We start from the raw sequence: 57,463 nt of genomic DNA, 5'->3' as shown, positions 1-57,463 counted from the left end.
ATCGCCGCCGAGCCTACGCCGTGACCTTTGCGCGAAACCGACGAGAACTCGAGCTTGAACTTCGATGCGGCTTTGGAATCGACGATCGTGCCACCCGCTCCGGTGTCGACGATGAAACGTGCGGCGCGGCCGGCCAGGCGGGCGACGACCGTGATGTGGCGGCTCTTCTCCCGAGTGATGGGAATCAGCACGAACTTTCGGAGGGTCTTCTTCGGCATGGATGTTCTCCCGCTCTTGCGGACGGTTGATCGCCTTCGCTCACGGCGCGGTCTGTTGAATTCGTTCGAGATCGACAAGCGAATCATCATCGAGGACGGCCGATCCGAGCGCGGCCGCCGCCGCTCGCGGGATCCACCGTCCTACATCTCCCCGGGCACCGGGATCACCGCCCCGCGCACGGTTCGGTTGGCGGGCGACGCGAGGAACGCCACCGTCTCCGCGACCTCCTCGACCTTGGGCCAGGACGCGTAGTCGGCGCCGGGGGACGCGGCCCGGTTCGTCGGCGTGTCCATGATCGAGGGAGCCACCGCGTTGACCCAGATTCGCCGCCCTCGAACCTCCTCGCCCGCGGATACGGTGAGGGAGGCGACCACCGCCTTGCTCGCGGCGTAGGCCGCCATGCCCGCCCCGCGCTTCGGCTCGAGGGCCGGCGCCGCGGCGACGTTCACGATCCGGCCGCCCCCCGTCCCTTCGAGCGGTCCCGCGGTCATCCGGCGGAGGGCTTCGCGGCAGCAGAGGAAGCAGGTGACCGCGTTGACCATCATCATCTGGTGAAGGTCGTCGAGGGACGTGCCGAGAAGCGGCGCCATCGCGAAGCCGCCCGCGCAGTGCACCGACGCCCAGAGCGAAGGCAGGCCGGCGTAGAACCCCGCGACCGACGACTCCGAGGCGAGGTCAATCCCGGGGACCACCTTCACCCGCCGGGCATCGAGCGCCTCAAGCTTCCCCGCACTCGACAGGCTCCGTGCCGGCGCGTGGCAGACGGCGCCGGCTTCGAGAAGCCTTTGGACGACCGCGAAGCCCAGCGCTCCGGTCGCCCCGGTGACGACGACCACCCGTCCCTCGTAATCAAGGCTCATGGCCCGATCTCCTTCGAGGCGGCTCGATCGAAACCGCCTCGCGTCGGATGATAACCGGGCCCGCGCCGTTTCGGAGGGGGCGCCGTCCCGGCTGTTTCAGATCGGGGACCGGCGCAACCTCGGCGGGCGCGATCCGTAGAACGGGCCACGGAGGATGAGGTGCTTCGTCGATTCGTCGACGTCAAGGAGAGCGAGAAAGGGGCCGTCCTCTGGGCTTTCGCTTACTTCTTCGCGATTCTCTGCGGCTACTATCTCCTCCGTCCGCTCCGAGACGAAATGGGGATCCGCGGCGGAGTGACCCAGATCAAGTGGATGGTCACCGCGACGTTCGCCGTGATGCTGCTCGCCGTCCCGGCGTTCTCTGCCGTGGTCGCGCGTGTCCCGAGACGGCGGATCATCCCGGTCGTGTACCGATCGTGCGCCGCGATGCTCGTGGGATTCCTCGTCGCCGAGCGCGCGGGCGCCCCGGGAGCCGTTCTCGCCCGCGTCTTCTTCGTTTGGGTCTCGGTCTTCAACCTCATGGTCGTGTCGGTGTTCTGGAGCTTCCTGGTCGACGTCTTTCGGAGCGACCAGGGGAAGCGTCTCTTTGGCTTCGTGGCTGCGGGGGGGAGCGCGGGAGCGATCGCCGGTCCCTGGATCGCGGGCCGTCTCGCCTCGACGTTCGGGCCCGCGTCGCTCTGGCTCGCGGCGGCCGCACTCCTCGAGGCGGCGGTGTGGTGCGTTCGCAGGCTCTCCCGCTGGGCCGAGACGAACCGCTCGGTCGGGTTCGCCGAGTCCGCCGAGCGCCCGATCGGCGGCGGAGTCTGGGCGGGGTTTCGCCAGTCGCTGGCGTCACCGTACCTCCTGGGCATCAGCGGGCTCCTCCTGTGCTACTCCGCGACGTCCACGGTCGCTTACCAGGACCAGGCCGGCATCGTCTCGGCGTCGATCCGCGACTCGGCGAGCCGGACCGCGCTCTTCGCGAACGTGGACCTCGCCGTCAACGCGGTCGCGCTGGTCCTTCAGGGCGTCGTGGCCGGGCGTCTCCTGGCCCGCGGCGGCCTCGTGATCGCGCTGGCGGTCTTACCGGTCGTGACCGGCGCGGGGTACCTCGCGCTGATCGCGTCCCCCGGCCTCGCGACCCTGATCGGCTTCCAGGTGATCCGGCGGGCGGCGCAGTACGGGCTCGAGCGCCCTGCCCGCGAGGTCCTGTTCACGGTCGTCGAGCCCGAGGCGAAGTACAAGGCGAAGAACTTCATCGACACCGTGGTGTTCCGCGGCGGCGACGCGCTGAGCGTGTGGGCCTACACGGGGGCGCGGGGCGCCGGCCTTCCCGCCGCGGCGGGATGGGGCATGGCGGCCGCGCTCTCGCTCGCCTGGCTCGCCGGCGCGGTCGCGATGGGGCGCAGGCAGAATACGCTCGCGCGAGCCCAGGAGGCCGCGCGGGATCGAAAGGAGGTCGCGTGATGGACAGGACCCGAAGACGATTCGTCACGGCCGCCGCGGGTGCCGGGATCGGCGCGACGATCGCCGCCCGGCTGGGGGTCGCGTCCTCGGCCTTCGCGGCGCCGGGAGCAGGGTCGCAGGCGACGATCCTGATCCTCGGCGGAACCGGGTTCCTCGGCCCCGCGGTAGTCGAGGCGGCGAGGCGGCGAGGGCATAAGCTCACCCTGTTCAACCGCGGCAAGACGAACCCGGGGCTCTTCCCGGACCTCGAGACGCTGCACGGCGATCGGGACGGCCATCTCGAGGCGCTCGCCGGGCGCTCGTGGGACGCCGTGGTGGACACGTCCGGCTACGTGCCTCGCATCGTCACCGCGTCGGCCTCGCTCCTGGCGCCGAGGATCAAGCAGTACGTCTTCATCTCGACCATCTCGGTGTTCAAGGACGGCCTGAAGCCCGGCGCCGACGAGAGCGGCCCGCTCAACACCGTACCCGACGAGAAGACCGAGGACGTGAAGCAGTACTACGGCGCGCTCAAGGCGCTCTGCGAGAAGGCGGCCGAGAAGGCGATACCGGGGCGCGTCTGCAGCATCCGGCCCGGTCTCATCGTCGGCCCCGGCGACCCGACCGACCGGTTCACCTACTGGCCGGTCCGTCTGGCCCGCGGCGGCGAGGTGCTGGCGCCCGGCGACGGCACCGATCCGGTCCAGTTCGTGGACGTGCGCGACCTGGGCGCCTTCATCGTGCGCGCGATCGAGACGAACATCGCCGGCGTCTACAACGCGACCGGCCCCGAGCGACGGCTCACGATGCGCGAGCTGCTCGAGTCGTCGCGGACGGCGATCAAGAGCGACGCGCGCCTGACGTGGGTGCCCGCGGACTTCCTGGAGAAGCAGAAGGTGGAGCCGTGGAGCGACATGCCCGTCTGGGTGCCCTTCCGGAACGGCGAGGAAGGGTTCGCCGCCATCGATTGCCGAAAGGCGATCGGGAAGGGGATCACGTTCCGGCTCGCGGCGGAGACCTCGAAGGACACGCTCGCGTGGTACGGCACGCTTCCGGAGGAACGCCGGAAGAAGCTCCGCGCGGGGATCGCGCCGGATCGCGAGGCGGCGGTGCTCGCGGCGTGGCGCGGGAACGGCAAGAAGGGGGCCGGCAGCGCGGCCGCCCCGCCTACTTGAGATCGGGCATCTGCGATCCGCCCTGCGGCCGCATCATTCCGCCCTGGGTCTCGGTGAACCCCGCCGGGATCGCGAACGTCTCCGGTGGAACGTCGGCCTTCTTGACCTCGGTCACCGCGAGGGTCTCGGTCGAGGACCGGTCACCGTGTCCGCCCGTCGACGACGTCTTCCGCGACAGCTTCAGCAGGAAGCCTCCCGCCTTACCGTAGGCGGCGGCGAGATCCTCGGCGCCCTCGCCGTCCGGCACCTTCGGCGGCGGGAGCTTCCAGATCCCCGTGCCGGCGTCCGCGACGGCACTCGTGGTCCACAGCTCGTCCTCGATCACGGTGTGCATGCTCCGCTTCACCATCGGGAGCTTCATCGTTCGATCGTAGGACACGCGGAACCGGTGGTGCTTCGCCGGGAATCCCTCGATCGTGCCGCCGTCCTCCTCGCCGAGGTCCTCCACCTTCACGTTCTCGGTCCGCATCTTCAGCGGACCCATGGCCTTCTGCATCGCGGCCACGTCGGATTGCAGCTGGCCCGCGGAAAATTCCGAGTACGTCTTGGCGCCCGGGTCGACCACGAGCGTCTTCCCGCCGCCGTCCTGGGTGACGAGCCAGGAGCCCGCGCTCATCCCCGGCGGGGGCGTCGTGAAGACCGCCTTCGCCGCGCCGCCGCTCACGAGCACGTCGAGGCGCATCTCGTAGCCGCCCTGCCCCGCCTCGCCTTCGGAGCGCGAGGTCAGGGTGTAGCTCAGGCCCGCCCGGGCCCCCGTCGAAACCAAGACGAGCGCCACCGCGGCCAGAAAATGCCTGGAGCACGTCGGGACTCTCACGACTTCCCTCCTTGGGCCACGGCGGCGGCCCGGGGCGCCGCCGCGAGTTGCGCGATCGCGATCAGACGGGTGGCCGGCTCGTCGGAGCGCGAGGCCTGAAGGAGCAGGGCGCGCGTCCGCGGATCCTCCGGCGCGACGGCGGCAGCGGCGCGAACCAGCATCGCGCGAACCTCGGGCGCTCGAGGGATCCCCTTCTCCTCGCCGTAGTCCAGGGAGTAAGCGCGCGAGATGGCATCGAGCGCCTCGGGGCCCGGGATCCGCCCCAGCGCCGCGGCTGCGCTCAGGCGCACCGCCGGCGTGCCGTCGTCGAGCAGGCCCGCCACGACCTCGAGCCCGCCGGCGGGGCGCGCCGACGCGATGGCGTCCGCCGCCTGCCACCGCAACCGCGAAACGAAAGCCTTTCGCTTCTCGGCCTTGGCCAGGACCGCCTGGCGCTGCGCTGACGCGAAGTTGTAGATGGCGCGCACCGCGTCGAGACTCGATCCCGTCATCACGATCTGCGCGGTTCGCAGCACCTCGCGGAAGACCGAAACGACCCCGCGCCGGTCGAGGGTCCAGTCCTCCCTCCCGATGTCGGCCCGGACCGCCGCGAGCCGCGACGCGTCGCCCGCCTCGAGAAGCGCCACGCGGATCCACGCGCCGAGCCAGTCGCTCCCCGGCCCGCCGTCCAGGGCCTTGCGGAGGGCGGCCTTTCCCTTCTCGCCTCCCGATTCGAGCAGCTCCCGGACGATCTCGGGGCGCAGGTCGGGCGTCGGGTCGTCGGACGATCGCTTGTCGTCGATGGCACCCACGGCCCAGTCGAACGACGGATCGTCGCCGGCGGCGAAGAGGACGCGGGCGGCGTGGAGGGCCCGGTCCGGGTTGCGCCCGTCCCTGGCGTCCTCCCGGAGCGCGTCGAGGGCGCGCGCGTCGGCGAACGCCCCGCCCAGCGCGTCGATCGCCGCTTGCCGCGCGGCAGGGTCCCGCTTCGACGACTTCTCGATCTCCTGCAGGGGGCCCACGCCCCGCGGGTCGCGGGAGCGTCCCAGGCCCCGCGCCGCCGCGGCGAAGTACGGCGCGTTCTCCTTCCCCTGGGCGTAGCCGAGAACCGCGACGAGCGCGGCCTCCCGCTCGTCGGACGCGACTTCCGGGCTGCCGGCGAGGGCGCCGAGCCCCTCGAGGGCCGCGGCGCGGATGTTGACGGCGACCGGGTTCGGCGCATCGGGCGGTCCGGTCGGCCGCGCGTACTCGCTCATGCCGGCGAACCCGATCTTCTCCGCGTCGCGGAGCATCCAGTGGAGGACCACGCTCGATCGCTTCGGCCCCATGGCGAGCAGCTGCCCGAGGCACAGCCCCGGCATCCAGTCCTGCCCGACGAACTGGAAGCAGTCGACGTAGAACTGCGCCGCCGCCTTCGGCTGGCCCATGCGGTCCAGGGCGGACGCCGCGGCCAGGCCGCGAATCCACGGGTCGACGATCGCCTGCTTCGCCTCCCGGACCTGCTGCGTGGAATCGGGCGGCGGCGGGGGGGCCTTGTGGAAGCCGAGCATCGACTTGAGGATGTTCTTGGGCTTCGATTCCTCCTGTGCCTGATCCATGGCCTTCTGCATTCTGTCGGGGTCCATGGCGCCGGTCGCGCCTTGGAGCAGGTCGTGGATCGGATCGAGCTGCGCCAGGAGCGCCTTCTGGAGCTGGGTCGTCGCCTCGGTCCGGGCCTGCGCCGGGAGGACGGCGGCCCCCTCCTCGAGCACGAACCCGGCCGCAACGGGGTTGGTCGTGCTTTCGAGCGCATGCGACTGCAGCAGCGAGTCGAGCGTCCCGGGCGCCGCCGATGGATCGTTCGGCGGGGCGGGCCTGCCGGCCGCGAAGGCGAAGGCGGCGGCGACCAGGAAGAGGCCTCGGGCGACGTATCTGGCCATGGCTTGGGCTCCTCGACGAGAAGCGTACGGCGAAAGCTCCCGACCCTAAAGTCGCATGATCATGCGACATCGGAAGGGGACGGGACCCCTCCGTTGACGACGCCCCCGAGTAACCGTATTAGACCCCCGGGGGAATCGCTCATCGCTCGAAAAGGGAGGCGGTCATGAAGACCTTGGTGGTCCTGGTGATCCTGGCGTCCATGCTCGCCGGAGGTGTCGCGCTGGTGTCCTCCGGCGGCCCGGCCCCGCTGAGCAACGGCAAGAACCACCGCTGCGAATTCAAGTGCGGGTTGAGTTATTGCCTCGTGGACCTGACGCCGAAGAACAAGAACGACTGCCACTTCATCTGCGAGCCGTGCTAGCGCTCGGCTTGAGGAACGACGATCGGGGTCAGGCCTCGCGCCTTCAGCGCGTCGTTCATGCTCGAGAGATCCTTCACCGACAGCTCGTCGAACGCCCGCTCGACGTCCTTGAGCTCGCGCTCGAGCGCCGCGGTCCGGTCGATCAGGTAGGCGGCGGGACGTCCCTCGTAGGAAAGTAGCGCGCCGTACACCGACTCGACGTGCTCGCGCAGCCGCTCTTCGCCGGTGATCGCGCCACCCTCCTTGGTGGCGACGATCTTCCGCCGGAGCGCGTCGGCCGCGCCCGAGAGCGATTCCAGCGAGCGGCGGAGTCCATCGTCCTTCGGAAGCGGGCGAGCGCGCCCCGCCGCCCCGTCGCGGACCGCGACGATGCGGTCGTTGAGATCGCTCATGCGGCCGAACAGGGCGTGGACCCGCATCGCGGCGTCGAAGTTCGCCTTCCGGTCGTCCTGATCGAAGGTGGCCCGGCGGTCCAGGCCGATCTTGAGCGGGGTCTCGAGGACCTCTGCGCCCTTGGAGAGCCGGACCGTGTACGTGCCCGGCACCACGCGCGGGCCGCGCGTCGCGGTGTTGGCAACCTGGGCGGCGGGCGGCACACGGGGCGGCTTGACGCGCATGTCCCAGGTCACCCGGTTCAGGCCGCGGTGCGTGGAGGCGGCCGGGGCCGCCACGACCTTCCCGTCGTGGTCGAGGATCTCGAGCCGGATCGGCCCGAACAGGTGACGAGTGCGGAGGTAGTAGGTGATCTCCGCCGAGGTCGGCGCGCTCTCCCCCACGAACGTCGCGTCGCCGTCCGACCAACCTCCCGAGGCCTGCACGCGCTGCTGGACCGGGCGCGCGTCGACGAACGCCGCGTCCTTCTCCAGCGTCCCGGGGGTCAGCGCACGCAGCGGCGTGATGTCGTCCACGATCCAGATCCCCCGTCCGTGGGTGGCGATCACGAGGTCCGCGTCGCGCTCGTCCACCGTCAGATCGCGCACCGCGACGGTGGGAAAGCCCCCGCCCTTGAACGCCGCCCAGTGGCCCCCCCCGTCGTTGGAAACGTAGAGGCCGAACTCCGTGCCGAGGAACAGCAGGGCCGGCGACACCGGGTCCTCCCGGATCACGTGGACGTAGCCGCGCACCCCCTGCTCCGGCGACACGATCCGGCGCCAGGTCAGGCCGAAGTCGCGGGTCACGTACGCGTACGGGGTCATGTCCCCGAACGTGTGGCGGTCGATCGCGGCGTAGGCCGTAGCGGAGTCGTGCCGGCTCGCCTCGATCCACGAGACCCAGGAGCCGGGGGGCAAGCCCTCGATGCGCGGCGCCTGGTTGCTCCAGTGCCCCCCGCCGTCGCGCGTCAGCTGGACGTTCCCGTCGTCGGTGCCGACCCAGATGACCCCGCGATCGCGCGGCGACTCGCTGATCGTGTAGATCGTGGTGTGCGTCTCCGCGGCCGAGTTGTCCACCGTGACCCCGCCCGACTCCTCCTGCTTCTGCTTCGCCGGATCGTCGGTGGTCAGGTCGTGGGAGATGCGCTCCCAGTTCGCCCCATGGTCCCGCGTGCGGAACAGGAACTGCGCCCCGATGTAGAGGGTCCCCTTGTCGTTCGGGCTCAGGTGGATCGGCGTGTTCCAGTTCCAGCGGAGCTTCTCCCCGTACCCCGCGGTGGGCTGGATCGGGCGGGACTCGTGGGTCGATCGCCGGATCCTTCCGATCTCTCCGCCCTGGGATTCGGCGTAGACGTAGTCGGAATCCGCCGGATCGGGGAACATGAAGAACCCGTCCCCCCCGTTCAGGTTCTCCCACCGGGAGTTCGACACCCCGCCGGGATACGACGAGTCGCCGACCCACGCGCTGTTGTCCTGGAGGCCGCCGTACACCCGGTACGGATCCTGATCGTCGACGCTGACGTGGTAGAACTGCGACACGGGGAGGTTCATCGCCATGCTCCACCGGTTGCCGCCGTCGTAGGAGATGCCGAGGCCTCCGTCCGTGCCCGCCACCACGTGGCTCGGGTTCGTGGGATCGATCCATGCGACGTGCCAGTCGCTGTGCATGCCCCCGCCGGAGGCGGCGAAGGTCTTCCCCCCGTCCAGGCTGACGACGAGCCCGAGATCGGGCTTGAACACCTTGTCCGGGTTCTTCGGATCGACGATCAGGTTGGCGAAGTAGAACGGGCGCCATACGACGTTCTGGCTCCGGTCCCGCGCCGACCAGGTCGCCCCGCCGTCGTCGGACCGGTACAGGCCCGCCGCCGCGCACTCGACGACGGCGTAGACGATTTTCGGGTCCGACGGGGCCACGCTGACCGCGATCCGGCCGAACGGCTTCGCCGGAAACCCGCGGCTCGCCGAGCCCGAGATCTCGGTCCAGCTCGTCCCCCCGTCGGTGGACTTGTAGAGACCGCTCCCGCTGGGCGCCGACGGGGACTCGCCGCCCGACCGGAAGGTCCATCCCTTGCGCCTGAAATCCCACATCGCCGCGTAGAGCGTGTCCGGGCTCGCGGGATCGAGCGCGAGCGACGAGCAGCCGGTGGACGGATTAGACCCGCGGAGCGCGAGCGACCAGGTCTTGCCGCCGTCGGTCGTCTTGTAGAGCCCGCGATCCGTCGAATCGCTCCAGAGCTTCCCCGGGACGCAGGCGTACACCGTGTCGCCGTGACGCGGATCGACGGCCACGGCGGCGATCCGCTCGGACGCCTCGAGGCCCATGCGGGTCCACGTCTCGCCGCCGTCCGTGGACTTGTAGATCCCGTCGCCGAGCGAGACCGAGTTGCGCGTCCACGACTCGCCGGTCCCGACCCAGACCACCTTGGGGTCGCCCGGGTCGACCGCGATGGCGCCGATCGATTGCACCGGCTCCCGGTCGAACACCGGCTTGAACGTCGTGCCGAAGTCCAGGGAGCGCCACACCCCTCCGCTCGCGGCGCCGACGAACAGCGTCACCTTCCCGCCGACGACGACGCCGGTCACCGCGGAGATGCGCCCGCTCATCGCGGCGGAGCCGATGTTGCGCGCCCCGAGGCCGGAGATCGTCGCGGAGTCGAACTGTGGAGGCGGCAACGCGGGCGACGCGGTGCCGGCGGCGGCCGCGGCGAGGGCCACGAGCAGCAGTGGGTTCCGCATGGCCGCTCCTCCCCTACCGGCCCGCGGCCGGAGCGCCGGCCGGGAAGCCGAAGATCGCGTCGTCGAGGGCCACGTTCGCCTCGGCCTTGGTGATGCGGATCCTCTGGCCTCTTTCCGGCTGGTCCCTGGGGCGGCTCTCGATGGAGAACGGGAAGTAGACGCCGCCGACCCGCTCGTACTCGCCGAAGTCGGTCTGGGTCTCGACCTCGGCTCCCCGGACCTTGCGCTGTGAAACCCGCCGGATCTCGAGGAAGTAGTCGGGATCGAGATAGACGTAGTCGACGTCGCCCGTGGGCCGGCTCACCCTGAGCTTCAGCGCCTCGGTCCCGTCCACGTCCTCCGTACCCAAGGCGTCGACGCGGTTGCCCTTCGCCGCGGCGTCCACCAGCGGCCCGTCCAGGTCGGCGTCGTACGCCATCTCCTTGAGCGCGTCGGCCGAGAGCCGCTCCGGCTCCCTGCGTCCGCGGAACGGCTGGATCGTCCAGCCGTCCTTGCCGTCGTAGGCGCGGATCATCGTCAGGCCCTGCATCGTGGTCTCGGTGCGCATCGCGCCCGGGCGTTTCTTGAGCTCGAGGAACGTCGTCTCGAAGCCGCCGCCGGACCGGGCGCGGGTCCCCTCGACCCTGAGGGAGCGGATGGCCCGGAGCTTTTCCATGCCGCCGCGCGCCTCGACGTGCTTGGCGACGAGTTCGTCCGCGGTCATCGCGTGGGCGAGGCCGGCGGCGAGGGCGACCGCCGCGACGATTTCGAGACGGGAGATCCGCATGAGATCCTCCTGGGTCGGACCGCCGCCGGGACGGATCGCGGCTCCGTGACGCGGGCGGTCGCCTCAAGAGGATAACCGGGTCCGGGACCGCCGGCACGCGAGGCGCCCGCCGGGATCCGTCGCGCCGACTCCGCGACTAGCCGTCCCGTCCCCGGATCTGTCGGCGGCGGCCGAGGTACGCCGCAATCACGAGCGAGCCGGCCGCGAGGGAGACCGCGCCCGCGTCCCGCCAGGCGTGAGCGCCGCCGCCGCTGCAGGTGAAGTCGAGCCCCGGCGCGTGATTCATCGGCCCCACGTAGCAGAGCGCGGTGAAGAGCGCCTCGAACGGCCGCCCGCTTCGACTCCAGGCTCCGAGCGCCAGCGCCAGCGACGGAACGAACGCGGCGCCCGCCGCCCAGCCCGCCAGTCCCGCGACCTGACCGGCGAGGAGCAGGCGCACCGCCGACCCGACGCCCGTGAGAACCGCGAGGGCGAGCCCCGCGACCCAGACGGCGGGGAGCTGGCGCCGGAGCATCCCGGAGCAGGAGAAGAGCACCGGCCCGGTGCCGAATCGGTTCTCGCGGGAGCCCATCGCGGACCATGCGAGAATCGGCCAGAGCCAGGACGCCCCCAGAAGGACGCCTCGGTCGATCCCGGGCGGCGCCGAGAGCTGCGCGGCCACGAGGCCCGCCGCGACGGCGTACCACCACCAGCGAAAGCCGTGAAGGGCGAGGAGGACCTCCGCCCGGACGATCCGCGCGATGCCCGGGGAGCCGCGTCCCGAGCGGAGCGGCGTCAGATGGGCCGGCTCCCCCAGGGCGCGCTCCAAGGGGACCTCCGTGCCGCGCACGGCGGCGGCGCGCCGCGGCCGGCGCCATCCCCGCCGGGTCCTGGGCGAGGACGCCGCCCTCGCGTCGAATCGGTCGAAGACCAAGGCGGCGCCGAGCGCGATCGCGACGGCGATCGCCAGCCAGGCGAGACGGAGCCCCACCAGCTCGCGGGTCCAGGTCACCCCTCCCCAGCGCAGCGCGGAGGCGACCTCGATGGGATCGGTCGAGATCCTGAGGGAGAGGCCCCCCCGGTACCCCGGGATGGCCGCACGCGCCGCGGGCGTCAGCGAGTTCATCACGGCCACGAGGCCCATGGGATCGTACCCCTCTCGCCTCGCCGCGAACGACGACGCCATCACCCCGGTCCAGCCGAACAGGAACCACACGACGTTCCCCACGCCGCCGCGAAGGACCGGGAGGGTCTCGAACAGGAGGGCGAGGGCCGCGGTGAGCGCCATCGCGGGCAGGGCCAGCAGGAGGAAGGGGGAGAGAAGGGCCCACGGGTCGTGCTCCGGGGTCTCGCCGATGCGGAGCTGCATGAAGATCGCGGCCAGCGCCAGCACGGCGACCATCGCGGACAGGACCGCGAAGTTGCTCAGGAGCTTCCCCGCCATGTACGTGGAGCTCCGGAGCGGCGAGGCCGCGAGGATCTGTCCCACCCCGGTCACCCGGTCGCGCTCGACCCCGTTCTTCACGACGTAGAAGCCGACGAGGGAGACGAAGGCCGTCGTGACCAGCGTCATCATGGTTCCGATCCAGGCCGGGGTGTAGACGCCGCGGTAGTCGTCCAGGCGGAGCGCGATCTTCCCCACCGCCGCGAAGTATCCGAGGAGCACCGCGAAGAGCAGCGTCAGGAGGAAGCTGTACCGGCGGACGCGCTCGAGGAAATCCGCCCGGGCCGTCGCCCAGATCGCGCGCATCCCGCTCACGCCGCGGCCCCGGCCGCGCCGCCGCGGCGCGAGGCGAGGACGGAGAGATAGGCATCCTCGAGGGACGGCTCGAGCGGGCGCGCCGACGGGTCCGGCGGCGAGGCGGACACGACGCGGGCATGCACCCCGTCGGCGCGGTTCGCGATGGCGCTCACGAGGTGGCTGCCGCGGAGCGCTGCCAGCTCCGCGCTGGGGACCACCACCTCCCACACGCGGCCGGCCACCGACCGGAGGAGCGCCTCCGGCGCGCCGTGGGCCAGGAGCTCGCCGCGATCGAGGATGGCGATCTTCGTCGCGGCCGCCTCGACGTCCGAGACGATGTGCGTGGAGAGGAGGACGATCCGCTCGCCCGACAGCTCGGAGAGCAGGTTGCGGAAGCGGACCCGCTCCTCCGGGTCGAGGCCCGCCGTGGGCTCGTCCACGATCAGGACCTCAGGGTCGTTCAGGAGGGCCTGGGCGATCCCGACGCGCTGCCGCATCCCGCCGGAGTAGCCGCCCAGGGGCCGCCGGGCCGCGCTGGTGAGATTGACCAGCACCAGCAGCTCCTCGATGCGCCTCCGCGCCGCGGCCGCCCCGATCCCCTTGACCGCCGCAAGGTAGTCGAGGAACTCCACGGCGCTGAGGTTGGGATAGACGCCGAAGTCCTGCGGCAGGTACCCCAGGACCGTGCGGAGGCGATCCGGCTCGCGGACGACGTCGACGCCGTTCCAGGCGACCCGGCCCGCGGTCGGCCGCGTGACCGTGGCCAGGATCCGCATGAGCGTCGACTTCCCCGCCCCGTTGGGGCCCAGGAGTCCGAACACGCCGGCTCCCAAGGACATCCGCACACCGCGGAGCGCCTCGACGCGCCCGCGGTAGACCTTGCTCACGTCTTCGAGGACGAGCTGCATCGTCGATGGGCCTCCGAGGCGGGATCGCCGCCGGAGATGGTACGCGACGGGCGCGCCGGAGGTTCGCTACCGGTCAGACGAGTCCGCTCTTCATCGCGCGGAGGATCGCCTCGGTCACGCTGTGGACGCGCAGCTTCCGGTAGAGCCGCCTGACGTAGCTTCGCACCGAGTCGATGGAGATCTCGAGGTCGGCGGCGACCTGCTTGTAGGAGAGCCCCCGGGCGAGTCCCCGGATCACCGCCAGCTCGCGGTCGCTCAGCTCGACGGGCGGGACCGCCGCGAGGCTCGGCTCGACGCGCTCGCTGAAGCGCCGCAGCAGGCCGACGACGGTCCGCGCCACGCCCGGAGTGAGCGGCGAGCCGCCGGCCGCGACCAGCCGGAGCTGCTCGATGATCTCCCCCGGCCCCGCGGTCTTGAGCAGGTACCCGTCGGCCCCGGCACAGATCGCTTCCAGGATCTTCACCGACTCCTCGAAGACGGTGAGGATGACGACGCCCACTTCCGGGAGGATCCGCTTGAGCTCCCTCGTGGCTTCGATGCCGTTCATCCCCGGCATCTCGATGTCCATCACGGCGATGTCCCAACGGCCTTCGCCGGCGCTCTCTGCGGCGGCCCGCGCCGCCTCCAGCAGGCCCGCCGGCTGCGGGAACACGCCGGCGATCTCGACGTCCGGCTCCGCGGACAGGAGCGTCTCGAGACCCTCGCGGTAGAGGCGGTCGTCCTCGGTGATCACCACGCGAAGCGCTTCGCTCATGACCTCTCAGTCATCCCACGGGATCGGCCGAACGTCCTGTCGCATGAACATGCCTGCCCGGAAAATCCGTCTCACGCGTCTACGCCGATGAGGAGATTCTAGACGAGCCCGACCGCCGTCGCCGACGATGGTGAATTAGGTCATGGAATCCCCATGCCCCGCCGTTTGACGCCGCCGGGCCACCACCGTACTTTCGCTCGAGCGTGCCGGGGGGCTCTCGTACCCACCCGGCGGAAGGAGGAGAGACGGTATGAGAAGACGAGCCTTCGGGGCTGCACTGTTGCTGGCGATGGCCCTGGGCACCCTGGCCCTGTTGATCCCGCCGCCCAAGGCCTACGCCTGCCTGTTCTGCACTCCCATCTACGGCTGTCCGCCCTGCTACAAGCTGGTGTCCGGGTCCTGTTTCAGGTGCCCGAGCTGCGCTCCGATCCCCGGCTGCAAGACGTAGGACGGCACGGTCCCGTCAGGGGCGGTCCCGGCCCGGCGTTGCCGTGCCGGGGCCGTCGTCAAGGTGGGAATTCGGGGGTCGCCGGATTACGGGGACCCTCGCCGCGGGCGGGGACAGCTCGGGAGCGGCTCCCAGTCTGCGACGAAACCGGCGGGCGGCGTCTCGGCGCACTCGGCGGGGTCGCAGCAGGTGTTGCAGACCCGCTTGAACGCCTCGTAGCGCCTCAGGGTCACGCGAGGGGACAGGAAGCCGTCGCGCTCCGGCTCCTTCTCGAGCAGGGCCGTGCTGAGGTACTTCTTGTTGTCGTCGGGAAAGACGGTCACGACCACCGAGTCGGGCCCGAGCTGGCTCTGAACTTCCAGCGCCCCGATGAAGTTGGCCCCCGAGGAGATGCCGACGCCGAGGCCGAGCTCGCGCGCGAGCCGCTGCGCCATCAGGATCGCGTCGCCGTCGTCGACGCTCACCACCCGATCGAGCCGGGCGAGGTCCACGATCGGCGGGATGAACTCGTCGGAGATCCCCTGGATCCGGTGCTTCCCGACCTTGCAGCCCGTGGAGAGGGTCGGCGAGTTGGCGGGCTCGATCGGATGCAGCTTGATGCCGGGAGCCTTCCCGCGCAGGAACCGGCCGACCCCCATCACCGTTCCGCCGGTGCCGACGCCGGCGACGAACGCGTCGGGCCGCCGGTAGTGGAACTGCATCTGCCACCAGATCTCCGGGCCGGTGCTCGTCGCGTGGGCGTCCACGTTGTCGTCGTTCGAGAACTGCCGGGGGAGGAACGTTCCGGGATGGCGCGCCGCCGACTCCTGGGCCAGGCGGATGCATCCCAGGAAGCCGCCCTGCTCCTTGCTGACCAGGACGATCTCGGCCCCCAGGCTGCGGATGAGCGCGACCCGCTCCTGGCTCATCCAGTCGGGCATGAAGATCGTCACCGGGTGGCCGATCGCCCGCCCGATGGCGGCGAACGAGATCCCGGTGTTGCCGCTGGTGGCCTCGACGATCGGGCAGTCCGGGGCTAGGACGCCGCGCTCGTACCCCTGGCGCAGGATGTGGAGCGCCATCCGGTCCTTGATGCTCCCCGTGAGGTTGAGGTACTCCGCCTTCGCGTAGATCACGCGCTCCTTGCCGGCGTACGTGACCTCGATGGCGAGCAGCGGGGTGTTGCCGACCAGGTGGGAGATGCCGGAGAAGCGCCGGACGATCTCGGCCGAGGCGGGAACCGGGATGGAGTCGATGGGCGCGGACCTCCCTCTCCGGCGTGGAGTATAGCAAACGGCGGCCGGCCCGACGGTACCGCCTCGCGGGACCTCGCCTCCGTCCGCGGTCGCGGACGGAAGCGAGATCCCCGACGGAAGACGCCAGCTGACGGTCGCTGCTATGGGAAGCAGACGCAGAAGGCGTTGTTGGGGCAACACCAACTGCCTGTGGGACAGGTGATCAGGTGCGATCCCCTGGGGCACTTGGTCTCGGCGGCCACCCTCGTGGTGAGAGCCGAGGTCCCGACGACGGCTGCCAGGACGAACATCAGGACGGCGAGCTTCTTGCGCATGCGAGGTCCTCCTCGTTCGGTTGCGATTGTCGATCGGTCTTCTTTACCGCTCTGCCGACCGATTGACAAACGACGAGCCGCGGTCGTGTAGAATCGAGGTTCCCCGTTGGAGGACCTCCTCGATGACCACGAGCCGTCTAGCCCGTCTCGTCCCCGTCCTGATGGCGGCCCTCGGGGCCGGCGCCATCGTCGCGGTCCTCGCGGCGGCGGCGGAGTCCCCGCGCTCCCAGGCCCCCCAGGCCCCGGTTCCCGCCCCTCCCGGCGGGGCGCCGCCGCGCACGGGACCGCCGCCCAGGCCTCCCACCCACGAGGAGAAGGCCGAGGCGTACTTCAAGAACATCCAGGTCCTCAAGGGGTACCCTGCGGACGAGGTGGTCCCGACGATGCAGTTCATCGCGGCGTCCCTCGGCGTGGAATGCGAGTTTTGCCACGTGGAGCGCGCCAACGAGAAGGACGACAAGAAGGAGAAGCTGACCGCGCGGAAGATGATCTCGATGACGCAGGCGATCAACCGGGACAGCTTCGAAGGGAAGCGCGAGGTCACCTGCAACTCCTGCCACCGCGGCGAGTCGAAACCGGTGGCGATACCGGCCGTCTTCGACCCGAACCTGCCGAGGGAGCCCGAGGAGGGCTCGCCCGAGGCGAAGGCCCCCGAGCTCCCGGCCGCCGGCGCGGTCCTCGACAGGTACCTGGCGGCCGTCGGCGGAGGCGAGGCGCTCGAGAAGATCACGAGCCGCGTCCAGAAGGGAAGGATGTCCGGGTTCGGCCCGGCCGAGATGCCCATCGAGGTGTACGCCCAGGCCCCCGACAAGAGGATCTCCATCGTGCACACGCCGAGGGGCGACAGCCTCACCGCCTTCGACGGCAAGGCGGGTTGGCTCGGGAACAGCGGCCGCCCGGCGCGCGACATGTCGGCCGCCGAGAGCGAGGCGGCGCGTCTCGACGCGGACATGCGCCTCCCGTCCCACCTCAAGGCGATGTTCAAGGAGTTCAAGGTCGTGCGGCCCGAGAAGATCGAGGGCCGCGACGCCAACCACGTGATCGCGATGAACGAGGGGCGGCCTCCCGTCGACCTCTGGTTCGACGCTGAGTCGGGGCTCCTCGTGCGGATGATGCGGTACTCCGAGACGATCCTCGGCCGCAGCCCGACCCGGATCGACTACGCGGACTACCGGGACGCCGACGGGGTCAAGATTCCGTACAGGTGGGCGATCTCGCGCCCCTCGGGCCGGTTCGAGATCCGGGTGGACGACGTCCAGCAGAACGTGCCGATCGAGGGCTCCCGGTTCGAGAAGCCGGCGTCGTCCTGACCCCGACCGTTCCACTCCGTCGGCTCACCTGAGCCCGGCGAGGAATCGCTCGAAGCGCGGCGCGCGCCGCATCGCGCGCACGTACTCGATCTCGCGCCGGGCCTCCTTGGCCTTCAGTACGGCGGCGAGGCGCTTGCGATCCTCGACCGGCCACCGGGCCAGATCGGGAACGAGCGCGGCGACCGGGGTCATGCGCAGCGCTTCCGCCCTGGCCTGCGGGATGCCCAGGAGACCGCCGACCTTCCGGGCCAACGCCGCCAACGCGCGCCCGCGATCCCCCGCGAAGCGACGCTCGATCATCCGTGTCACCGCCAGGCCCACGCGCTTCACCTCGACCTCGCGGAACCGCTCGGCGGGCGTGCCGTCGAGGGACAGCAGAAGATCGCTCCGCGCGAGCCGCCTCAGCGTCGCCGGGCCGGACCGCGTCCCCGGCCGCCTTCGGAGCCGGGCCGCCTCGGCCTCGGCCTCGGCGCGCACCGCGGCGTCCACCGGACGGAAGCCCAGCTTGTAGTAGAACCAGAAGGAGCCGGCCTCGATCCCCTCGGGGTTCCTGAACCCGAGCTGGTAGCGGCGCATCACCAGCTTCCGCTGCCCGAAGTGGTGGTGGAACAGCGCCGCGAACCCCACGAACGCGTGGGGCGACTCGCCGGCGCGGTAGGTCGGGAAGATGTTGATCGCGATGTCCGCCCGGTCGAAGAGCAGCGCCGCGTACCCGTAGCCGACCGGGACTCCGTTCTTCACCAGGAGCGCGCCGTAGTCCGCCTCCAGCGTGAGCCGGAGCGGACGCCAGAGGCCGATGACGTAGATCTCGAGGCCGCGCCCCGCGTCGAAGCGGTAGACCTCTTCGGGGTTGCCGTGCACGATCACGTGGAACTCGCGCTCGCGCTGGCTGAGCGCTGCGCGCGCCGCGTCGATGATCCTGAGGGCTCGCGCGGGGGCGAGCCGCGTGAGCGGGCGGGCGGGTTGCCGCACCGCGGCGGCGAAGTCGTCCGGCCGCTCCCGGATCAGGGCGCGATGGTAGAAGACTCGCCGCACGGGAAGCCTCGCGTGCGTGACGCTGTCGCGGCAGCCCGCGAGGTCCCACACGAGCGGCAGGTTGGCGGACTCGTAGAGGTGCGACGCCAGCGGCTCCCCGAGCGGTCGGCGGGCGAGCGCGTCCAGGATCCAGCGCAGCGCGGTCTTCCGGCTCCCCCGCCGCGCGCGCTCGACCCAGTCCCAGGAAGGAACGTCGTCGTCGTCGAGCCCCTCGCTCTCGGCCCATGCGGTGCAGAGCGAGAGCATCGCGGCCAGGTCGTCCCAGCGATGGCGCTTGTAGGCCGCCCAGTCGATCTCCACCGCGGGCCCATAGCGCGCGGCCAGCCAGCGGGCCATCCGGTGGTTGTAAGGGTAGCGGTAGACCGACCCCGCGATGCCGGTGTTCTCGAGCTCGTCGCGAAACGGACGCGCGCGCCGCTCGAATCCCTGAAGCTCGCGGAGGGCGCGCTCGAGCTCGGCCGCATTCCGCGGGAACGCCCGCGTGAAGCAGAGCTGCTCGTGGCGCGCCAGGAGCGCCTCGCCGCGAGCGGTGTCGCGTGAGGGGTGCATCCGTCGGGTGACTCCGCGTGATGCCAGGGAAGGACCGTCCCCGGGGCCCCAGCATACCCCGAGACCCGCTGTGAGCTTTCGCGCGCCGGCCGGGACGGCCGGTTTGAGCGCCCGCAGCTTCCGTGCTAGAAACGAGTGTTCGCTCGATCGACGGAGGGGAAAGCGCATGGCTCATCCGCGGCGGTGGGTTCTCGTCTCTCTCGGCGCGGCGCTCTTCGCCGCGCTCGCTCTCGCGGCGGCCTCGGACCGGCCCGCGGAGCGTAGCTTCCACTTCACCTACACGGCGGCGCTCAACGACATCCCGGAGGGCGCGAAGAAGGTCGCGGTCTGGCTCCCCTACCCCGGGAGCGACGCCCACCAGGAGATCTCCCACATCAGCGTGCGCTGCCCGTACCCGACCCGGGTCACGAAAGACCCGGAATACGGCAACACGACCCTCTACGTCGAGGTCGATCACCCCGCGAAGCCCTCGTTCGAGATCGACGTCTCGTTCGACGTGACGCGCAGGGAATACGTCCGGCGGGACTTCGACAAGGCCGGGAAGAGCGGCCCGTCCGCGAAGGAGGTCCCCTCTCGGTACCTGGCGGCCGACCGCCTGGTCCCCTTGAACGAGAGGATCCACGGTCTCGCGTCCGAGATCACCGCGGGGAAGACGTCCGACCTCGAGAAGGCGCGCGCGATCTACGACTACGTGGTCGCCAACATGAGGTACGACAAGTCGGGCACCGGCTGGGGGAACGGCGACATCCTCTGGGCCTGCGACGCCAAGCGCGGCAACTGCACCGACTTCCACGCCCTGTTCATCGGCCTCTGCCGCGCGGTGGGCATTCCCGCGCGCTTCTCCATCGGCTTCCCGCTTCCCGAAAAGCGCGGCGAGGGGGAGATCCCGGGCTACCACTGCTGGGCGGAGTTCTTCCTGAGCGGGTACGGCTGGGTCCCGGTGGACGCCTCGGAGGCCGCCAAGCGTCCCGACAAGAAGGAGTACTTCTTCGGCGCGCACGACGAGAACCGGGTTCAGCTGAGCACCGGCCGGGACATCGTCCTCGACCCGAGGGAGGCCGGTCCTCCGCTCAACTACTTCGTCTACCCGTACGCCGAGGTGGACGGCGCGCCGTTCAAGGAGATCGGGAGGAAGTTCACGTTCCAGGATCGCGCGGCGGTCAAGGCGGCGGCGGAATCGCGGTCGTAGGCCGCGACGCAGGCGGCCCGAGGAATTCCGCCGCGACCGCCTTGGGACTGCGCCCCGCCTCGTCCACCTCGCGGTTGAGCCCGCGCATGCGGGCCACGTCGATCGTCCCGTCGAGCGACGACAGCGCCGCGACCGCGTCGGGCCGGCGACGGGCGAAGGATCGGCTCGCCAGGACCACCGCGTCGTACGGCGGGATCGCCCCGCGGTCGTCCTCGAGCGTGACCAGGTCGTACGCCGCGATCCGGCCGTCCGACGAGTAGGCGGTGATCACGTCCACCTGGCCGGCCGCGATCGCCGCGTACATCAGAGAGGGGTCCATGCTGCGCCGCTCCGCGAAGTCGATCCCGTAGGTCCGGCGCACCGAGGCCCACTCGCCGCGCCCCCAGATCTCGTAGTCCCCCGCGGCCCTGAGCCGCCGCGCGAAGGGGACGAGGCCGCTCAGCGTGCGGACGCCGAGCGCGTCGGCCCGCTCGCGGCGCAGCGCGAACGCGTAGGTGTTCTCGAAGCCGAGCCTCGCGATGAGCCTCATGCCGTGGGTCTCCGCGAGCCAGAGGCGGACTTCGTCGAGCAGCGCGCCGCGGCCGGGTCCCGCCCCGGGCCGCTTCATCAGGGTCGCCCAGATCGTCCCCGTGTAGTCCACGTAGGCGTCGATCTCGCCCCGCGCGAGGGCGTCGAAGGCCACCGCCGAGCCAAGCGAGGAGACGACCTCCGCCGGCGAACCGGTGGCGCCACGCACCTTCGCGGCGAGGATTTCCGCGAGCACGGCCTGCTCGGTGAACGGCTTGGCGCCGATGCGCACGGGGCGCTCAGCCGGCCCGGCGCCCGGCAGGGCCGCCACCGCCCACGCCAGAAGGCCGAGGAGGCCCGCGCCGCCCACCCGCTTGAGCCACGGGCGACGCTCCCCGTAGCCGCGGGCGACGGCCAGCACGAGGCCGTCGAGGACGAGCGCGAGCGCGGCGGCCGAGACGCAGCCGACCAGGACGGCGTCCAGGTTCCGGGTCTGCAGGCCGCCGAAGATGTAGTTGCCGAGGCTGGGGGCCCCCACCGGCGTCGAGAGGGTCGCCATCCCGACGGTCCAGACCGTCGCCGTTCGCACGCCCGCCAGGATCACGGGAAGGGCGAGCGGCAGCTCGACGAGGCGCAGCTGCTGGCCCGGCGTCATGCCCACGCCCCGAGCGGCCTCGATCATGGCGGGGTCGAGGCCGGCGAGCCCGGTCACCGTGTTGCGCAGGATGGGAAGGAGGCTGTAGAGGACGAGACCGAGCAGCGCCGGGAGCCAGCCGATCCCGGGCAGGCCGAGGGCGGCGAGGAGCGGCACCATCACGGCGAGCAGCGCCAGCGCCGGGATGGTCTGGACGAGCGCGGCAGCGGCGAGGACCGGCGCCTCGAGCCGCTTCACGCGGGTCACCAGGATGCCGGCGGGGACCGCGATCGCCGTCCCCGCGAGGAGCGCTGCGAGGACGAGCTGCACGTGCGCCGTCAGCAGCGACGGGAGCAGCGCGAGCTGCTCACCCATTCGCCGGCCCCTGAAGGAGCGCGTCGATCGCCCGCGCCTGGCGGCGCGGCGTCTCGAGGAGCTGCGCGACGCGCTCGTCCGCCGGAGCGCGCGAGAGCTCGGAGGGCGTCCCCACCTGCAGGAGGCGGCCGGCGTGCATCACGCCGACGCGGTCGGCGAGCATCAGCGCCTCGGCCATGTCGTGCGTGACGAACACCGCGGTCGGCCGCACCCTGAGGCGCAGCGCCATGAACGATCGCTGGACGTGGTCGCGGGTGATCGGATCGAGCGCCCCGAACGGCTCGTCCAGCAGCATCACCTTCGGGGAGGCCGCGAGGGCGCGCGCGACGCCCACGCGCTGCAGCTGCCCGCCGGACAGCTCGGAGGTCCTCCGGCTCCCGAGCGCCGGGTCCAGCTCGACGAGCTCCAGGAGCTCGGCGACCCTGGCCGCGATCCGGCCGGCCTCCCAGTGGGCCAGGCGCAGGGGAACGGCGACGTTCTCGCCGACGGTCAGGTGCGGGAACAGCCCGACCCCCTGGAAGACGTAGCCGATCCGCCGGCGCAGGACGTGGGGCTCGAGCCGGGTCACGTCCTCCCCGTCCACCCGCACGCGTCCCGCGCTGGGCTCGACGAGCCGGTTGATCATCTTGAGCGTCGTGGTCTTCCCGGAGCCCGAGCGCCCCACGAGCGCCAGCATCTCCCCCGCCGGTACGACGAAGGACACGTCGTCCACGGCGGCGCCGCCCGGATAGCGCTTGCTCAGCCCCAGGACCTCGATCATGCCGCGCGCCGCAGCAGCACGGAGGCGAACAGCCCGTCGGGGTCGGTGGTCCAGCGCTCGATCCCGAGCCCGGTGCCGGGGAGGCGCGCCTCGAACGACTCCCGCGTGTACTTGCAGGACAGCTCGGTGCGAATCTCCTCCCCGGCCCGGAGCAGAAGCTCGATCGACGCGCCGGGCAGGCGCACGCGCATGTCGCGGGTGGCCCTGAGGCGCATCTCGATCCAGGCGCGCTCGCGGTCGTAGAAGGCGACGTGCTCGAACGCCTCGGGGACGAAGTCGGCCGAGAGGCCGGCGTTGACGACGCGGAGGATGTTGCGATTGAACTCCGCGGTGACTCCGGCCGAGTCGTTGTACGCGGCCTCGAGCCTCCCCTCGTCCTTGACGAGGTCGATCCCCAGGAGGAAGCCGTCGCCCGGCTCGAGCTGGCGCGCCAGCGCCGAGAGGAACCCCGGCACCTCGTCGGGATGCAGGTTGCCGATGGTGCCGGCGAGGAACAGGACGAGCCGCCCCCCGCCGGGACCGAGCGACGCGAGGTCCAGGACGAAATCGCCGACGATCCCCCTCGCCTCGAGGGCCGGGTAGTCGGAGGTCAGGCCCGCGATCGACCGCTCCAGCACGCTCTCGCTGATGTCCAGCAGCACGCAGCGCTCGAGGAACCCCCGCGACCGCATCGCGTCGAGGAAGAGGCGCGTCTTGACCCCGAGACCGGAGCCCAGCTCCGCCAGCTCGCGAGGCGCGACGAGCGAGACCACCTCGTGAGCCACCGACCGCAGGATCGCCTCCTCGGTCCGATACGGGTAGTACTCCGGAAGCCGGGTGATCGCGTCGAACAGCTCGCCCCCTCTCCGGTCGTAGAAGTACTTGCACGGCAGCGTGGGGAGCGGGCGCGCGGAGAGGCCCGCCCGGACCTCGGCCGCCATGCGATCACGCGCGGCGCCGGCAGCGAGGGACCGGGCGACGCTGGGTCGAGGCGGGAGCCGCATCTTCCGATTCTACCCGAGAGCCGCGGCGCCGCGGCCGGCGGCTCAGAGGCCCAGCTCCCCCAGGAGCCGCCTCCAGGCGCCTCGCTCGCGCGCCGGGGCGAACAGCGGCCGGCGCCCGCGGCACCAGGCGGCGAGCGTCCGGAGGAACCCGGGCTCCCCCTCCGCGCGAAGCAGCAGCCGCCGCAGCCCGGCGGTATCCCCCACCTCGAAGAAGCCCGGATACCCCTCGCCGAGGAGACCGATCGTGCAGGGGATGCGCGTGGCGACCACCGGCACGCCGGAGACGACCGCCTCCGAGACCACGTTCGCGCCCCCCTCGCTCCGCGAGGTGACCACGAGGAGCCGCGAGCCGGCGATCAGACGTCGCGCCTCACTGCCGGAGCGCTCGCCGAGCCACGAGTAGCGGGGGTTCGCCGCCGCCCTCCGTCGCGCCTCGCGACCGAGTCCCGATTCGAGGACGCGGCCCGCGTGCCGCACCCTGAGCCTCGACGAGCTCGGCAGGCCGCGCACGGCCTCCTCCGCCCGGAACGGGTCCTTCACACCGCGCAGGTGCGCGGCGACCGCCACGTCGAAGAAACGGCGGGAGCGCGGCGGCGCCGCGGCCGGAGCGCGCGCCGACTGCAGGATGACCCGGGTCTTGTCGCGCAGCCCGGGCGGCAGGCTCTCCGCGGCCAGCGGGTGGAGCACGACGAGCCGGGATGCCGGCTCGAGAGCCCCCCATGCCTCGGGGGCGCCCGGCAGATCGACGTAGAGGTCGGTCCCTGCGAGCGTCACGATCGTCGGGGCTCGGGGCGAGCGCCGGCGGAAGCGCGCGATCGCGGCCGCGGAGCGGGTCGCGTGGACGGCGACGAGCAGGTCCGCGGGACCCGCGCCCGCATCGCGGTCAATCGTCGCCACGTGTCCCAGCTCGCGCAGCAACGTCCGCCAGCGCTCGGCGGTCACCCGATTTCCGCTGTGCGCGCCGCGAGGCGCGGGGCAGGCGATCACGATCCTCATCGAGCGCCCATGGTATCCTGCGGGCATCGAGGCTCCAAGATCGGCGATGAGCACCGGGAGCGCACCTCCGACGCGCGACGAGCTGGCCCGGCAGCTCCGGGACGCGCGTGCGCGCACGCTCCAGCTCGTGTCAGGCCTGAGCGACGAGCAGCTCATGGGCCCCAGGCTCGCCATCGTCAACCCGCTGCGCTGGGAAGTGGGACACGTGGGCTGGTTCCAGGAGAGCTGGGCCCTGCGCCACCTCTGGAGCGAGCCCCCGTCGAGGCGGGACGGCGACTCGCTCTACGACTCGTCCAGGGTCGCGCACGACACGCGCTGGGACCTGCCGCTGCCCACCATGGCGGAGACGCTCGAGTTCGCGCGTGGCGTCCTGGAGCGGATCCTCCACCGGATCGCGACGCACGAGCCGGACGGGAAGGCCGCCTACTTCTACCGCCTGGCGCTCTTCCACGAGGACATGCACGACGAGGCCTTCACGTACACCCGCCAGACGCTGGGCTATCCCGAGCCGCGCCTCGCGGCGGCCGCCCCTCCTCCCGACGAGGCCGGCCCGCTCCCGGGCGACGTGGAGGTGCCAGGCGGGACGCATCTCCTCGGGGGAACCCGCGACTCGCCGTTCGTGTTCGACAACGAGAAGTGGGCGCACGGGGTGACGGTCGCCCCGTTCCGGATCGCCCGAGCGCCGGTGACGAACGCCGAGTTCGCCGAGTTCGTCGAAGCGGGAGGCTATCGCGCGGAGCGGTTCTGGACCCCTGGGGGCTGGCGCTGGCGCGCGTCGGTGGCTGCGGAGCGCCCCGTCTACTGGGAGCAGGCGCCCGGAGGCGGGTTCGTTTGGCGGCGCTACGACCGGGTCGTCCCGCTCGCGCCGCACGCCCCGGTGATCCACGTCAACGCGTTCGAGGCCGACGGTTATTGCCGCTGGGCGGGACGCCGCCTGCCGACGGAAGCCGAATGGGAGCTGGCGGCCACCGGTCCCGCCGAGGTTGGCCGCAAGCGGCCGTTCCCCTGGGGTGATGAGCCGCCGACGTCCGAGCACGCCAACCTCGACGGAAGGTGGGGCGGGTGCGTCGACGTGGCCGCCCTGCCCGCGGGGGACAGCGCGTTCGGCTGCCGCCAGATGATCGGAAACGTTTGGGAGTGGACCGCGTCTCGCTTCCTGCCGTACCCCGGCTTCGTCGCGGACCCCTACAAGGACTACTCGGAGCCCTGGTTCGCGACCCCGCACCGCGTCCTGCGGGGCGGCTGCTGGGCGACCCGCGGGCGACTCTTGCGCAACACCTGGCGGAACTTCTACGAGCCCCACCGCCGCGACGTGCTCGGCGGCTTCAGGACCTGCGCGCCGTAACGCCCACGCGGTTTCGGATTACGGTTCGGCACTCCGGATATCGATCTTGCATCGGCCGGGGACGCCCGCGCTTTCAGGGCGCCGGGACGGGTGCCCGCGTCGTGCCGGCGACCTATATTCGGCCCTGACATGGAGACCGGCCCCCGCACGCCCACCCAGGCCACGAGCGCCCTCGCCGAGCCGCCACTGCCCGGCGACTTCGACGCCGCCCTCCCGGTCCAACGCCCCGCCCGCACTCTCGTCTCGTGGAACCCTTCGACGGGACGGCCGCTCGAGGAAGTCCCCTTGGCCGACGCCGACGAGATCGACGCGGCGGTGGACGCGGCGGCTTACGCCTCGGTGCTCTGGCGCGGCTCCCCCCGGGAGGAGCGGAGCCGGCGGCTCCGCAGGCTCGCCTCCGCGATCCTCCATCGCGCGCACGAGATCGCGCGCCTGATTGCGGCGGAGCAAGGGAAGCCGGTGACCGAGGCCCTCGCCCTCGAGGTGCTCCCGACGCTCGACCACCTCGAGTTCCTCGCGCAGCACGCCGGCCGACTCCAGAGCCGGCCGATCCAGGCTCCGCACCCGCTGTACTCGCACAAGAGCGTCCACGACGTCTACGAGCCGCTCGGCGTCGTCGCCCTCGTGACCCCGTTCCCCCTCCCGTTCGCGCTCCCGCTGGTGCAGGTCGGGGCGGCCCTCGCCATGGGGAACGCGGTCGTGCTCAAGCCCTCGGAGCTGACCCCCTGCTGCGGGCTCAAGATCGCGGAGCTGTGCGAGGAGGCGGGCTTCCCCGAGGGGCTGGTCGGGGTCGTCGCCACCGGACGCGAGGAGACGCTGCACCTCGTCGCCCACCCTCGCGTGGACAAGGTCTTCTTCGCCGGCGCGACCGAGACCGGCCGCCAGGTGATGGCCACCGCCGGGTGCGCTCCCCGCCCGGTGGTCCTCTCGCTGGGAGGCAAGCACCCTTCCATCGTCGCCGCGGACGCCGACGTCCGGCGGGCCGCCCGCGGCGTCGTCTGGGGCGCGCTCGCCAACGCGGGGCAGAACTGCGGCGCCATCGAGAGGGTCTACGTCGACGAGCACGTCGCGGCGGAGTTCGTCGAGGCCGTCGAAGAGGAGGTCGACGGCGTCCGCGTGGGCGATCCCCTCGAGAAGGACATCGACATGGGTCCCCTCGTGTCGGAGGAGCGCGTCGAGGCGGTCCACCGCCAGGTGACCGAAGCCGTCCAGGCCGGGGCGCGCCTCCTGTGCGGCGGGATGCCGATGCCGTGCCCGGGCTACTTCTACCCCCCGACGATCCTCCTCGAGCCGCCGCCCCACGCCCGCATCCTCCGAGAGGAGACGCTGGGCCCCGTGATCCCCATCGTGGTCGTGGACAGCCTGGAGCGCGCGATCCTGCTGGCCAACGACAGCGAGTACGCGCTGACCGCCAGCGGCTGGACCACGTCGGCGGGGACCGCGGACCGGATCATGTCGGGGGTGCAGGCCGGCGTCGTCACGGTCAACGACGTCCTCTACGCCTTCGGCGAGCCGGCCTCCACCTGGTCGGGCTACCGCTCGAGCGGCGTCGGCAGCACCCACGGTTTCGCCGGGCTCCGGGAGATGAGCCGCAGGAGGTTCGTCTCGTACGACCCGTGCCGCACCGAGGCCCCCGTGTTCGCGTTCCCGTACGACGCGGAGGCCGCGCGGGTCGCCGACGCGTCACTCCAGGCGATCCACGGCCGGAGCCTCATGAGGCGGCTCCTCGCGGTGGGCTCGCTGATCCGCGGCCGGCGGTTCCGCGCCCGGCGGCGGGTCGCCTCCTTCCTCCTCTCGATCCTCCCCGGTCACCGCTGAGCCTCCCCGGCGGCGCGCCCGGGATCTCCCGGGTTAGTCTTCTCCCCTGCTAACGGAACGCCGCCCGTGGTGTCCTTATGGGCCGGAGGAGCGCTTTGGAGTTCAGCGACCAGGACCTGACCCGGGAGATCCGCTCCGGCTCGAAGGTGGCCTTCGAGAAGCTGGTGAGCCGGTACGGGCGCCTGGTCCACCGGATCGCCTTCGGGTTCACGGGGGATCGCGAGAGCGCCATGGACGTCGCCCAGGACACGTTCCTCAAGGTCCACACCCGGCTCGGCACGTTCAGGGAGGACGGCGATCTCAGGAACTGGATCGCACGGATCGCCGCCCACGAGGCACTCAATCTGCGCCGCGCGGCGCGGCGCCACCCGACCTCCGAGCTGGACGAGACCCTGTTCCTCGACCCCGACCCGCCGCAGGACGAGAGGCTGCACGAGCGCGAGACGCGCGAGGCGCTGCACCGCTCGCTCGCCACCCTGAGCCCCCGCCAGCGGCTGGCCGTCGTGCTCCGCTACTTCCAGGGGATGTCCCCCCGCGAGATCGGCGCCGTGCTCGAGTGCAGCGAGGGCACCGCGCGGAGCATCCTCTTCCGCAGCCTCAGGAGACTGCGCGCCGTGCTGGTGGAATCGGAGGGCTCCCTGCCATGAGCGACTGCGAACGATTCGAGCCGACGCTCGAGGCCTACGTGGCGGGCGAGCTCCCCGAGGCCGCGATCGGGCCGCTGCTCGCGCACTGCCGCGCCTGCGAAGCCTGCCGGCGGCTCCTGGAGCTTCACCGCGACCTGTCCCGGCTGGCGGCGGACGCTCCTGGGCCGGACGAGGCGGACCTCGAGATATTGAGGGAGCGCGTCGTGCGCGGCATCGCGGCCGCGGGTCCTGCGGCGGTCGTCGGGCGCGCGGGACCGGCGCACACCGTTCCCTGGGGAATCGGGAGCGGCCGCATCCCCTGGATCGCCATCGCGCTGGCCGCGTCGGTCCTCCTGTTCGTCGCCGGCCTGGCCGCCGGGCGCGCACCCTGGGGGAACCCCGAGGCGGCTCTCAGGAACCGGCTCGTCGCCGCGATCCGGAGCGACGCGGCGTCCAACCACGAGCTTCAGGACGTCGAGGACTCGCCGTTCACCTACTCCAACGTGTCCCTCCGCCGCGCGAAGGGGGAGAGGGTCGCCCTCGACTTCGACGTCACGACCCACGTGCAGCTCGTGGAGCCGGTGAAGTCCGCGGTGGTCCAGGACGTCCTGGCGCAGGCGCTCCTCGACCCCTCGAGCGCCGGCGCCCGCCTCCGGGCGATGGAGCTCTCGGCCGAGAACCTGGAGCCCAAGTTGAAGGAGGCGCTGCTCCTCGCCATGCGCAACGACCAGAGCCTCGCGGTGAGGCTCGAGGCGCTGTCGATCCTGTCCCCGCGCCTGACCGATCCCGACGTGCAGACGGCGGTGCTCGCCACGCTGCGGGACGACGAGTCCGTGCAGATGCGCCTCCTCGCCCTCGACGCGCTCGCGGCCCACAGCGTCGATCGCCGCCGCCTCCGCGAGGCGATCCGGGAGAAGGAGCGCCCGGGGGACGAGGCGCTCATGGTCCGTCTGGCCCAGTTCGACAAGAAACTCTGATTCGAGACGGCGGGGGTCGCTCTCCGCCAAGGAGCCGAACATGCGCAGAACCGCCATCGCCGCCCTGCTCGCCGCCGCCTGCCTGGCGGTGTCCGCCGCGACCGCCGGCGCCGACTCGATCACCCGGGAGTTCCCGGCCTCTGCCGGAGGACTCTTGACCCTCGACCTCGAGTCCGGCGGGTCCGTCGAGATCTCGGGGACCGGCGGCTCGTCGATCTCGGTGACCTACGACCTGTCCTGCAAGCCCGAGTGCGACATCGCGTTCGAGGAGACCAAGGGCGGCCTGAAGGTCACGAGCAACTTCAAGGGACACGGCGGGAAGCAAAGCTCCAGCAGCGACTTCAAGATCCGGGTCCCCCGCTCGTTCAACGTGGAGCTGGACTCCATGGGCGGCGAGTTCTCCCTCGACGGCGTCGACGGGAAGTTCACCGGCGAGACGAAGGGCGGCGCGCTGAAGCTGCACGACGTCAAGGGCGAGGCCGAGCTGACCACCATGGGCGGGGAGATCGAGGTCACCGACTCGACGCTGGACGGCCACCTCAAGACCATGGGCGGCGAGGTCAGGATCGAGAACGTGGTGGGCGACGTCAAGGCCAGCTCGATGGGCGGCAACGTCCGCTACAAGAACGTCACCCGCCGCGACGGCGGCGTCGCCTCCCCGGAGCGCACCGGTAAGGGCCTCGACGAGGTCAAGCCGGACTCCGTGCAGATCTCCACCATGGGTGGACCGATCGAGGTGAAGGACGCCCCCGAGGGCGCGGACCTCCACACCATGGGCGGCGACATCAACGTCCAGAACGCCCAGCGCTTCGTCCGCGCCACGACCATGGGGGGCGACATCGAGATCGGCTCCGTGGACGGCTGGGTCAAGGCGACCACCATGGGCGGCGACATCAGCGTGACCGTGACCGGCAAGGGCGGCGACGTGGCCCTGACCTCGAACGGGGGCGAGATCACCCTCCACGTCCCCTCCGGGTTCCGCATGGACCTCGACCTCGAGATCGCGTACACCCGCAACAGCAGCCAGGAATACAAGATCGTCGCTCCCGGCGGCCTGAAGGCGACCGTGAGCCCCGAGTGGGACCACACCCACGGCTCCCCGCGCAAGTACATCAAGATGTCGGGCGCGGTGAACGGCGGCGGCAACAAGGTGAAGATCGAGACGATCAACGGGAACATCTCGGTGAAGGAATAGGGAGTGAGTCTCCGCGCGCTCGCTCACGAGCCGCGGGCGCTCCGACGCCGGGACCTGCGGGCGCTATAATGCCCACCGGTCCCGGAGCCTCCAATGAGAAAAGGTCAATCCGTGGTAGCGCGGTCCCCCGAGGTCTTGCAGGGAACGCCGGTGTTCTCCGGAACACGGGTGCCCGTCGAGGCGCTGATCGACTACCTCGAGGCGGGCGATCGCCTCGAGGACTTCCTCGACGATTTCCCGACCGTCTCGCGGGAGCAGGCCGTCGCCGCTCTGGAACTGGCCAAGGAGGCGCTGCTCCAAGATGCGGGTGCTGCTTGACGAATGCCTCCCGCGAAGGTTGAGGCTCGCGTTCCCCGATCACGAGGTTTCGACGGTTCCCGAGGCAGGCTGGTCGGGACGGAGCAATGGCGATCTCCTGACCCTCGCGAAGGACCGATTCGACGTGTTCATCACGATCGACCGAAACCTGGCCGCGCAACAACCTCTCGCCGGAATGCGCTTGGGCGTCATCGTGCTCCGAGCGAGCAGCAATCGCTTCGAGGATCTCAAGGCCTTGGTGCCGGAGATCACGAAAGCTCTGGCGTCGATTCGACCGGGGGATGTCGTGCGGCTCGGCGGCTGACCCGCGCGCCGGGTGCCCGCCGCCGCGAGCGGCAGGTGGGCGAGGCCGTTCGTGTCCACGACGATCATGGCCGTCCCGCCGCCTTGGCCTTCTTCAGCGATCTCGCGGTGAGCGGCGGAACGGCGAGCCGCTCGCGCAGCGCGTCGGCGTTCGCGAGGAAGGCTGCTGGATCGACCGGCCTTCCGCCGAGCGAGGCATCCAGGCGCTCGAGAATCTCGCTGTTGAGGCTGCGGCGATGCGTCGCCGCACTTGTCTTCAGCTTCTCGTAGAGCGCGGTGGGGATGTTCTTGAGCGTGAGCGCTGGCATGACGGAGGAACCTCCATATGGTTCCACAATGGAACCATTGTGGAATCTACCCCCGAATGAAAAGGTGGACGAGCGCGGCCTGCTCGGCTTCAGGACGGAACCCCGGGGCCGCGTCGCCGCGGGCGCGACGGGCTCCCGCGAGGGACCGTGATCAACTTGGGCGAACGCGGTCCCGGAGGCCGCTTGAGTCACGATCCGCTTGGCTGCGTTCGCGAAACCTCGGATCAGCGGGGGCAGGTCTGCTCGCGCGAGCGGAAGGCCCATCACCTTCCGAGGGGCTCTGATGGTGTGGATAGAAAAGTTAACACTTGTTTATAAGTGATGTATGTTCTATCCAGCATGAAGAGATCTCCTGTAAGAGGGAGGGTGATCGCGGCCTTCCGCCATGCTGGGGGGGTGCTGCGGACCACCAAGGCGCTGGGTGCCGGCGTGCATCCGCGCGACCTTTACGCCCTGCGGGACTCTGGGGTTGTCACGCGCGTGAGCCGTGGGGTCTACCGTCTGGCCGACCTTCCGCCCCTGGCCGAGCCCGACCTCGTGACCGTGGCCTACCGCATCCCCAAGGCCGTGATCGCGATCGTGTCCGCGCTCCACTTCCACGGGCTCACGACAGAGATTCCCCACGAGGTGAGCATCGCTCTCCCGCGCGGAACGGCTCGACCCCGGCTCGAGTGGCCGCCGCTCCGCATCTATCGCTTCTCCGGCTCGATGTTCACCTCGGGGATCGAGACCCACGAGCGCGACGGGGTCGAGATCCGCGTGTACGAGCCTGCCAAGACCGTCGCCGATTGCTTCAAGTTCCGCAACCGGCTCGGGATCGAGGTCGCGATAGAAGCCCTGCGCACCGGCCTTGCCGAGCGCAAGTTCGCGGCCGCCCAGGTTCTCCGCGCGGCGAAGCTCTGCCGCGTGGACCGGATCGTTCGCCCGTACCTCGAGGCGGTGCTGTGAGTCGGCCAGGAGCCAGAGGCTCGCGTTCCCGGATCACGAGGTTGCAACGGTTCCCGAAGCGAGCCCGTCGGGCTCCCCATTCGGATTACGATAGGGCTCAGGGGCGCACGACGGTCGACGCCCCAGCGTCAGATCCGAGGTGACGAACGATGATGACGCTCCGGCTTCTCAGCTCGGGTCCCGGGACGGTTCCTCAGGCCACAGCGTGGTACCTCGCGGACCTCGGCGAGGCTCGCGGGAAGCAGGAGCTCTTCACCAGGCAGGCTCCTCAGCAGTTGAAGGTGTTGCGCGAACACGCGCTGATCGAGAGCGCCGTCTCCTCCAATCGAATCGAGGGCGTGACGGTCGATCAGAAGCGAATCGCCACCCTGGTATTCGGCAGATCGAAGCTGAGGGACCGCAGCGAGGAGGAGGTTCGAGGCTATCGGGACGCGCTGAGGCTCATTCACGAAAGGCGGAAAGGTCTGCGGGTCTCCGAGAGAACGGTGCGCCGCCTGCACCGGCTCACCCGCGGCGAGATCTGGGACGCCGGGCGCTACAAGGAGAAAGACGTCGATGTCATCGAAAAGCGGAAAGACGGAAGCGCTCGGGTCCGGTTCCGCAGTGTGCCAGCGAGCCACACCCCCGCCTTCATGGCCGAGACCCTCGAGAGCTGGAATCGGGGGTTGAAGGAGCGGTGGACGCATCCCCTCATCCTGCTGGCGGCGAGCAACCTCGACTTCCTCTGCGTCCATCCATTCCGAGATGGAAACGGCCGGGTCTCGAGACTCCTGCTGCTTCTCCAGAGCTATCACCTCGGCTACGAAGTCGGACGGTACATCAGCCTGGAGCGGCTCATCGAACAGAACCGGGAGCGGTATTACGAAACGCTGGAGTCAAGCTCCCGCGGCTGGCACGGCGGCCGCCACGACCCCTGGCCGTACATCAACTTCCTGCTCTATGTCCTGAAGGCGGCCTACCGGGAATTCGAAGAACGGGTCGGCCGAACGAGGAGCCCACGGGGAGCCAAGGCAGATCTCGTACGGCAGGCGGTCCGCGGCCAGGAAGGCGACTTCCGGCTCGTGGACATCGAGCGCGCTTGTCCCGGCGTCGGCCGCGAGTGGATCCGCCGGCTTCTGGCGGAGATGAAGCGCGCCGGTGAGGTTGCTTGCTCGGGCAGAGGCCCCGCGGCTCGCTGGCGTCGTCGAGCGGGTAAGGGTACGACCCGCAAATAAGCGTAGGAGTGGGGGTACTAAGGGTTGCCCGCGTCGCCGCACTTCTCCGGCAACCCCAGCCGGAAGCCTCGACGAACGTCACCGGCGAGACCGCGCGCTGAGCCCGCAGGCGCTCCAGATCCGTCTGGTCGCGCGTGCCTGATGCCCATTCTGGTTCATACCGCTTCACGAAAGAGGCGGTAGCGTCGCGCGAGCCGTTCCGGATCGGGATACAGCTCCCGCGAGCGCGGGAGGACGATCCTCTGTCCGTGCATCCCCTTGAGGCCGTGGAGCAACATCGGTCCGTCCTCCTCGTCGAGGATCGCCTGCCGCACCTCGATCACGTGATCGGGCCGCACCGTCAGGAACTGCCGGTCGTAGGCCGCGTGGTGGAGCTTGCAGAGCGCGAGGCCGTTCTGGACGATCGGCTCGCCCTCGTCGTCGGCGTCCGGGATGATGTGCGCCGCGTCGAGCAGCTCGTCGTGCCGGAGGCGGCAGAGCGCGCACTGCTGCCGGTAGGCAAGGAGGACCCGCTCGCGGAACGAGCGCTGGTGGAGGCGGACGCGGAGGGTCGCCGTGATGTAGGAGCGGCGAGCCGTCGCACCCAGGTCGATCGAATCGTTGGCTTCGTGCCCGCCGGCCCCGAGCCCCTCGCTCACGTGCTGGGCGTCGTCGAGCGCCACCGTGAAGCGGAGCGCGGCGCGAGCGTCCCCGACGACGAAGACCGGCCACGCGGCCAGGTACTTCCCCTCTACTATCCCGTGGAAGTAGACGAGCGGGATGCGGCGGGTCATTGCCGCGCGGAGTCCACGGTTGTCCGGGTGGTCAGGGTTCGTGCCGCGGTAGGCGTAGCGGAGTCCGTCGGGGCCGAAGGCGTCGTCGTACGGCCCGTCCGCGGAGCTTCGGATCGATAGGGGCACCTCGGGGAGGACCTTCGGCTTGAAGATCCCCTGCATGGAGACGAGCGGCACGCGCTCGCCGTCGAAGTCGAAGCCCCGGGAGAGGATCGACCAGGGAAGGACGTCGCCGTGGAGGTCCACCTGGTGGCGAAGCCACTCGAAAGCCGTGAGGCGAACTCGGCGATCCAGGTCGAGGGGGGGCATGGGGGGATTATCTACCTTTCGCGCAGCCCAGAGGGATCGGCTGTTCCATCTGCGGGGCGATCGCGGTACATTAGCCAGCCGAACGGGATCCCCACCAAAGGTCCTACGGGCGCGGCCCCATGAAGCTCTATGTCGGCATCACGGACGGCGACTGGCACCGCCAGCTCGCGGCGACGCTCGACCTCGAGGAGGTTAATTTCTGGCAGCCGAGCGGCGGTCCGCACTTCAAAGCGCTACCGGCGGGAGGCCTCTTTCTATTCAAGCTCCACGCCCCGAGGCACTTCATCGTCGGAGGCGGCGTCTTCCTGGCGTCGATCCTGCCGTACACGAACGCCGAGTGGGAGAAGCTATCGATCTTCCTGAACTTCCTCGTGCCCAAGCTGCCGGCGCCCGTGGACGAGGACCTGGCGGAGGGGATTCTCGCGCTGATCGACATGGACAGCTTCCGGGTCGAGAAGCAGGCGGCGATGAGGATCCAACTCCCGGACGAGGACGCCCAGATCGAGCCGGTGCCGACCACGGGTGGCGGACGGATGCCCGAGCCCGAGCTGGACCGGTTGTCCAACATCATCAAGACCTTCAACGACCAGTTCGGCAGCATCCCGTGGACCGACGCCGATCGGGTGCACAAGCTCATCACTGAGGAGATCCCGATGCGGGTGGCGTCCGACACGGCGTACGTGAACGCAAAGAAGAACTCGGACAAGCAAAACGCCCGCATCGAGCACGACAAGGCCCTGGGTCGGGTCATGACGGTGCTGCTCAAGGACGACACGGAGCTGTTCAAGCAGTTCAGCGACAACGGGTCGTTCCGGCGGTGGCTGACCGATACGATTTTCGCGCTGACCTACAGGGACGACGCGGCCTGATCCTGGCGGCGAGAGGGGTCGCTAGACCGGTTGAGCCACTCGCTCGAGTATGTCGGCGAGGTACCACAGGCATCGGGACGCACGCCTCGCAGCGGGGATCGCGCAAAGCTCGCAGGCCCATGCGATCATCCGCATCCTTGGCAATAAGGGCTGATCCTCGCCGATTCGTCCTACTTGCGCTTTCCAAACGTGGCCGCTTGACTTGTCAATAGCATCCCCTCGGCTTTACAATCTCACCTCGTGGCCCCCTCGAACCGTCGAGACGAGATCGAGCGCTTCATCGTGGAGCTGGTCGCCGAGCGTCCGCGAGATGTCGCGCGAGTCGTCTCCGAGCGCTTCGGCATCACCCGCCAGGCGGCTGGCCTCCACCTTCGCCGCATGTTGGCAACGGGAACCCTCGTGGCCGAGGGGGAGACCCGTGGCCGCACCTACTGCCTGCCCGTCCTGTCCGAGGAATCTCGCACGTACGACGTCGGTCCCGGACTGACCGAGGACCAGGTCTGGATTCGGCAGGTCGCACCGGCCGTCGGCGATCTTCGGTCGAACGTGCGCGACATCTGCCACTACGGCGTGACCGAGATGGTCAACAACGTGATCGACCACGCGGGAGCGTCCCGGATGATCGTCACCGTTCGACGTTCGGCGGTGCGGGTCGAGCTGACGGTGGTCGACGAGGGGATCGGGATCTTCAGAAAGATCCGTGAAGCCTACAGTCTCGACGACGACCGTCACGCGATCCTCGAATTGGTGAAAGGGAAGCTCACGACCGATCCCGAGCGGCACACCGGCGAGGGGATCTTCTTCACGTCGAGGATGTTCGACGAGTTCGGCATCCTGTCCGGGAAGCTGTTCCTCTCGCACAAGCGGGACGAAGAGGACTGGCTCATCGAAAGCCGCGCCCGGATCGCGGGCACGACGGTGAGCATGGCGATCCGACCGGCCACGACGTGCACCGCGCAAGAGGTCTTCGACCGCTACGCGTCGGAGCAGGACGACTACGCGTTCAGCCGGACGCACCTCGTCGTGGATCTCGCGCGATCCGAGGGGGAGAGCCTCGTGTCGCGATCGCAAGGCAAGCGATTGCTCTCACGGCTCGAACGGTTCCGAGAGATCGTTCTCGACTTCAAAGGGGTCGAGACGATAGGTCCCGCGTTCGCTGATGAGATCTTCCGAGTGTTCGCGCGCGCACACCCCGGGTCACGCCTGACCCCGGTGAACGCGACGGCCGAGGTGGAGCGCATGATCCGTCGCGCCCTCGCGGAGAACCGGGCCTGACCGTTTGACACCTCTCCAATATCGGACCATGCTTGTCCTGTTTGAGATGGCCGTCTCGGCCGGCTCGGCCCCACGCGGCCGGGCTCATGCACCGGGGAAGGACAACTCGATGAGCGACTCCCCTTTTCAAATCCATGTCTGCTGACGCGCGCCCGATGACCCTCGGGGGCGGCACGCGCCTCGGCCCGTACGAGATCCTCTCGCCGCTCGGCGCCGGTGGCATGGGCGAGGTCTACCGGGCCAAGGACACCCGACTCGGCCGCGAGGTCGCGGTCAAGATCCTCCCCTCGCACCGCGCCGGGAGCCCCGAGCTGCGCGAGCGGTTCGAGCGCGAGGCCAGGGCGATCTCGAGCCTGAACCATCCCCACATCTGCACGCTCCACGACATCGGGTCGCACGACGGCACCGACTACCTGGTCATGGAGATCGTGGACGGGGAGACGCTGGCGTCGCGCCTCGAGCGCGGGCCGCTGAAGCTGGACGAGGCGCTCAAGGTGGCGGTCCAGGTCGCCGACGGCCTCGCCTCGGCCCACCGCCAGGGGATCGTCCACCGCGACCTCAAGCCCGCCAACGTGATGCTCACCCGGACGGGGGCGAAGATCCTCGACTTCGGGGTGGCGAAGCTGCGCGACGACGCCGCGTCGGAGGGGAGCGGCGCGGGTTCCCTGCCCGCCGCCATCCCGACCATGACGACGCCGCTCACGACCCAAGGCGCGCTCGTCGGCACCATGCAGTACATGGCCCCGGAGCAGCTCGAGGGGAAGCCGGTGGATTCCAGGGCCGACCTGTTCTCGTTCGGGGCGGTCCTCTACGAGGCCGTCACGGGGAAGCGCGCGTTCGAGGGATCGAGCCAGGCGAGCGTGATCGCCGCGATCCTGGAGCGCGAGCCGCGGCCCCCTTCCGAGCTGACCCCCACGAGCCCGGCCGCCCTGGACCGCGCGATCCGGCGCTGCCTGGCCAAGGACCCCGACGAGCGGTGGCAGAGCGCGCTCGATCTCAAGAGCGAGCTACAGTGGATCGCCGGAGGGACCGCCCCGGGCACCACGCCCGTGGTGACGGCGCCCGTCGTTTCGCGGCGCTCGACGCCCGCCTGGGCGATCGGGGCGATCTCGGCAATCGTCGCCGCGGCCGCGATGCTCGGCCTCGGTTGGAAGCTGCATCGTCCGGTCCAGGCGCCCGTGATCAGATCCAGCGTCGTCCTTCCCGCGGGAGCCATCCTCGACAGCGATAACGCCTCGATCGCGCTCTCCTCGGACGGGAGCCGGCTCGCCTACGCGGCGCGGGAGGCGGGCGGGCCGACGAAGATCTACGTGCGTCCGCTGAACGGTCTCAGCGCCCAACCACTGGCAGGGACGGAGGGGGCGACGTACCCCACCTGGTCGCGGGACGGGACCCACCTCGCCTTCTTCGCGGACAAGAAGCTCAAGAAGGTCCCGGCGTCCGGGGGCCCGGTGCAGACGATCTGCCCGGCCGAGGACGGGCGGGGAGCGACCTGGGGGGAGAACGACGTCATCGTCTTCGCGCCCGCGGTCTTCGGCGGCCTGTCCAGGGTGGCCGCTTCCGGCGGCACCCCCACGGCGCTGACGACGGCCGCGGCCGATACGATCTCGCACCGCAACCCGCACTTTCTCCCCGGCGGCAAGAGGGTTCTCTACTTCTCTGGGGAGCCCGGTCCCGATCCCAAGAACGGGGTCTTCTGCCTGGACCTCGCCACCAAGAAGTCGGAGCCGGTGCTGCGCGCCGAGAGCGCCGCCACGTACGTCGACCCCGGCTACCTGGTGTTCGTGCGCGAAGGCAACCTCCTGGCCCAGCGATTCGATCCCTCGTCGCTGCGCCTCTCCGGCGAAGCGGTGCCGATCGCGGAGAAGGTCCAGTACAACGCGTTCCGGCGCACCGGGACCTACGCGCTGTCCGACACCGGCCTCCTGCTCTCGCTCAGCGACTCGATCCAGCGCGACTCGCAGCTTACCTGGTTCGACCCCGACGGCAAGGTCCTCGCGACCGTCGGCCAGCCGGCGATGTTCTGGTACCAGATGAAGTTCTCCCCCGACGACCGCCGGGCCGTCGTCAGCGTGCGTCAATCCGAGGGGTCGAGCGACCTCTGGACCTACGACCTGGCGCGCGGCGTCGGGAGCAAGTTCACCTTCGGAGAAACGAACGGCATCTCGCCGATCTGGTCGCGGGACGGACGTACGGTGGCCTACGGCGACGGCGCGGGGTTCCTGTGGATCAAGTCCGCGGACGGGACCTCCGCTCCCCGCAAGCTGAATCCCCAGACCCTCGGAACGGCCGCGCCCGTCGAGTGGACCCCCGACGGCACCCGGGTCGTCTTCGTCACCAGCGCGGGCAAGACGGGCGCCGACATCCTGTCCATTCCGGTGAACGGGGACGGCAAGGCCTCGCCCCTCCTCGTCACCCCCGCCAACGAGCGGGGCGCATCGTTCTCGGCCAACGGGCGCTGGATGTCGTACGTCTCGGACGAGTCGGGCCGGTACGAGCTGTACGTCACCCCGTTCCCGGGCCCCGGAGGGAAATGGCAAGTCTCGACCGGCGGCGCCGAGAGGGGCGGCTGGCTCGGGGACGGAAGAGAGATCTGGTACGCGGATCCCGACGGGAGATACTTCGCCGTCCCGATCGCGGCCACCGGCGGGAGCGTCGAGGTGGGCACGCGGCGTCCGCTCTTCTCAGGCCAGAGCCTGCCGATCGAGGCCGGGGCGTTCACCCACGACGGCAAGCGCTTTCTCGGAACGGTGCAGAAGCTGGGGACCACGGGACCGATCCTGACGCTCGTGACCCGCTGGTCGTCCGAGCTCGAAGGGAAATGAGCCTCGCGCCCGGCACGCGCCTCGGTCCTTACGAGATCCTCTCGCCGCTGGGCGCCGGGGGGATGGGCGAGGTGTGGCGCGCCCGGGACACCAAGCTCGACCGCGAGGTGGCGCTCAAGTTCCTCCCGGAGTCGTTCGCCGGGAACCCCGAGCGGCTGGCCCGGTTCGAGCGAGAGGCGAAGGTCCTCGCTTCGCTGAATCACCCGAACATCGCGGGCATCCACGGGCTGCACGATCGCGATGGGTACCGATTCCTGGCGATGGAGCTGGTGCCGGGCGAGGACCTCGCGGAGCGGCTCAAGCGCGGGAAGCTCCCGGTGGACGAAGCGCTGGACGTCGCGCGCCAGATCGCGGAAGCGCTCGAGGCGGCGCACGAGCAGGGGATCGTCCACCGCGACCTCAAGCCGGCCAACGTGAAGCTCACTCCCGACGGCAGGGTGAAGGTGCTCGATTTCGGCCTCGCCAAGGCCCTCGAGACCGCGGTCACTTCAGGTCCCCCGCGCGACCCCGCGGCGTCCCCCACGATCACGTCGATGGGCACCGTCGCCGGCGTCATCCTCGGAACCGCGGCGTACATGAGCCCCGAGCAGGCGCGCGGGAAAAGTGTCGACAAGCGCGCCGACATCTGGGCCTTCGGGTGCGTGCTCTACGAGATGCTGTCGGGGGAGCTCGCGTTCGGCGGCGAGACGGTCTCCGACACGATGGCCGCGATCCTGACCCGCGATCCCGACTGGAGCGCACTGCCGCCCGGCGTGCCCCCGCGGGTGCGCGAGCTGATCGAGCGCTGCGTCAGGAAGGACGCGAGGGAGCGCCTCCGCGACATCGGCGACGCGCGGATCGACCTGGCGGCCGCGCGCGCTGGGGCCGGCATGGTCCTCACCGTGAGCGTCGCGCCGACCGCGCGGCGCAGCCAAGCCTTGGTGCTGCTCCTCGCGGCCGTCGCGGTCGCCGCCGCCCTGGCGGGCGGGACGATCCTCGGTCGCAGGACCGCGCGATGGGCGCCCCCGGCTTTCCAGCCGCTCACGTTCGGGCGCGGGTTCGTGCACTCGGCGCGTTTCTCCCCCGACGGGCAGACGGTGATCTACGGCGCGGCGTTCGAGGGTCGGCCGGTGACCCTCATGTCCACGCGCACCGACGGCTTCGAGTCCCGCCAGCTCGATCTCCCCAGCGCCGACATCGCCGGGATCTCGAGGGACGGCCAGATGGCGCTCCTCCTCGGGCGCCACAACCTCGGGAGCTGGATTCGCGTCGGCACGCTCGGCCAGGTCGCGCTCTCGGGGGGCGAGCCGCGGGAGATCCTCGAGGACGTCTTCGACGCCGACATCTCCCCCGACGGCAAGGAGTTCGCGGTGGTAATCGGGGAGGGCGCCGAGCAGGTGCTCCAGTTCCCGATCGGCAAGGAGATCTTCCGCACGCGCGGCTGGATCGGCCAGCCCCGGATCGCGCCGGACGGGAAGCGCATCGCGTTCGTCCACCATCGGGTCCGGGGAGACGACCTCGGGGAGCCGATGCTGGCCGGTGATTCCGGGAACGCCGTTCGTCTGGCCGACGAGCAGCAGTACATGCAGGGCCTCACCTGGTCGCCGGCCGGCGATACGGTGTGGTTCACGGCGACCGACGACGCCAGGGGCGGCACCCTCTGGAGGGTGTCCCCCGGCGGAGCCCCGCGCATGGTCCTGAGGACGCCTGAGAACCTGAGGGTCCAGGACGTGGCCGCCGACGGGAGGATCCTGCTCAACTCCGACGACAGCAGGACGGTGATCGCCGGGCAGCTCGCCTCCGACACGGCCGAGCGGATCTACTCGTGGTGGGACAACGACGCGGCGGCGGCGATCTCGCGGGACGGGACGATCTACGCCGGACAGAACATGAGCGTCGTGACCGACGGCGAGTACGCGGTGTTCGTCCGGCGCGCGGGGGCGCCCCCGGTCCAGCTGGGCACGGGCACCGCCGCCGGCATGACCCCCGACGGCAAGTTCGTCATCACCTCGGTGCTGACCGGAGATCGCACGAAGCTCACGATGCGTCCCGTCGGCCCGGGGAGGCCCCGCCCGCTCGATCTCGCGGGGGTCTCTCTCGAAGTCGGCCTCGGCAACCGGATCACCTGCTCGGACGACGGCCGGAGGATCGCGTTCCTGGGGGACCGCCAGGGGATGAGCAAGGTGGTCTGGGTGCTGGATCTCGAAGGCGGCGCGCCTCGTGCCGTGTCGCCGCAAGGCGCCGCCGCGGCGGTCCTCTCTCCCGACGGATCGGCGGTCGTGGTGGGGGACCGGAAGCGCGGTCCCTACGTGGTCTCGGCGGTCGGCGGGGAGCCGAGAGCGGTCCCGGGCGCGGAGAAGGACGAGGTCCCTCTCGCGTGGTCCTCGGACGGACGGAGCGTCCTGGTATGGAACGAGACCCTGCCGGCGAGAATCTACCGGGTCGCCCTCGACGGCGGCCGCCGCGAGCTGGCGCGGGAACTCAAGTCCCCCGATTCCGCGGGGATCCTCTACGGCTGGCTCACGCTCACCACCGACGGCCGGTTCTACCTGCACCGGTACCGGCGCGCGTTGAGCAGCGTCAACGTCGTGACATTCGGCCGGTAGTCGCCCCCGGAGGGAGCGGGGCTCAGACCGGCTTGCGGGCCCGTTTCGCGAAGCCCGCCTCGATGCTGTCCTCGAGGATCGCGCGGATCTTGCGCTCGATCTCGGCCCGGACGCGCTCGACGTCCACTTCCCTTCGGACCTGCTCCTGGCTCCGCCGGTCGATCCGCGCGGCGAGCTGGTCCATCGTGCGGGCGAGCTCGTCCTGCTGCCGCGCCCTAAGGCTCTCCTCCTCGGCGCGCCGGCGCGTCAGGCGCTTCTTCTTCCGGAGCCGCTCCATGACCGTGAGGACCGTCGACCGCCGTCGCGGAGGACCGGGAACCCGGCCGGTCGCCGCGCGTAGTTCAGGGTGACGGCGGGCGGAAGTTGCGTGAGGCCGACGGCGGCGGGACCGACGTGCCGTGGGCCGGGAAGGAACGGAGGCATGCTGAGAATCGAGAACCTGTCGAAGACCTACCCCAACGGAGTCCAGGCCCTCTGCGGCGTGAGCCTAGAGATCCCCAACGGCATGTTCGGTCTTCTGGGCCCCAACGGCGCCGGCAAGTCGACGTTGATGCGCACCATCGCCACCCTGCAGGAGGCGGACGAGGGCGCCATCACCTTCGGCGGCATCGACGTCCTCGAGCAGAAGGACGAGGTACGCAGGATCCTCGGCTACCTGCCCCAGGACTTCGGCGTCTACCCCAGAGTCTCCGCCGAGGCCATGCTCGAGCACTTCGCCGTCCTGAAGGGGATCCGAGGCTCCCGTCAGCGGCACGAGGTGGTGGACCGGCTCTTGCGCATGACCAACCTTCACGACGTCCGGCGCCGCAACCTGGGGACGTTCTCGGGCGGCATGAAGCAGCGCTTCGGCATCGCCCAGGCGCTGCTCGGCGACCCCCGCCTGATCATCGTCGACGAGCCCACCGCCGGCCTCGACCCCGAGGAGCGCAATCGCTTCCTGAACCTGCTGGGCGAGATCGGCGAGAACGTGGTGGTCATCCTGTCCACGCACATCGTCGCCGACGTGGCGGAGCTGTGCAGCCGCATGGCGATCATCTCCGACGGGCGGCTCAGGCTGACCGGCGACCCGCGCACCGTGATGAACGACCTGCGGGGGAGGATCTGGCAGAAGGCGATCGACAAGGGGCGGCTCGAGGACCACCGCCGCGACTTCACGGTCATCTCCTCGCGCTGGTTCGGCGGCCGGGTGATGATCCACGTCCTGTCCGACGAGCCCCTCGAGCAGGGGTTCGAGCCGGTGGATGCGGACCTGCAGGACGTCTACTTCTCCACCCTGAAGCTGCCGCAGGCCGCGTCGGCGTGACGGGAGGCCCTCCGTGCTCAAGGCGATCGCCCTCTTCGAGCTTCGCACCCAGATCAAGCGCCCGCTGCTCTGGCTGGTCTTCGGGGTCTTCTCCCTCATGGCGTTCGGGGCCACGGTCAGCGACAGCGTGCGGATCGGCGGCGGCATCGGCAACATCCACCGGAACGCCCCGTCGGTGATCCTGCAATTCCACCTGATCCTCAGCATCATGGGGCTGCTCATCGGCACGATGTTCGTGGCGGGGGCGATCCTCAGGGACTTCGAGACCGGCACCTACGAGATGTTCTTCTCCCGTCCCATCCGCAAGCGCGACTACCTGCTCGGCCGCTTCCTGGCGGCCTTCGGGGTCTCGGTCGTCGCCTTTCTCGGCGTGCCGCTGGGCATGATCGCCGGCGGCTTCGTACCGTGGCTCGACCCGGCGCGCCTGGGGCCGTTCATGCCGCAGGCCTACCTGTACGCGATGCTGGTGCTGGCGCTGCCCAACCTGTTTCTGAGCGCGGCGACGTTCTTCACCGTCGCCGGCCTGACCCGCAGCATGCTCTACACCTACCTGGCGGTGATCGGGTTCTTCGCCGTCTACGTCATCTCGCTGACCCTGGTCAGGGACATCGAGACCCGCCCGCTCGCCGCCTTGCTGGACCCGTTCGGCGTCGCCGCCGTCGGCCAGGCCACCCGATACTGGACCGTGGTGGAGAGCAACTCGGCGCTGCCGCCGCTCTCAGGCGCCCTCCTCGCCAATCGTCTGATCTGGCTGGGGGTGGCGCTGGCGATGCTGGCCGTCGCCCTGCTCCGATTCCGATTCACCCAACCGGCGAGAAAGCACGGCCGGAAAGCGCTCGTCGCGACCGAGACCCACGGCCTGCCGGATACGACGGTGTCGGGTGGCGCCGGGCTCCCCGGGATCTCCCTGAGCTTCACGTCGGGCGCGGCGTTCCGGCAGCTCCTGCACCAGGCGCGCCTCGAGGTTCAAGGGGTGCTCAAGAGCGTGCCCTTCGCGGTCATCCTGGCCTTCGGGATACTCAACCTGATCGCCAGCGTGCTCTTCGCCGACATGCTCTACGGAACGGCGGTGTGGCCCGTGACGCACCTCATGATCGGCGCGATCCAGAGCAGCTTCATCTTCCTGCTGGTCATCGTCATCACCTTCTACAGCGGCGAGGTGATCTGGCGCGAGCGCTCGATGAAGCTCGACGAGGTCACGGATGCCATGCCGGTGCCCAACGGGGTGTTCCTGGCGGCGAAGCTCGCCGCGCAGATCGCGGTGGTGCTGGCCTTCGCCGCGGCGGGCGTCGGCACCGCCATGGCCTGTCAGCTCGCCATGGGGTATACGCACCTCGAGCCCCTCGTCTACCTCGAGGGCTTCGTGGAGATGGTGCTGCCGTTCGTGTTCTTCTGTTTCCTCGCCAGCTTCCTGCAGGTCGCCTCCCGCAACAAGTTCGTCGGCTACCTCTTGATGGTCCTTGCCCTGGTCATGAGCGCCGTCCTGCGCAGCCTCCACTTCGATCACAACCTCTACACCTTCGCGGGGACGCCCGCAGCCCCCTACTCGGACATGAACGGGTACGGCCACTTCGTGGCGCCCCTCGCCTGGTTCGATGCGTACTGGGCGTTCTTCGCGGCGGGGCTGGCGGGCCTCGCCTCCCTGTTCTGGGTGCGCGGCACCGACACCTCGCTCAAGGCGCGATGGAGACTCGCCAGGGAACGCTTCACCGGCCCGGTGCGCGTCGTCCTGGCGGTCGCCGCCGTGGGGTTCGTCGCGACGGGCGCCTTCATCTTCTACAACACCAACGTGCTCAACGAGTACGTGGCCTCCGACGTGGAGCGCGACCGGCGCGCGGAGTACGAGACCAAGTACCGCCGGTACAAGGACGTGGCGCTTCCGCGCGTGCGGGACGTCTACGCCGACGTGGACATCTTCCCCGCGGAGCGACGGATCGAGATCCGCGGTCGCTACAAGGTGGCGAACGCGGGGAAGGCCCCCCTCTCCGAGATCCACATGACCATCCCCCGCCGGGTGAAGGTCAACAAGCTGGACTTCCCGGCCCACACCGAGAAGCTTCACGACCAGCTCTTCGGCTACCGGATCTACACGCTGGCCGCGCCGCTTGAGCCGGGCGCGGAGATGACGATCGCCTTCGACCTCACGGTCGCCCACCAGGGCTTCGAGAACGGCGGCTCCGACACCTCGATCGTCGAGAACGGCACCTTCTTCAACAACCGGCAGTACTTCCCCTCGTTCGGCTACGACGACGGCGAGGAGCTGCAGGACCCCAACGAGCGGCGCAAGCACGGCCTGCCGCAGATCCATCGGATGGCCAAGGTGGACGACCTCGCCGCGCGCGGGAACACGTACCTCGCCAACGACGCCGACTGGATCAGCTTCGAGACCGTGGTTTCGACCAGCGCCGACCAGATCGCCATCGCCCCCGGGTATCTCGAGAGACAGTGGACCGAGGGGAGTCGCCGCTACTTCCACTACAAGATGGATGCCCCGATCCTGCACTTCTACTCGTACCTCTCGGCCCGTTACGAGGTCCGGCGCGACGCCTCAAACGGCGTCGCCATCGAGATCTACTACCACGAGCCCCACTCGTACAACCTCGACCGGATGGTGCAGGCGGTCAAGAAATCCCTCGACTACTTCACCGCCAGCTTCGGCCCCTACCAGCACCGCCAGGTGCGCATCGTCGAGTTCCCGCGCTACGCCGAGTTCGCCCAGTCGTTCCCCAACACCATCCCGTTCTCCGAGTCCCTGGGGTTCATCGCTCGGCTCAAGAAGGGCGAGGACGACGCCATCGACTACCCGTTCTACGTCACCGCCCACGAGGTCGCGCACCAGTGGTGGGGGCACCAGGTGATCGGCGCCAACGTGCAAGGGTGCACGATGCTGTCCGAGTCGCTCGCCCAGTACTCGGCGCTGATGGTCATGGAGAAGGAGTACGGGCCGGACAAGATGCGGCGGTTCCTGAAGTACGAGCTGGACCAGTACCTCCGCAGCCGCGGCACGGAGCTGGTGGAGGAGATGCCTCTTTGTCTCGTGGAGAACCAGGGGTACATCCACTACAACAAGGGCAGCGTCGTCACCTACGCCCTCAGGGACTACATCGGCGAGAGCGTGCTCAACCGAGCGCTGGCCCGGTACCTGGCGGCCAAGAAGTTCCAGCAGCCGCCGTACACCAACTCCCTCGAGCTCATGGACGAGCTGGCGCGAGACGTCCCGCCCGGTCGGCAGGCCCTCCTCGACGACATGTTCAGGACCATCACCCTCTTCGAGAACCACGCCGAAGACTCAACCTTCAGCAAGCGGGCCGACGGCAAGTACGTGGTGACCGTGCACGCCCGGGCGAAGAAGCTGCGCGCCGACGGCAAGGGCGTCGAGACCGAGGTGCCCCTCGACGACTGGATCGACATCGGCGTATTCGCCGACGCCAAGGGAGCCGGCAGGAACGAGGAGAAGGCGCTGTACCTGGGCAAGCACCACGTGACGGGTCACGACGTCACGGTCGAGGTCGTGGTCGCCGAGAAGCCGGTCCGGGCCGGGATCGACCCGTACAACAAGCTGGTGGATCGCAACTCCAGCGACAACGTCGGAAAGGTGAAGGAGGCCGGCGGCCGCGCCGCCGCGACCGCCGGGACGGCGAGCCGCGGCTGACCCCCGCCCCTTTCGAAGCCCCGGGGCCGCTTGCGCGCCCGGGACAAGTGGACCAGACTTGTCCGATTGGGACGAAGGCGAAGCCTACGCCGACGAAAGCGCGCGCGGCGTGTCCGCGGTCCTCGCGGAAGCGCCGGGCAGGACGCGCGTCGGCTCGGTGGGTGATCCGATGGAGAAGAACGGCGACGCGGAGATCCAGAACGCCGCGCGGCTCGCGGCCCTCCGGCGGACCTCGTTGCTGGACACGCCTCCGGAGGAGGCGTTCGATCGGCTGACGCGGCTCGCGACCACCATCCTGCGAGTGCCGGTCGCGCTCGTGTCGCTGGTCGACGGGGATCGCCAGTTCTTCAAGAGCTGCGTCGGGCTGACGGAGCCGCTTGCGTCGCTGCGGCAGACTCCGCTGACGCACTCGTTCTGCAAGCACGCGGTCGCGTCGGGCGAACCGTTCATCGTGTCGGACGCAAGGCGGCATCCGCTCGTCCGGGACAACCCGGCGGTGTCCGAGCTGGGGGTGATCGCTTACGCCGGCATCCCGCTGACCACGACCGATGGGCTCACCCTCGGCACCTTCTGCGTCGTGGATGGCAGCCCCCGCGAGTGGACGGAGGAGGAAATCGAGGTCCTTCGTAGCCTCGCCGCCTCCGTCATGACCGAGATCGGGGCTCGGCGCCTGGCCGAGGAGCTCCGAGGCCTCAGCACGGATCTCCAGACCGTCGTGGACGCCCGCACGTCCCAGCTGGGCCGCGCGGAGGAGCGCTGGCGGGTCCTCCTGCAGGTGAACAACGCCATCGTGACCTGCCTCGACCGGGAAGCCCTCTTCGAGGCGACCGCGGGCGCGCTCCGCGGCGTGATCCCCTTCGATCGAGCGGCGCTCGTCCTGGACGATCCGGTCGACGGCGTGTTCAAGGTCCTGGGTGTGGCCGGCCCCGTGCCGTCGCCTTCCATGATCCCCCTGGGAACCGAGTGGCCGCGCCGGGGAAGCCGGAGCGGCTGGATCGCCGACAGCGGGCAGCTCCTGCTGACACCGGACCTGAGACAGGATCCGCGCTTCATCGAGCACGCTCCGCTGATCCGGGATGGGATTCTCTCGGCCCTTTCGGTTCCCCTGAGAGCCAAGGGCAAGGTGATGGGCACGCTGAACGTCGGAAGCGGCGAAGCCGGCCGTTACGGGGAGGTGGACTCGGAGCTCCTGCTCGCGATCGCCGACCAGGTGGTCCTCGCCATCCAGAACATGCTCGCGTACGAGGAGATCGCAGCGCTCAAGCGTCGGCTCGAGGACGAGAACCTCTACTTGCAAGAGGAGTGGCGGGCCGAAGCGGCATTCGCGGACGTCGTCGGCGAGTCCCCGGCCATCCAGAAGGTCCTGGCGAACGTGAGGAGCGTCGCGGGGACCGGCTCCACCGTGCTCGTCACCGGGGAGACGGGGACGGGGAAGGAGCTCGTCGTCCGCGCGATCCACGGCCTGAGCGCACGGAAGGACAAGATCCTCGTCAAGGTGAACTGCGCCGCACTTCCGAGCGGCGTCGTCGAGAGCGAGTTGTTCGGGCACGAGAAGGGCGCCTTCACGGGCGCGCTCTCCCGCAGGGTCGGCCGCTTCGAGCTGGCGAACGGGGGCACGCTGTTCCTGGACGAAGTCGGCGATCTTCCACCCGAGCTCCAGGCGAAGCTCTTAAGGGTCCTCCAGGAAGGCGAATTCGAGCGCGTCGGGGGAACGAAGACGCTCAAGGTGGACGTCCGCGTGGTCGCCGCCACCAACCGCGATCTGGAAAGCGCGGTGGCGGACGGACGGTTTCGGGCGGACCTCTACTACCGCCTCAACGTCTTTCCGATCGCGATCCCGCCGCTGCGCGAGCGGCTGGAGGACGTCCCCCGATTGACCCGCCACTTCGCCATGATGTACGCGTCGAAGATGGGCAAGCCCATCGGGACGATCGGCGAGCAGGTCCTGGGCAAGCTCATGGAGTACAACTGGCCCGGCAACGTCCGGGAGCTGCAGAACGTCATCGAGCGCGCGGTCATCCTCTCGCCGAAGGGCCGTCTCGAGCTGGGCGGCTCCCTCGCCGCGTCCGGCGCCGGGACGCGGGCGAAGCCGTCGCGGACCCTCGAGGAGATCGAGCGGGACCACATCGTGTCGGTCCTCGAGAGCGTGGGCTGGCGCGTCAGCGGCGAGCGAGGGGCCGCTGGGGTCCTCGGGCTCAAGCGGACCACTCTCGAGGCGCGGATGAAGAAGCTCGGCATCTCGCGACCGGTCTAGTTCCGGAGGGTTGGCATTCCGCCAACCCGATGGCAGCGCCGACGCCACCCGATCGGAACTCCCCCCGCCGCTTTCGTCGACCAACTCCTCTCCCCTGAGGCGCTTGCAGCACGCGCGCCGCGTCGGAGCCGCTCTGGCACGAACGATGCGATGTCTTCGTCCCCGGCCTCGGAAAGGACGAACGGAGGACGAGCGTGCTACGCATCCTGCGAGACGACGCGGCAGCCCAGCGGGTGGTCCTGATCCTGGAAGGACACATCGCCGGGGCGTGGGCCGAGGTGCTGGAGCGCGAGTGCGTGGAATTGAGCCGATCCGGCCGCCCCGTCGCGCTCGATCTCGCCGGCGTGGCATTCATCGGCCGCTCCGGCGTCGAGGCGCTCGGACGCCTCGGCCGCGCGGGAGTCGCGATCGTCGGCTGCTCGCCGCTGATCGCCGACGTGCTCGAGCAGGAAGGGATCGAGGTCGGCCGGTCCGGCGGGGCGGCGGCCGACGGCGCCTCGACGCGCGGGAACAAGGAGAAGGCTCGTGGATCCTAGCAACGTCGACAGCGCATCGGAGTTCGAGGCCCTCGTGAACGCTCACTACCGCCCGCTCTACCAATTCGCATTCAACCTCGCGCGCGACGAGGCGGAAGCCGGCGACCTGACCCAGCAGACCTTCTATATCTGGGCCAGGAAAGGAAGCGGGATGCGCGATCCGTCGAAAGCGAAGACGTGGCTCTTCACGACGCTCTACCGCGAGTTCCTGAAGTCCCGCCGCCGCCTGAGCCGCCACCCGCACCGCGCGATCGAAGAGACGGACGGCGAGATCCCGAGCCCGTCGCCCACGGCCGTCGAGCGTCTCGACGCCGACGCGGTGGCGGCGGCGCTGGCGGGCCTGGAGGAGGTCTTTCGGGCGCCGCTGGTCCTCTTCTACCTCGGCGAGCACTCGTACAAGGCCATCGCCGAGATCCTGGCCGTTCCCGTCGGCACCGTCCAATCCCGGATCGCCCGCGGCAAGGCGCGGCTTCGCGAGTGGCTGACGCGGGACGGCGAAGCCGTCGCGCGACGTCGCCGGCCCGGCCCCGCCGGCGCGACGCGGAACCCTGACGGGGACCGAGCCCGCCGCGCTCTCGCCGGCGGGCCGGAGATCCCTTGACGATAGGAGGAAGCCCGATGCTCTCGAAGAAGAACGAGCGTTACAGTCCCAAGATCTTGCTCGCCCTCGCGGCCGCCGCCGCGGTCGCGCTCACCGGCTCCGGCAGCCGCTCCTGGGCGAGTCCGCCGCCGTCCAACCGTCACGACGGGTTCGGTCACGGAAACGGATCGATCCTGGAGACGGACACGATTCCCGCCCCTTGCCACCCGAACCCGCACGCGAGATCCGACATGGCGGCCGTCGCTCAGCGCGGCGACGTCCGCCTCGTTCCAACGCCCCTCAAGGAGAGGCTCATCCGGCTGGCCGGGCGCCCCCACACGGTCCTCCCGATCCAGACCTTCGCGGAGGCCGATCGGCCCAGCCTGCTCTTCCAGTACTACCTCCTGGACACCCACGGATTCGAGCCCAACGTCTTCACCTCGATCTTCCCGGGGGTGAACGACGCCGTGATGCTCACGGCGACCGGAGGGGTCTGCGGGATCCCCACGATCGGCTCGGTCCGTCTCGCTCTCGAGCCGAAGCCCGATCTGCCGACGGACCCCAGCGACGTCCGCGCCTTCATCGACGTCTTCACCGACATCGACCCGCTGTTCGTGATCAACAACGAGAGCGGGTGGTACGAGGGCTGGATGATCCACGACCTCAGGGTCGCGCCCGTCGGTCCGCCACGCCGCGACGGTCACGCGTCCTTCGGGATGCTCCTCCAGCAGGACGCCGACCTGCTCCGGGGAATGGGGACCCGCAACAACGTCCCCGGCAACTACTTCACCGTCGATGGGAACGGCGTGCGGTTCCCGAGCGAGACGGATCACTTTCCCGACGTCCAGGGGAACACCGTCCCGATCTTCCTGAGCATGGGAGCCTACAACGCCATGCAGCAGAGCGACGTGCACGCCTACTGGGAGTTCAACTACACGACCGACTGGGTCTTCCCGCTTTACGAGCTCCCCAACACGGGTGGAATCCCGGGCACGTTCGAGCAGGGCGATATCGGCAGGCGCTCTAGCCTGGTCCCGGGCTCGGGACCTCAGGGCGTCAGGAACAACCCGGTGGCCTACGGCGACAGCCCCTTCCTCCCTCGAGATCCCGACAAGTTCGACGGCGACGACGACTCGCAACGGGAGTTCCGGATGCGGTTCATTCCGAGCGGCCTCGCCCACGAGATCTACCTGGACGTCTACGAGAGGCTCGCTTCGTTCGAGCCGGGAGTCGACTTCCAGCAACGCCTCTTCGACGCCTACGCCGCGGAGGTGGATCGAGTCGACCAGAACGGGGACGGGGTGATCTCCGCGGTCGAGGGGGACGTCGACAGCGCGTCGGACGGCTTCGCCGACAACGAGCGCCTGTTCCTCCCGGCGACGTCCTTCGACCGATTCGCGGTCACGCGGGAGATCAACGACGGTTACCTGGCTCCGCGGTTCGCGCCCAGCCAGCGAGCCTGGATTCTCACGGGGACGGCGACCAGGGTCTCGCCGGCCGTGCCGGCGTCCGAAGGACGGGACGGCGATGACCGCTAGCGTCGATCGATCGAATCAGGTTTGACGCGACCTCGCATTCGGGCGGGGCGGAGTCGCAGGACGGCGGCGCGGGAATTCCCCCCTCCCCGGACGGCCGTTCCTCCGGCGATTCCGTCCCGCCCCCTTGTGGCGGCCTCGCGATCGGGCTCACCTTGATCGGCGGCAATCGGGTTAACATCTCGAGGCGCGACGCGATCGCCGGCGAGGGCCGGCGATCGTCGCGGTCCGGAGCCGCCATGACCCATGACGTCGTCCTCCGCGACGTGATCGAAGAGGATCTCCCGATCTTCTTCGAGCACCAGCGCGATCCCGAGGCGAACCGGATGGCCGCGTTCCCCGCGCGGGACCGGGAGGCGTTCATGGCGCACTGGGCGAAGATCCTCGCCGACCCCGAGGTCCCGAAGAAGACGATCGTCATCGACGGAGCGGTCGCCGGGAACATCGTCACGTGGGTGCAGTCGGGCCGGCGTCTCGTCGGCTACTGGATCGGCCGGGAATACTGGGGAAGAGGAATCGGGACCGAGGCGCTGGCGCGGCTCCTGACGATCGTCTCCGAGCGCCCCCTCTACGCGCTCGTGGCCAAGCACAACGTGGGGTCGATCCGCGTCCTCGAGAAGTGCGGGTTCACGCCGTGCGGCGAGGAGACGATCGTCGAGAGCGGGGCGGAGCTCGTGGAGATCACGATGATGCGGGACGCTCCCGGCTGAGGCGAGACGTCCTGATCACGCCGCCCGAGATCACGGACCGGGCGGCCCCGGTCTTTTGCACACCGAATCGGACCTTTAGTATCCTGTGGCGCCCGACGCCGGTGCGGGGCACGGACATCGCGTCACGGAATCGAAGGAGCCGTCATGACACCCGGGACCCTCGCCATCTGGCTCGCGGCCGCGCTGGGCGCGACCGCGTTCGTCGCCGCGCTCCGCTGGGCGAGGGGCCGCGAGGCCTCGGCGGCCACGTTCCGGCTCGCGTACCACGGCATGACCCTGCTGCTGGCCGTCGCGTCGGCTTTCCTGATGATCGCGATCCTCACCCACGACTTCCGGTTCGACTACGTCGCGCGCTACTCGTCGCGGGACCTCCCCTACCTGTACCTCGTCTCCGCGTTCTGGGGAGGCCAGGAGGGGACGTTCCTCCTCTGGGCCCTGTTCTCCGCGCTGGTGGGGTACGCGCTGTTCCGCAAGAGGTCGTGGGAGCCGGCCGCGGTGATGGCCTGCTACGTGCCGACGATCCTGTTCCTGATCGGGCTGATGGTGGACGTGCCGGGGCTGTTCAAGTCGGGGGGCAACCCGTTCCGCCTGGCGCTACCGGCCCCGCCCGACGGCGGCGGGCTCAACGACCTCTTGCAAGACCCGTGGATGGCGAGCCATCCGCCCGCGGTGTTCGTCGGGTACGCGGCGCTCACGATCCCCGCGGTGCTCGCCTTCGTCGCCCTCCTCAAGCAGCGGGAGGAGAGGTGGCTGGGCGCCGCGCTGCGCTGGAGCCTCTTCGGGTTCCTCTCGCTCGGGGTCGGGGTCGTGCTGGGGGGATTCTGGGCTTACAAGACGCTGGGGTGGGGGGGGTACTGGGGGTGGGACCCGGTGGAGAACGCGTCGCTCATTCCCTGGATCGTCTCCGCGGCGCTGATCCACGGACTCCTTTTGCAGCGGGCCACCGGCGCGCTCCGCCGGACGAACCTGGCGCTCGCGCTCGTCGCGTACTGGCTGGTCGTGTACTCGACGTTCCTCACGCGGACCGGGGTGCTCGCGAAATTCTCGGTCCACTCGTTCGAGGCGGGCGCGAGCTTCTGGGCGGTACCGGTCAACATCGAGATGCTCCTGGCGCTGGCGCTCGTGCTGGCCGCCGGCGCCTACGCGCTGGTCCGCGGCGGGCGGCGGGCGGCGCCGCCGGTGGACGCGAAGCTGGCGTGGCCGCTCCTGCTCCTCGTGGTGATCGCGCTCCTCACCGTGTCCGCGTTCATGGTGTTCTGGGGGACCACGTATCCGCTGCCGTCCTCGCTGATCGGGCGGCCCGGGACCTACGACCCCTCCTGGTACAACCGGTGGAACCTGCCGCTCTACGTCGTGCTCCTCGGGCTCCTCTCCTTCGGCCCCTTCCTCTCGTGGGTGGGACGGCCGGCGAGGGAGTGGAGGAGGCACCTGGCCCTTCCGGCGATCGCCGGCGCCTCTGGCTGCGGCGCGGCGGCTCTCCTCGGGTTCGGCGGCGCCGGCGAGCTGGCGCTCTTCTTCGTCGCGCTCGCCGCGATGACCGCGAACGTCGTCCGGCTGGTCCTGGTCGCCCGGGAGAAGCCGCTCCACACGGGGGCCGCGGTCGCCCACGTCGGTTTCGCGCTGATGTTCGCCGGGATGGTGGCGAGCGGCGCCTGGGGGCGGAAGCACGAGGTGAGCCTTCCGATCGGGCAGCCGGTCCAATCGGAGGGGGTGATCCTGACGTACCGCGGCCACGTCGACGGCTCCGAGCCGAAGCACCGCTGGCGCGTGGCCGTGATGCCGGAGGGGAAGGCCGAGGAGGTCCTCGAGGTCCGGATGTACAGCAAGGGGCGGGGCGACGACGGGCGCGACCAGATCATGCGGTTCCCGGCGATTCGACGGGAAGTCGCGCGGGACCTGTACGTGGCGCCGCTGGCGCTCGTGCCCGCGGGAGACGCGGGCAACCTCGAGCTCAGGAAGAGCCGGCCGGTCCCCTACCGCGGCGCGACGCTCACGTTCCTGAGGTTCGAGACGGCCGGGAGCGGCGATCAGCACGTGATGACCGTCCGGGCCCTGGTGGAGATCGCGCGCGGCGCCCAGCGGGAGACGGTGTCGCTGCCGGTCAGCTTCGCCGACGGCCGGTTCGCCGGCGAGCCGGTCTCGCCGAGATCGCTGCCGGGGGTCTCGCTCAAGCTCGAGCGGATGTCCGTGGAGGACGGCCTCGTCCTGGTGCGAGCCGACGACGGGAGCGCAGCGGCGTCGGAGACGCTGGTCGTCGAGGCGAGCGTCAAGCCGCTGATCGGTCTCCTGTGGACGGGGACGCTGCTCGTCGGGCTGGGGTGCACGCTGGCCGCGATCCGCCGCTGGCTGGAGCTGCGGGCGATGCCGGCCGGACCGGTCCCGCTACCCGTCCCCGCCGCCGTCGGCACGGGCCTCCCGACCGCCGCGGGACGTTCCGCCGTCCTGCCCCTCGGCGACGCGAAGCGCGCGGAGAGGCCGTCGAGGTAGGGGGAGGCGGGCGGCCCCGGCCACCGGGCTCGAGGGGGCTACAGCTCCCGCCCCAGGATCCCGCGGAACTCTGCTTCGTCCCGGGCCCCGCGCAGTTCGGCGAGAACCCCTTCCCTCTGGGCGAGCTTGGCGATCCGCGACAGGAGCCTGACGTGCTCCCCCGGCGCCTCGGGCGGTCCCAGCAGAAGGAACACCAGGTCCACGGGAATCCCGTCGGTGGCGCCGAACTCCAGCGCCGGCGCGAGACGGGCCACCGCGAGTCGAGGCGTGTGACAGTGAATCGTCCGGGCGTGGGGGAGCGCGATGCCGCCCCCGAGGGCGGTCGAGGCGGCCGCTTCCCGCTCGAGCAGCCTGCGGAAGGGCTCGTCTTCCTGGCCGAGCGCTCCAGCGGCGCGGAGGTCTCGGACGAGGACGAGGAGCGCGTCGTCGCGCCCCCGCGTGGCGAGGTCCACGCGCACGACGCTCGGGACGAAACCTGCGGAGGATCTCAATGTCCTGGGACTCCGGAACGGCGGTTCGGCGCGTCGTCAGATCAGCCCCGAGGTCAGCCCGCCGAGCAGATCGAGCAGGCGCCCCGGGGCGATCCCGAGGTAGAGCACTCCCATCGCCGCGACCACGAGGACGGCGGCGAGCGACGCGGGGACCGGGAGGGGCTCCTCGTCGGTCTCCGGCTCGCGCATCCACAGGACGACGACGACGCGCAGGTAGTAGTACGCGGCCACCACGGCGTTCAGCACGCCGACGACCGCGAGGAGGTACCGGTGCGAGTGGATGGCCGAGAGGAAGATGACGTACTTCCCGAGGAATCCCGCGGTGGGCGGGATGCCGGCGAGCGAGAACAGGAAGAGCGACATGGCGACGCCGAGCCCCTTCCGCCGCCAGCCGAGCCCCGCCCACGAGGAAAGGTCGTAGCCGGGCTCGGAGTGCGCGTCGCCGCGCCCCGCGGCGGCGGCGACCGTGAAGGCGCCAAGGATCATGAAAGCATAGGACGCGAGGTAGAACAGGATCGCCTTCACCCCGTCCTCGGGACGACAGACCACGGCGATCAGCAGGTACCCGGCGTGGCCGACGGAAGAAAATGCGAGAAGGCGCTTGATGTTGGTCTGCGCCAGCGCGACCAGGTTCGCCACCGTCATGGTCAGGATCGCGAGCCAGGTCACGAGCGGGACCCACGCGGCCTGGCTCCCGGCGAACGCTCCCACCAGGAAGCGGATCAGGACCGCGAAGGCGGCGGTCTTCGTGGCGGCCGCCATGAACCCCGCGACGTTGGTCGGCGCCCCTTCGTACACATCGGGGATCCAGTGGTGGAACGGGACCACGCCGATCTTGAACGCCAGGCCGATGAACACGAGCCCCATCCCCATCCACATCATGGGCGAGGGAGCGGCCGCCGCGACCGCGCCGATCCGGCGCATGTCGAGCGAACCCGCCGCCCCGTAGAGGAGCGCCATCCCGTACACGAGGAAACCGGACGAGAACGCGCCGAGCAGGAAATACTTGAGCGACGACTCCACCGATCGCGCCCGGCCGCGGGTCAGCCCGGTCAGCACGTAGAGCGACAGCGAGAAGACCTCGAGGCCGATCAGCACCATGATCAGGTGGGAGGTCATGACCATCGAGAGCATCCCGGCGAGCGCGAGCAGGACCAGCGGGTAGAACTCCCCGTGATCGGCCTCCTCCCGCTCGAGGAAGCGGAGCGAGGCGACGACGGTGAGCGCGCCGACGGCGAGCAGGACCAGCGAGAGGTAGAGGCCGAATCCGTCCACGCGCACCATGCCGCCCGCGGATTCGAGGGGCCCCGCGACCCGCCAGAGCGTCCAGAGACGGACCGCGGAGGCCGCGGCGACCACGATGCCGAGGAGCGAGATCCCGCCCAGCACGCGCGCCTGACCCTTGAGCGCCGGCGCGAACAGGAGCGCGAGGAGGCCGAAGGCCGCCAGCGTGACGACGGGGAGGATCAGGGTGAGGTTGAAATCGCCCATCGCGCACGCTCACAGGGTCGAAAGGTAGAAGAGAACGAGCACGGTCCCGAGGAGGAACAGCAGCGCATAGTTCCGGACGTATCCGGTCTGGAAGAGCTTCACGAGCTGGCTCGCGACGTCGGCGGTCACCCCCGCGGCGTTCACCGCGCCGTCCACGATCCCCACGTCGAACGCGCGGGCCGCGCGGCAGAGCGCGTAGAACGGCCGGATGACGAGGGCGTCGTAGAGCTCGTCCACCCAGTAGAGGTTCCGCACCAGCCGGTACGCGGGACCGAGCGCCTCCGCGAGGCGCTCCGACATCCCCTCCCGCCTCCGGTACAAGACCGTCGCCAGCCCGATCCCGGCCAGCGCCACCGCCACCGCGAGCGCCATGAATCCCAGCTCGACCCC

47 protein-coding genes and 2 pseudogenes (1 of these 49 cut by a window edge) are annotated in these 57,463 nt (G+C 70.3%); 27 read left to right on the top strand and 22 right to left on the bottom strand.

Annotated elements, in window-relative coordinates; genetic code table 11:
* Positions 1-218, bottom strand: partial view of a retroviral-like aspartic protease family protein gene (locus tag LAO51_03705; protein ID MBZ5637844.1) — the 5' portion only. The gene continues 211 nt to the left of window position 1, outside the view; only the first 218 of its 429 coding nucleotides appear in the window; it begins with the start codon at positions 216-218; the stop codon falls past the left edge of the window.
* 141 nt (positions 219-359) lie between these two features.
* The gene (locus tag LAO51_03700) at positions 360-1,079 is read right to left on the bottom strand and encodes an SDR family NAD(P)-dependent oxidoreductase (GenBank protein MBZ5637843.1); all 720 of its coding nucleotides are present in this window, start codon (positions 1,077-1,079) and stop codon (positions 360-362) included.
* Between the two features lie 159 nt (positions 1,080-1,238).
* On the opposite strand from LAO51_03700, the gene LAO51_03695 reads away from it, so the two are divergent.
* Both LAO51_03695 and LAO51_03690 read left to right on the top strand, forming a co-directional pair.
* Positions 1,239-2,525 (top strand): MFS transporter, encoded by a 1,287-nt coding sequence (locus LAO51_03695; protein MBZ5637842.1) that lies wholly within the window; start codon positions 1,239-1,241, stop codon positions 2,523-2,525.
* Positions 2,525-3,679, top strand: coding sequence for an NAD-dependent epimerase/dehydratase family protein (locus LAO51_03690; GenBank protein MBZ5637841.1), 1,155 nt, complete (start codon positions 2,525-2,527; stop codon positions 3,677-3,679). The genes LAO51_03695 and LAO51_03690 overlap by 1 nt, the downstream gene beginning before the upstream one ends.
* On the opposite strand, the gene LAO51_03685 is transcribed toward LAO51_03690, so the two are convergent.
* Positions 3,672-4,496 carry a DUF4412 domain-containing protein gene (locus LAO51_03685; GenBank protein ID MBZ5637840.1) on the bottom strand — a complete coding sequence of 275 codons (825 nt, stop codon included), beginning with the start codon at positions 4,494-4,496 and terminating at the stop codon, positions 3,672-3,674. The two genes, LAO51_03690 and LAO51_03685, sit on opposite strands and share 8 nt — an antisense overlap.
* A complete protein-coding gene (locus tag LAO51_03680) occupies positions 4,493-6,394 on the bottom strand; it encodes a HEAT repeat domain-containing protein (protein ID MBZ5637839.1) in 1,902 nt (633 codons plus the stop codon). Before LAO51_03680 ends, LAO51_03685 begins: the two co-directional genes overlap by 4 nt.
* A gap of 164 nt (positions 6,395-6,558) precedes the next feature.
* Here LAO51_03680 and LAO51_03675 point away from each other — a divergent pair, with 164 nt between their 5' ends.
* Positions 6,559-6,756, top strand: a complete 198-nt coding sequence (locus LAO51_03675) for a hypothetical protein (GenBank protein MBZ5637838.1) — start codon at positions 6,559-6,561, stop codon at positions 6,754-6,756.
* Here LAO51_03675 and LAO51_03670 read toward each other — a convergent pair.
* From LAO51_03670 to LAO51_03650, 5 genes are all read right to left on the bottom strand, one after another.
* Entirely contained in the window at positions 6,753-9,863 is a 3,111-nt protein-coding gene (locus tag LAO51_03670; GenBank protein MBZ5637837.1) for a sialidase, read from the bottom strand. The two genes, LAO51_03675 and LAO51_03670, sit on opposite strands and share 4 nt — an antisense overlap.
* A 13-nt stretch (positions 9,864-9,876) precedes the next feature.
* Positions 9,877-10,629 (bottom strand): hypothetical protein, encoded by a 753-nt coding sequence (locus tag LAO51_03665; protein ID MBZ5637836.1) that lies wholly within the window; start codon positions 10,627-10,629, stop codon positions 9,877-9,879.
* Between the two features lie 136 nt (positions 10,630-10,765).
* Positions 10,766-12,367, bottom strand: a complete 1,602-nt coding sequence (locus tag LAO51_03660; GenBank protein MBZ5637835.1) for a hypothetical protein — start codon at positions 12,365-12,367, stop codon at positions 10,766-10,768.
* On the bottom strand, positions 12,364-13,257 hold the full coding sequence (locus LAO51_03655; GenBank protein MBZ5637834.1) for an ABC transporter ATP-binding protein: 894 nt from the start codon (positions 13,255-13,257) through the stop codon (positions 12,364-12,366). The genes LAO51_03660 and LAO51_03655 overlap by 4 nt, the downstream gene beginning before the upstream one ends.
* 73 nt (positions 13,258-13,330) lie before the next feature.
* Positions 13,331-14,011: a response regulator transcription factor gene (locus LAO51_03650; protein MBZ5637833.1), complete on the bottom strand. Its 681-nt coding sequence runs from the start codon at positions 14,009-14,011 to the stop codon at positions 13,331-13,333.
* 250 nt (positions 14,012-14,261) lie between these two features.
* On the opposite strand from LAO51_03650, the gene LAO51_03645 reads away from it, so the two are divergent.
* On the top strand, positions 14,262-14,459 hold the full coding sequence (locus LAO51_03645; protein ID MBZ5637832.1) for a hypothetical protein: 198 nt from the start codon (positions 14,262-14,264) through the stop codon (positions 14,457-14,459).
* Positions 14,460-14,545: 86 nt separating this feature from the next.
* Here the strand turns inward: LAO51_03645 and LAO51_03640 are convergent, their stop codons facing one another.
* Positions 14,546-15,631 (bottom strand): cysteine synthase family protein, encoded by a 1,086-nt coding sequence (locus LAO51_03640; GenBank protein MBZ5637831.1) that lies wholly within the window; start codon positions 15,629-15,631, stop codon positions 14,546-14,548.
* A 203-nt stretch (positions 15,632-15,834) separates the two neighbouring features.
* Positions 15,835-16,008: a hypothetical protein gene (locus LAO51_03635; protein MBZ5637830.1), complete on the bottom strand. Its 174-nt coding sequence runs from the start codon at positions 16,006-16,008 to the stop codon at positions 15,835-15,837.
* A 122-nt stretch (positions 16,009-16,130) separates the two neighbouring features.
* Here LAO51_03635 and LAO51_03630 point away from each other — a divergent pair, with 122 nt between their 5' ends.
* The gene (locus LAO51_03630; GenBank protein MBZ5637829.1) at positions 16,131-17,318 is read left to right on the top strand and encodes a c-type cytochrome; all 1,188 of its coding nucleotides are present in this window, start codon (positions 16,131-16,133) and stop codon (positions 17,316-17,318) included.
* 24 nt (positions 17,319-17,342) lie between these two features.
* Here LAO51_03630 and LAO51_03625 read toward each other — a convergent pair whose 3' ends face one another.
* Positions 17,343-18,902 carry a hypothetical protein gene (locus LAO51_03625; protein MBZ5637828.1) on the bottom strand — a complete coding sequence of 520 codons (1,560 nt, stop codon included), beginning with the start codon at positions 18,900-18,902 and terminating at the stop codon, positions 17,343-17,345.
* 166 nt (positions 18,903-19,068) lie between these two features.
* Between LAO51_03625 and LAO51_03620 the strand changes: the two genes are divergently transcribed.
* The gene (locus LAO51_03620; protein MBZ5637827.1) at positions 19,069-20,091 is read left to right on the top strand and encodes a transglutaminase domain-containing protein; all 1,023 of its coding nucleotides are present in this window, start codon (positions 19,069-19,071) and stop codon (positions 20,089-20,091) included.
* Here the strand turns inward: LAO51_03620 and LAO51_03615 are convergent.
* From LAO51_03615 to LAO51_03600, 4 genes are read right to left on the bottom strand one after another with little or no spacing between them, the layout of a single operon-like run.
* Positions 20,063-21,607, bottom strand: coding sequence for an ABC transporter permease/substrate-binding protein (locus LAO51_03615; GenBank protein MBZ5637826.1), 1,545 nt, complete (start codon positions 21,605-21,607; stop codon positions 20,063-20,065). The genes LAO51_03620 and LAO51_03615 overlap by 29 nt on opposite strands.
* On the bottom strand, positions 21,600-22,367 hold the full coding sequence (locus LAO51_03610; protein ID MBZ5637825.1) for an ATP-binding cassette domain-containing protein: 768 nt from the start codon (positions 22,365-22,367) through the stop codon (positions 21,600-21,602). The genes LAO51_03615 and LAO51_03610 overlap by 8 nt, the downstream gene beginning before the upstream one ends.
* The gene (egtD, locus tag LAO51_03605; GenBank protein ID MBZ5637824.1) at positions 22,364-23,350 is read right to left on the bottom strand and encodes an L-histidine N(alpha)-methyltransferase; all 987 of its coding nucleotides are present in this window, start codon (positions 23,348-23,350) and stop codon (positions 22,364-22,366) included. The genes LAO51_03610 and egtD overlap by 4 nt, the downstream gene beginning before the upstream one ends.
* 42 nt (positions 23,351-23,392) lie before the next feature.
* Complete coding sequence (locus tag LAO51_03600; GenBank protein MBZ5637823.1) at positions 23,393-24,346, bottom strand: TIGR04348 family glycosyltransferase; 954 nt, start codon at positions 24,344-24,346, stop codon at positions 23,393-23,395.
* A gap of 46 nt (positions 24,347-24,392) precedes the next feature.
* On the opposite strand from LAO51_03600, the gene LAO51_03595 reads away from it, so the two are divergent.
* From LAO51_03595 to LAO51_03565, 7 genes are all read left to right on the top strand, one after another.
* Complete coding sequence (locus LAO51_03595; GenBank protein ID MBZ5637822.1) at positions 24,393-25,691, top strand: SUMF1/EgtB/PvdO family nonheme iron enzyme; 1,299 nt, start codon at positions 24,393-24,395, stop codon at positions 25,689-25,691.
* Positions 25,692-25,820: 129 nt separating this feature from the next.
* Entirely contained in the window at positions 25,821-27,509 is a 1,689-nt protein-coding gene (locus LAO51_03590) for an aldehyde dehydrogenase family protein (GenBank protein ID MBZ5637821.1), read from the top strand.
* A gap of 95 nt (positions 27,510-27,604) precedes the next feature.
* Positions 27,605-28,156 carry a sigma-70 family RNA polymerase sigma factor gene (locus LAO51_03585; protein ID MBZ5637820.1) on the top strand — a complete coding sequence of 184 codons (552 nt, stop codon included), beginning with the start codon at positions 27,605-27,607 and terminating at the stop codon, positions 28,154-28,156.
* Positions 28,153-29,112 carry a hypothetical protein gene (locus LAO51_03580; protein MBZ5637819.1) on the top strand — a complete coding sequence of 320 codons (960 nt, stop codon included), beginning with the start codon at positions 28,153-28,155 and terminating at the stop codon, positions 29,110-29,112. Before LAO51_03585 ends, LAO51_03580 begins: the two co-directional genes overlap by 4 nt.
* Before the next feature lie 40 nt (positions 29,113-29,152).
* Positions 29,153-30,307: a DUF4097 domain-containing protein gene (locus LAO51_03575; protein MBZ5637818.1), complete on the top strand. Its 1,155-nt coding sequence runs from the start codon at positions 29,153-29,155 to the stop codon at positions 30,305-30,307.
* Between the two features lie 93 nt (positions 30,308-30,400).
* Positions 30,401-30,625, top strand: a complete 225-nt coding sequence (locus tag LAO51_03570) for a DUF433 domain-containing protein (GenBank protein ID MBZ5637817.1) — start codon at positions 30,401-30,403, stop codon at positions 30,623-30,625.
* The gene (locus LAO51_03565) at positions 30,609-30,929 is read left to right on the top strand and encodes a DUF5615 family PIN-like protein (GenBank protein MBZ5637816.1); all 321 of its coding nucleotides are present in this window, start codon (positions 30,609-30,611) and stop codon (positions 30,927-30,929) included. The genes LAO51_03570 and LAO51_03565 overlap by 17 nt, the downstream gene beginning before the upstream one ends.
* Positions 30,930-30,993: 64 nt before the next feature.
* On the opposite strand, the gene LAO51_03560 is transcribed toward LAO51_03565, so the two are convergent.
* Entirely contained in the window at positions 30,994-31,236 is a 243-nt protein-coding gene (locus LAO51_03560; protein ID MBZ5637815.1) for an Arc family DNA-binding protein, read from the bottom strand.
* A 339-nt stretch (positions 31,237-31,575) separates the two neighbouring features.
* Here LAO51_03560 and LAO51_03555 point away from each other — a divergent pair, with 339 nt between their 5' ends.
* Both LAO51_03555 and LAO51_03550 read left to right on the top strand, forming a co-directional pair.
* The gene (locus tag LAO51_03555; GenBank protein MBZ5637814.1) at positions 31,576-32,184 is read left to right on the top strand and encodes a type IV toxin-antitoxin system AbiEi family antitoxin domain-containing protein; all 609 of its coding nucleotides are present in this window, start codon (positions 31,576-31,578) and stop codon (positions 32,182-32,184) included.
* Between the two features lie 149 nt (positions 32,185-32,333).
* Positions 32,334-33,398, top strand: coding sequence for a Fic family protein (locus LAO51_03550; protein MBZ5637813.1), 1,065 nt, complete (start codon positions 32,334-32,336; stop codon positions 33,396-33,398).
* Between the two features lie 155 nt (positions 33,399-33,553).
* Here LAO51_03550 and LAO51_03545 read toward each other — a convergent pair whose 3' ends face one another.
* Positions 33,554-34,480: an HNH endonuclease gene (locus LAO51_03545; GenBank protein MBZ5637812.1), complete on the bottom strand. Its 927-nt coding sequence runs from the start codon at positions 34,478-34,480 to the stop codon at positions 33,554-33,556.
* Positions 34,481-34,782: 302 nt separating this feature from the next.
* Between LAO51_03545 and LAO51_03540 the strand changes: the two are divergent.
* The 4 genes and pseudogenes from LAO51_03540 to LAO51_03525 all read left to right on the top strand — a co-directional run bounded on the left by LAO51_03540 (position 34,783) and on the right by LAO51_03525 (position 42,034).
* Positions 34,783-35,349, top strand: a pseudogene (locus LAO51_03540) (type I restriction endonuclease subunit R).
* Between the two features lie 240 nt (positions 35,350-35,589).
* Positions 35,590-36,624: a DUF4325 domain-containing protein gene (locus LAO51_03535; protein ID MBZ5637811.1), complete on the top strand. Its 1,035-nt coding sequence runs from the start codon at positions 35,590-35,592 to the stop codon at positions 36,622-36,624.
* 155 nt (positions 36,625-36,779) lie between these two features.
* Positions 36,780-39,449, top strand: a complete 2,670-nt coding sequence (locus LAO51_03530) for a protein kinase (GenBank protein ID MBZ5637810.1) — start codon at positions 36,780-36,782, stop codon at positions 39,447-39,449.
* Positions 39,446-42,034, top strand: coding sequence for a serine/threonine-protein kinase (locus LAO51_03525; protein MBZ5637809.1), 2,589 nt, complete (start codon positions 39,446-39,448; stop codon positions 42,032-42,034). The genes LAO51_03530 and LAO51_03525 overlap by 4 nt, the downstream gene beginning before the upstream one ends.
* A 22-nt stretch (positions 42,035-42,056) precedes the next feature.
* Here LAO51_03525 and LAO51_03520 read toward each other — a convergent pair whose 3' ends face one another.
* On the bottom strand, positions 42,057-42,311 hold the full coding sequence (locus LAO51_03520) for a hypothetical protein (protein ID MBZ5637808.1): 255 nt from the start codon (positions 42,309-42,311) through the stop codon (positions 42,057-42,059).
* Positions 42,312-42,455: 144 nt separating this feature from the next.
* Here LAO51_03520 and LAO51_03515 point away from each other — a divergent pair, with 144 nt between their 5' ends.
* The 8 genes and pseudogenes from LAO51_03515 to ccsA all read left to right on the top strand — a co-directional run bounded on the left by LAO51_03515 (position 42,456) and on the right by ccsA (position 55,091).
* Positions 42,456-43,337, top strand: a complete 882-nt coding sequence (locus LAO51_03515; GenBank protein ID MBZ5637807.1) for an ABC transporter ATP-binding protein — start codon at positions 42,456-42,458, stop codon at positions 43,335-43,337.
* A gap of 34 nt (positions 43,338-43,371) precedes the next feature.
* Positions 43,372-46,989, top strand: a pseudogene (locus LAO51_03510) (ABC transporter permease subunit).
* Between the two features lie 58 nt (positions 46,990-47,047).
* Positions 47,048-49,243, top strand: coding sequence for a sigma 54-interacting transcriptional regulator (locus LAO51_03505; GenBank protein ID MBZ5637806.1), 2,196 nt, complete (start codon positions 47,048-47,050; stop codon positions 49,241-49,243).
* A gap of 194 nt (positions 49,244-49,437) precedes the next feature.
* A complete protein-coding gene (locus tag LAO51_03500) occupies positions 49,438-49,779 on the top strand; it encodes a hypothetical protein (GenBank protein MBZ5637805.1) in 342 nt (113 codons plus the stop codon).
* On the top strand, positions 49,769-50,380 hold the full coding sequence (locus LAO51_03495; GenBank protein MBZ5637804.1) for an RNA polymerase sigma factor: 612 nt from the start codon (positions 49,769-49,771) through the stop codon (positions 50,378-50,380). Before LAO51_03500 ends, LAO51_03495 begins: the two co-directional genes overlap by 11 nt.
* Before the next feature lie 17 nt (positions 50,381-50,397).
* On the top strand, positions 50,398-51,897 hold the full coding sequence (locus LAO51_03490) for a hypothetical protein (protein ID MBZ5637803.1): 1,500 nt from the start codon (positions 50,398-50,400) through the stop codon (positions 51,895-51,897).
* A 236-nt stretch (positions 51,898-52,133) separates the two neighbouring features.
* On the top strand, positions 52,134-52,604 hold the full coding sequence (locus LAO51_03485; GenBank protein MBZ5637802.1) for a GNAT family N-acetyltransferase: 471 nt from the start codon (positions 52,134-52,136) through the stop codon (positions 52,602-52,604).
* Positions 52,605-52,748: 144 nt separating this feature from the next.
* Positions 52,749-55,091 carry a cytochrome c biogenesis protein CcsA gene (gene ccsA / locus LAO51_03480; protein MBZ5637801.1) on the top strand — a complete coding sequence of 781 codons (2,343 nt, stop codon included), beginning with the start codon at positions 52,749-52,751 and terminating at the stop codon, positions 55,089-55,091.
* A gap of 38 nt (positions 55,092-55,129) precedes the next feature.
* Here ccsA and LAO51_03475 read toward each other — a convergent pair whose 3' ends face one another.
* The 3 genes from LAO51_03475 to LAO51_03465 all read right to left on the bottom strand — a co-directional run.
* A complete protein-coding gene (locus LAO51_03475) occupies positions 55,130-55,582 on the bottom strand; it encodes a PTS sugar transporter subunit IIA (GenBank protein ID MBZ5637800.1) in 453 nt (150 codons plus the stop codon).
* A gap of 36 nt (positions 55,583-55,618) precedes the next feature.
* The gene (locus tag LAO51_03470; GenBank protein ID MBZ5637799.1) at positions 55,619-57,073 is read right to left on the bottom strand and encodes an NADH-quinone oxidoreductase subunit N; all 1,455 of its coding nucleotides are present in this window, start codon (positions 57,071-57,073) and stop codon (positions 55,619-55,621) included.
* Between the two features lie 9 nt (positions 57,074-57,082).
* Positions 57,083-57,463, bottom strand: a 381-nt coding sequence (locus LAO51_03465; protein ID MBZ5637798.1) for an NADH-quinone oxidoreductase subunit L, incomplete at its 5' end; no start/stop codon positions are given.

The organism is Terriglobia bacterium, from assembly GCA_020073205.1.
Classification (GTDB): domain Bacteria; phylum Acidobacteriota; class Polarisedimenticolia; order Polarisedimenticolales; family JAIQFR01; genus JAIQFR01.
Note: the sequence above shows the minus strand (reverse complement) of the source record. Positions and strands in the feature narration are given on the sequence as shown.

What these genes read in the sequence shown, in the direction of transcription:
- LAO51_03565 (MBZ5637816.1), top strand. Translation starts at nt 30,609, where the DNA reads ATGCGGGTGCTGCTTGACGAATGCCTCCCGCGAAGGTTGAGGCTCGCG.
- LAO51_03615 (MBZ5637826.1), bottom strand. Translation starts at nt 21,607, where the DNA reads ATGGGTGAGCAGCTCGCGCTGCTCCCGTCGCTGCTGACGGCGCACGTG.
- LAO51_03595 (MBZ5637822.1), top strand. Translation starts at nt 24,393, where the DNA reads ATGAGCACCGGGAGCGCACCTCCGACGCGCGACGAGCTGGCCCGGCAG.
- LAO51_03655 (MBZ5637834.1), bottom strand. Translation starts at nt 13,257, where the DNA reads ATGCAGCTCGTCCTCGAAGACGTGAGCAAGGTCTACCGCGGGCGCGTC.
- LAO51_03680 (MBZ5637839.1), bottom strand. Translation starts at nt 6,394, where the DNA reads ATGGCCAGATACGTCGCCCGAGGCCTCTTCCTGGTCGCCGCCGCCTTC.
- LAO51_03490 (MBZ5637803.1), top strand. Translation starts at nt 50,398, where the DNA reads ATGCTCTCGAAGAAGAACGAGCGTTACAGTCCCAAGATCTTGCTCGCC.
- LAO51_03690 (MBZ5637841.1), top strand. Translation starts at nt 2,525, where the DNA reads ATGGACAGGACCCGAAGACGATTCGTCACGGCCGCCGCGGGTGCCGGG.
- egtD (MBZ5637824.1), bottom strand. Translation starts at nt 23,350, where the DNA reads ATGCGGCTCCCGCCTCGACCCAGCGTCGCCCGGTCCCTCGCTGCCGGC.
- LAO51_03575 (MBZ5637818.1), top strand. Translation starts at nt 29,153, where the DNA reads ATGCGCAGAACCGCCATCGCCGCCCTGCTCGCCGCCGCCTGCCTGGCG.
- LAO51_03665 (MBZ5637836.1), bottom strand. Translation starts at nt 10,629, where the DNA reads ATGCGGATCTCCCGTCTCGAAATCGTCGCGGCGGTCGCCCTCGCCGCC.
- LAO51_03580 (MBZ5637819.1), top strand. Translation starts at nt 28,153, where the DNA reads ATGAGCGACTGCGAACGATTCGAGCCGACGCTCGAGGCCTACGTGGCG.
- LAO51_03520 (MBZ5637808.1), bottom strand. Translation starts at nt 42,311, where the DNA reads ATGGAGCGGCTCCGGAAGAAGAAGCGCCTGACGCGCCGGCGCGCCGAG.
- LAO51_03515 (MBZ5637807.1), top strand. Translation starts at nt 42,456, where the DNA reads ATGCTGAGAATCGAGAACCTGTCGAAGACCTACCCCAACGGAGTCCAG.
- LAO51_03645 (MBZ5637832.1), top strand. Translation starts at nt 14,262, where the DNA reads ATGAGAAGACGAGCCTTCGGGGCTGCACTGTTGCTGGCGATGGCCCTG.
- LAO51_03530 (MBZ5637810.1), top strand. Translation starts at nt 36,780, where the DNA reads ATGACCCTCGGGGGCGGCACGCGCCTCGGCCCGTACGAGATCCTCTCG.
- LAO51_03485 (MBZ5637802.1), top strand. Translation starts at nt 52,134, where the DNA reads ATGACCCATGACGTCGTCCTCCGCGACGTGATCGAAGAGGATCTCCCG.
- LAO51_03550 (MBZ5637813.1), top strand. Translation starts at nt 32,334, where the DNA reads ATGATGACGCTCCGGCTTCTCAGCTCGGGTCCCGGGACGGTTCCTCAG.
- LAO51_03545 (MBZ5637812.1), bottom strand. Translation starts at nt 34,480, where the DNA reads ATGCCCCCCCTCGACCTGGATCGCCGAGTTCGCCTCACGGCTTTCGAG.
- LAO51_03470 (MBZ5637799.1), bottom strand. Translation starts at nt 57,073, where the DNA reads ATGGGCGATTTCAACCTCACCCTGATCCTCCCCGTCGTCACGCTGGCG.
- LAO51_03590 (MBZ5637821.1), top strand. Translation starts at nt 25,821, where the DNA reads ATGGAGACCGGCCCCCGCACGCCCACCCAGGCCACGAGCGCCCTCGCC.
- LAO51_03600 (MBZ5637823.1), bottom strand. Translation starts at nt 24,346, where the DNA reads ATGAGGATCGTGATCGCCTGCCCCGCGCCTCGCGGCGCGCACAGCGGA.
- LAO51_03625 (MBZ5637828.1), bottom strand. Translation starts at nt 18,902, where the DNA reads ATGCACCCCTCACGCGACACCGCTCGCGGCGAGGCGCTCCTGGCGCGC.
- LAO51_03670 (MBZ5637837.1), bottom strand. Translation starts at nt 9,863, where the DNA reads ATGCGGAACCCACTGCTGCTCGTGGCCCTCGCCGCGGCCGCCGCCGGC.
- LAO51_03635 (MBZ5637830.1), bottom strand. Translation starts at nt 16,008, where the DNA reads ATGCGCAAGAAGCTCGCCGTCCTGATGTTCGTCCTGGCAGCCGTCGTC.
- LAO51_03555 (MBZ5637814.1), top strand. Translation starts at nt 31,576, where the DNA reads ATGAAGAGATCTCCTGTAAGAGGGAGGGTGATCGCGGCCTTCCGCCAT.
- LAO51_03675 (MBZ5637838.1), top strand. Translation starts at nt 6,559, where the DNA reads ATGAAGACCTTGGTGGTCCTGGTGATCCTGGCGTCCATGCTCGCCGGA.
- LAO51_03525 (MBZ5637809.1), top strand. Translation starts at nt 39,446, where the DNA reads ATGAGCCTCGCGCCCGGCACGCGCCTCGGTCCTTACGAGATCCTCTCG.
- LAO51_03560 (MBZ5637815.1), bottom strand. Translation starts at nt 31,236, where the DNA reads ATGCCAGCGCTCACGCTCAAGAACATCCCCACCGCGCTCTACGAGAAG.
- LAO51_03570 (MBZ5637817.1), top strand. Translation starts at nt 30,401, where the DNA reads ATGAGAAAAGGTCAATCCGTGGTAGCGCGGTCCCCCGAGGTCTTGCAG.
- LAO51_03650 (MBZ5637833.1), bottom strand. Translation starts at nt 14,011, where the DNA reads ATGAGCGAAGCGCTTCGCGTGGTGATCACCGAGGACGACCGCCTCTAC.
- LAO51_03630 (MBZ5637829.1), top strand. Translation starts at nt 16,131, where the DNA reads ATGACCACGAGCCGTCTAGCCCGTCTCGTCCCCGTCCTGATGGCGGCC.
- LAO51_03610 (MBZ5637825.1), bottom strand. Translation starts at nt 22,367, where the DNA reads ATGATCGAGGTCCTGGGGCTGAGCAAGCGCTATCCGGGCGGCGCCGCC.
- ccsA (MBZ5637801.1), top strand. Translation starts at nt 52,749, where the DNA reads ATGACACCCGGGACCCTCGCCATCTGGCTCGCGGCCGCGCTGGGCGCG.
- LAO51_03700 (MBZ5637843.1), bottom strand. Translation starts at nt 1,079, where the DNA reads ATGAGCCTTGATTACGAGGGACGGGTGGTCGTCGTCACCGGGGCGACC.
- LAO51_03620 (MBZ5637827.1), top strand. Translation starts at nt 19,069, where the DNA reads ATGGCTCATCCGCGGCGGTGGGTTCTCGTCTCTCTCGGCGCGGCGCTC.